We start from the raw sequence: 57,671 nt of genomic DNA, 5'->3' as shown, positions 1-57,671 counted from the left end.
AGCTTGCCCGATTCATTTTCCGCCAGCATACCGTCTAGCCCCGCCTGCAAGCGGAACATATTATAACGATAATCGGTATCGGATGTAGAGAAACGCGACTCGACGGTCGTGTGAGACCCCTCAATGCGGCCCCAGATACCGTTCCCTTCTATAAAATTCCCGGCCTCCTCGGGCGGAGCATAAGGTGAATCAATCGCGTCGGCTCCTTCCGACAACATTACATTGCCTGCGTTGCTCCAATAGCGGTTGCCCACTCGTTGCCGCAGCGTCGGCAATCCATTGAGCCCCAGCAGGAAATTCGGATAGGCCTCATATGTGGGTACACCCGCCTGATAGAGGGGACCCGGGTCTGGATCCGGTCCCGGACCTGGACCTGGACCGGGATCCACAGGTATCAGTTGCGATCTGAGATACCAGTTGCCATCGTTGGGCGTCGAATATCCGCCTTTGTAGAGCCGATAGGCATAAGCCCCTCCGACAACAGCGGGCTGTCCTTCGAAAATATACTGTCCCAACAGTGTGAACTCGCCGCCGGAATTTCCGGATACATTCACGACCTGAATACCTTCAGTCGTCAAAGCACCCTCACCGTTCACGTTTTTCACTCTTACCGAGGTTTGGCCCGATGTGTCGCCTTGGACGATCAGCCTGTCTGTGAGCGATTGGTCGTTGCCGAGAACAGTATCCAGCGAAAGCACACCATTGCTGCCAATATAATTCCCGCTGATCGTCAATGTGCCTATTGAATCGGCCACCCCTTGGGTACCACTGGGCGTTTGACCGGGCGCGATCGTGCCGGCATTCGTGGTAGTGCCAACAATTCCGGTGCCTTCCAGCGTTCCACCAGACAGGATATCCGCCGTGGCGGTTGAGATATTGCCGTTGACTTGGAGAATACCAGTGCTGGGGCGCAGCGTTCCCGTGAACGCCGTTTGATTTTCATTCAAAAGGGTGCGACCAGCGGCAGCTTCTACGGTTCCGCTTCCTTCCAGGATTATTGTCGAAGGCCGTGACGGTCCATCTAAATACTGGGCGTCATACTGATCGAAGATGTAGTTGTTTGCCGTATGATTGAAACGGACCAGCCCGGTACCTGGTCCAAACTCGACTGCGTGCGCCATCAAACGACCTGGCGCAGTTGGCGCCGCACTTGCTGCCCCGCCAATACTCAACGTGCCATTGCCGCTGTTTTCACCTCCAAGCAGGAGTGTGCCGTTGGCAACATGGTCGGTAAGGCCAGTGCGCTCCTGATAGATCGTGTCGTCGTATTCAGAGTTAAACGTGGCCGTGCCGATGCGCACGACGCCATCTTCGGCAATGGTCAGTTGTCCGGTCCCGCTTTCGCCAATTCGTAAAGTTGCTGCGTCGCTCGTCACGGTTTCCGAACCCGACCCGAGATAACTGTCGAGTATGCCTGACTGGTACCAGACGGCGCCCGCGCCGGAAACAGTTATGGAACCCACCCCACCATCGACCCCAACGCGCGTATCGAGGTCAGCACGCGTGCCATAGCTCGGATAGCTTTGTCCGATATCATAGTTGATATAGCTATGCACCTTGCCTGTGGACAGCATATTTACAGCCCCGGTGCTACCCTGCCCGTTGCCGATCACGAGCCCTTTTGAAAACAGCGCAAGTGCCGCGTCTGCACGGCTGGTCGCAGAAGTACCGTCAATATTTATGGTGCCGTTACCGCCGTCACGCCCAACTGTCAGTTTACCTCTGGAGAGCGTGTTGATGTTGTTGCCGTTAAAATGAGGGCTGCCATCACCTAGCTTACCGCCCGCAAGGACATTGACCGTTCCGTAGCTGCCAGCACCATCGCCGACAACAAATTCACCCCGCTGCTCGAGAATGAGGACCGATCCATCTATATTCAGGGTTCCCGTGCCGCCCTGTGTGCCGATCTTGTAGCCTTCAGAGACATAGGAAGTAAAATTGGGACTGCATGCGTAACATGAACTGCCTGCAGGAAAAGGCCCCTCCGGACGACCGGAAAGGTTCTTTCCTGTACCGAGCAGGTTCACGGTGCCTTCGCTACCAACCCCTTTGCCGATACTGACGGCATTGGCGCCCATATAAATCTGCGCATTGCCATCGGTTGAAACCGTGAGCGTTCCCGTTCCCTGGTTCGTGCCGACAACCAGCGAATTTCCAAAATAGATGCTGGCGGAGTTATATTGATTGGCCGGATCTGTTATTATGTCGAGACGTACAGCACCAGCCTGTCCCGCCGCCCCGCCGATAGTGCCCGCCCCCGACCCTCCCGAGCCAATCGTAACATCGATTGTACCAATGGCACTGCCATTATTGACGGACGAACTATCGCCTTGCGGACCCGCTCCATCATCCCAATTGCCCGGTTCGAAGAAATCATTGCTGATCGCTCCCGTCCATTCATTAGCCGCCGCAAACGAGGGTACAACGATGCTGATGAGGGCAACGGCCGCAGAGGTCATGAGATACTTATGGAAACGGTCGCTGGAAATAGCGGCGACCGCCCGCGTGTGTCTGGTCTGCAAATCAGGCAAGGACCCCTCCTTTGGCGTCACAAATCGACGCCATCCGACTGATTTTGGGGAGATGATAGGCAAAGTGAAAAAATTTAAAATATAAGCGATTGCTAAAACCCGATAAAAATCGAGTAGAGTTCATTGAAGTAGCGATGTTCGTATTGTTCCTATCTAGTCCTAGTGGTTCTCTATTTTGATCCATCGCCGCATACTTGAGCAGCTCCAGATTTGTGTGATTCTTTCAACTTTCGTGGAGAGTTGGTGTCTTGAACAGTTCAGAACGTTATCAGACTTTTGAAGTGCCTGTTGCTCTGTGTGCAGAGCAACATCGCCACCATGGCTTCATCAGGTCCACCAGCACGATGAAAACACCAAATCTGTTTGCACCGATAACCCTGGCGGAATTTGCCGATATTTCGCGCTGCTATCCTATTCTGTTCTTTAACGATGATGCAGTATTTCCAGTCGCGATAATCGGGCAGGTTAGACGGGGGCAGCAAATTTTTTCGCCTGTTGCGTCCGGTGCAAATGCCTATCTGCCGGCGGTTTACCAGCTTTATCCCTTTATGCTGGAGAAACTTCCAGATCAGGATGCCGGTATCCTCTTGTTCGACTCATCTGCAGGACAGGTGGTCCCGCTGGAGCAAAATGCGGCGGCTCTCCCATTATTTGATGAAGCGGGGCAACCGACAAATTTGCTGCACCAGATTGCTGGTTTCGCCGCACAGATACATGAGGGGCGACGGCGGGCATCCTTATTTGCCGAGGCGCTTCGCAACAAAGGCCTCCTTACGCCAAGTCTTGTTGAATTCAGCCAGCCATCAGAGCATGGGCAGAGAAGAAGCCATCTCTATACAATCAGCGAGCCAACATTTCGGGCACTGTCGTCCAACACCGTCTATGACTGGTTTCTCAGCGGCTTTCTTGAAGCGGCGCAGCTGGCGCTGCTCTCACAAAGGCATTGGCAGAACTATCAATAGGTAATCTCCAGGATAGCTCTAGATTCCATTTCCATAAGACCGACCGGACCGCAGTGGCGATACAGAAACGGGCTGCCCACCCTCGTTCATGAGCTGAGTGCGAAAGAGAAAATTGGGTTCGTCCGGGGATGTCGCTTCGAATTTGGCTTCTCGAATGAACGTCAGAAGCACGGACATCAGTTCAGCAAGTGCAAATCGTGTTCCACCGCATACACGCGGACCAGTGCTAAAAGAAATCGAATTACCAAAATTTGCCCCGCCAGGCGCCGGCCTTTCAATATCCAGCTTCCAGGGATCGGGATTGATCTTGCGGCTGTGCTGAATGCCGACGAGTGAAATCAGGACCTGTTCGTCCGCGGCTATGAACCGGCCACCAATCTGGTCTTCGTCAATTGCGCGACGCGCAATAACCGGCGTAGACGGGAACATACGCAAGACCTCCAGAACGAAATTGCGCAATATTTCGCTTCCTTCGATATTATCCCATAGGCATTCATCGAGGTCCGGCAGCAGTTCGCAAGCTGACCGCAGTCTGGTCTGGATGTCCGGCCAGCGCGACAGGCAGAACATCGCCCATCCCAGCGTTGCTGCTGTAGTCTCGCTGGCGGCTGCAAAATACATCGTCATTTCATGTTCGAGTCGAAAGCCGTGGCTACCATCGGCATCCATTTTCCGAACTCTGCCGAGAAGACTTTGTTCTGAAACATCACCGTTCCGGAAGGTCTGCATGCTGTGCAGAACCTTATACCGGATATCCAGAAACCGCGTGATTTCAGCATTGGAGAAGGCAATGTTGTTTCTGGCAGGAACGAAAGAATATTCCGAGCCGAATCCTACAAGATAGGCGATATGTTCGGGCTCGACACCGGACGTTTCGAGATCAACATCAAAGAACACCTCCAGCATCACGGAAGCAGCCAGATACCTGAGCACTGCATCATCTATCGTTTGCCGCCCCTCATTCGCGTGACGGTACAGCTTGTCCAGGGCCTTGCGCGCCGCGGTCACGGAAGCCCTGACTGTCTTCTCCCGGTCAAACCGGGAAAAGAACGGCTGAGACAGCGCCTGTCGTTCTGCCCAGGCAGGCCCGTTCTCCGTAAAACGCGAAGCGCCAAGCGCCTGACGGAACCAGTCCATGCTTTTGAGATAGTTACTTGCGTTGTGCCGCAAAATATAATGCGCACTATCCAGATCCTGCACAACAAAGACCGGAACACCCCCGAGCTCAAGCGTTACATTCTCGCCGTTATCGCTTCGCGCCAAAGCATACAATCGTGCGGCAAAGTCGGAAGCTTCGCTCATCTCAGCCGCCGCCTTTGAGGGTAAGACACGGAGTAATAATTGTTAAAGAACAAATATATACACGTCGCCGATGACGCATCAACAATCGCAGGAAAAGGCTGTACCGGGCATTTATCATTCGGGCATCATCTTCTTACCAATCAGATTATACACGCCTCAAATGTTCTACTATGTTATGGGCGACAAGATGAGCTGTCAATAAACGTGGAAAGGTTAATTCGTTTAGCTATTCTTCTTTACGTGTTCGTCCTGCACGTTTAGGATAGCCTTAATTTCCAGTAATTGAAGTCTGACGCCAACGCGGCGATGAAGAGGGCAAGTTTGCCCAGCCTCATTTGAGGATGATTGGAAATGGCAACGATACTGCTTCCGAAAAGGCCTTTGATCGTGGCGTTGAGCCCGGAAAGTGCCGCGCCTGCGTTCGGGCAAAACAGACGCGATTTCATTGTCAGCGAAAGCAAGAATTATTGCGTTCGAAGCCTTCTTCCCTCGGATGTAACCCGAGATTTTTTGTCATGGTTCAGCAAAGAGGACATCCTTCGCGGTCTTAATCTTGCAGATCTCGATTTTGATGTCGAAAAACTGCGCCGCTTTGTGGCAGGCTTTGATAATGTTCATAATTATATGCTGGGTATTTTCTCTCGGAAAACCAATCTGCTTATCGGGTTTTACACGCTTGACGTGAACCTGCAGCATAAAGTCGGCGTCATCACTACGGCGATTGGACACGATGCACATCGCGGCGCCGGTGTTATGTGGGAAACAATCGATGGCGTCCTGGATTATTTTTACGATAATCGCGACATCGAAAAAATTACAGCCCGCGTTCTGGCGAAAAACTATTCGATGCTGTTCAATCTCAAGCAAAACTTGCGCTTTGTTCTTGAGGCCCGCCTCCGGCACGAGGCTCGAGCACCCGACGGGCGGCGGCTGGATGTTCTCGTATTCGCTTCATACAGAACTGATCCCAAAACGGGGAAACGCCATCGAGTCGATCCGCAGGAAGTGGTTGATCTGGGAACATCGGGAGACCGCATATGAACTCACTGGACAAGGCCAGGACCATTCTGGCCAAATGCCTGTTCATTCCCGAAGAAAGCATCCGATCTGACGCAGATATCGCCTCGCTTGGGAAAATCGACAGTTTGACCTTCGAATTGATCGTGCTCGAAGTTGAAAATGTTTCAGGGCGGGAAGTCGATCCGATACAGTTGCTGGAAATGGAGTCAGTTGCGGATCTTGCGCGCATTCTCGACTGACAGTTGCAGCAGAACTTGTGAATCCAAAGGTGCAGTAGAAATCAAGTGGGGGCGGAAACAAGGCTAGTCATAGCGAGAGGGGTCACTCCGTGTCTTCCAATATCTTGTATGATGAAGTGCGGGTTTTCCGGCAACATCCGCATCTGAACGAGGCTCTGACTGTTCACATCGACAGCTATCTGAATGGCTTCGCCCGAAGCGAGTTCATTACAAAGCTGGCCTCCGAAGATATCGAGTATCTTCTTGCCCTGAAGACCGTTGCGCTCGGTTTTGACGAAGGGACTGTTAAAAGTTTCACAAAAGCCCATCTGCAGTCCTTTGCAAAAACATATGCGATTGCCACGCCCAATCGTGTCTCCTCACTGGTCGATATTGCAATCCATACGGGATACTTGACGGGTCAGCGATCGCAGACCGATCTGCGAGAAAACCTGCTCACACCAACGCTGAAATTTGAGAAATGTGCATATTCTGGTCTGCAACCCTATCTACGTCCGCTCAACCTGCTTTTTGAAGACGCTTACGGGCATCTTTCATCGGATCGGGCAGCTATCGCGCAGATATCGGCATATGCATTACATGTTTATTCTCTGAGCTTTCCAATCAGACAGCGAAGCCCATGTATGGTGGTGTTCACAAGGCGTGACGCCGGATACGAGATTTTGCTGAAAATACTTCAAGCGTCCAACAGCTATACCGATCACCCCGATGTAGTCATATCGCTTCCCTTTTTCCGGCTCTCGCGTACCTTTGGCGTTTCGCGGGGACACGTACAGAAATTGTTTCAGGCTGCGGAAACAGCGGGGCTTTTGCGCATCCATGCAAAGGGCGGGAAGGAGATCGAGATACTACCCAGCTTGCAGAAGATCGCCCGCGACACGATAGTCTGTTCCCTTGCCATCGCCAAGATTGCGTTCGATCTGACGTCCGATCAACTGTTTCAATCCCAACGTTCGGGGCTCGAATTGGTATGAGCCAGACGATCCTGAACAGTTTGAAGCCACTGCCGACCGCTAACATATCACTCCCACAACGCGCAGGTGATTTTTCTTCCATCGTGGAAGCACTCGACTATGCGTCGCAGGGACAAACAGGGCTCTCGTTTTTCAGTTCAACCGGTCAGCTCGTTCGAACACTTCGCTATAGGGATCTTCGTGCCAAGGCTATTGCGATGAGTGGAAAACTCCATGCGCTGGGGCTTGAAACGGGAGACACCGTGGCAATCATCGGGGAAACCTGCCCAGAGTTTCTGGAGATATTCTATGGCTGTCAATATGCGGGCCTGCTACCTTGCCCATTGCCGCACTCGATTTTTCTCGGCGGACGCAACGCGTTCGTGGAACGGATAGCTGCCCTTGTATCCGCCGCTACCGCGAAGTTGCTCTGTATTCCTGACTCTTTGATGGATCTGGCAAAAATCTGGCGCTCCGCAGGCGTGCGGGTTATAAGTTTTAGCGAGTTGCACTATGTAACCTGCGAAGAATACCTGGCCCCTCTCGGGCCTGATGCCCTGGCCTATATTCAGTTTTCCTCCGGCTCAACAGCTGATCCAAAGGGCGTAATTATATCCCAGCGCGCCGTGCGTAGTAATGTTCGCGGTATCCTTGGCGACTGCATAAACATAGGAACAAATGACCGGGCCTTTTCATGGTTGCCGTTTTATCATGACATGGGTCTGGTCGGATTTTCCATAGCCCCGCTTTTTGCACAGACCAGCGTCGATTACATCTCGCCGAACACATTTGCGCGCCGCCCTGTTCTGTGGCTTCGTCTTATGACGGAAAACCGCTCAACGATCACTTTTTCGCCTGTGTTTGGGTATCGCTTGGCGGCTTTAAGACTGAGGAGTTGTGACGAAGGCATAGATCTTTCAGCGCTTCGCATTGCGGGAATTGGTGGGGATATGATTGATACCAATCAACTCGATCTCTTCGCGAAGGCGACGGGTGAGGCAAAGTTCAACCCCGAAGCGTTCACACCGTGCTACGGCATGGCTGAATCTGCGCTTTTGATTACCTTTAACCGGGGCCTTACGGTAACCTTCTGTGACCGGGCGGTGCTAGAAAAGGATGGAAGGGTGACTGCGCGCGCGAATGGAGCAAGCTCGAACTTCGCCGTGTGCGGTACCGCCCTGACACATCATGAGTTTGTCGTGACCGATAGCGAAGGTCGACACTTACCGGAAGGGTGGGTCGGGCATATCCATATACGGGGTCCGAGCATGTTCTCAGGCTACAGGAACGGTTCAGATAGCTTTATGGTCTCTCCGATGGATTTTTTCGACACAGGCGACATGGGATTTCGCCTGAACGGCAATCTGGTTGTCACTGGCCGTCATAAAGAGATGATGATCGTCAATGGACGAAATATCTGGCCGCAAGACATCGAGCGCATTGTTATGTCTTTGCCTGAATGCGCCTCGTCATCTGTCGCAGCAATCGTCGCCCCCCGAACCGGCACTGAAGAGACCGTAGTAATTCTTGTCGAACGCATTGCAGAAGAAACGAAGGCGGAAACCTCTCTGATCTCCAAAATTCAATCTGCCGTCAGTTCGGGGATAGGGTTGGCTGCCAGGGTTGAGTTGGTCGCACCAAGGTCTTTACCGTATACCTCGTCGGGTAAACTCATGCGCTCTAAGATAAGACATGATTACGCCGTAGCATCGGCTGGAAATTAACGATCTACGGGGCGCAGCAAAATTGGTCTGTCGGCGATAGGGCCTGTACGATTCGGGATCATGACCAAGTCGCTCGTGAGCACTTGGTAACATCGCCAGATCGTGCGCCCGTGGGTGGCCAATCCCGCGCAAGCAGTCGGAAGGGATTTTGACAGCCCTCGAACACGAGGCTGCGAAGAGTTCTTGATCGTCCATGATCAAATGTCATGGCCTTCGCGAAATCCGCGAAGGCCAACTTTTCAGCGTTTTCCCGCTCTTATGATTAGCCGCTTGCGATTTGGCTACCGACCCGCGACCGCATATCGGTCCCAGCAATCGTCAAGGTCCCTTGACAATTTGTGCTTCATGATGCGTTGGCTGGGTGTGCGCTCGAACTCCTCGACCACCGCAATGTAACGAGGGTTCTGATAGGCCGCGAGACGGCTCGTCAGCCATTCCGAAAGCGCCCCCGGATCAACTTCGCAGCCGGATTTCGGCTTGACGAACAGCTTTATGTCCTGCTCGCCGATTTCGGCGGCAACGCCGACAATCGCGCAATCCTCCACCGATGGATAGGCTCCGGCGATATGTTCGACTTCCCATGCCGAAACGTTCTCGCCCTTGCAGCGTACGCTGTCGGTCAGTCGACCATGGAACCAGAGATTGCCATCCGCATCGAACGAACCGGAATCGCCGGTATGAAGCGCGCCGTTGCGCAATGTCTTTGCAGTCGCTTCCGGGTTGTGCAGATATCCCTGGAACAACGCGCCTTCGATGGAAGACCGCACAACGATCTCACCTTTCTCACCGTCAGCCACCGGCTTTCCTGTTTCGTCGAGAAGCTCGACCGTGAACCACGGCATTGGCTTGCCGACAGCACCGACTGTTCCGTTATCGTTGCAGGTGGTGATGCTGGAGGCTTCGGTCATGCCGTAGCATTCGCGCATTTCCACCCCGAAGCGGTCACGGAAAAACGGCCAGACTTCTTTCGGGCACCCCCCACCCCAGGCGATGCGTACGGGGTGATCTCGATCGGAAGCGCTCTCCGGCTGCTTCAGCAAAATTTGCAGAATGCCGCCCAGATAATGGATATGCGTTGCTCCATATTCGCGGACCTGTGTCCAAAAGCGGCTGGCGCTGAACCGGTCGACCATCGCAAGTGTGACGTCTTCCAGCGTCGGCAGAACAATAAGCTGCGCACCACCGATGTGATAAAGCGGCTCCCAGACAAAAAATACGTCGCCCGGACGCACCAAAGTCAGTTGCCGTACCGCTTCTCCAGCAAGACGCATCATCCCGTGGGTAACAAGTACCCCCTTTGGCCGCCCGGTAGTACCGGACGTATACATGATTGCGAAGAGGTCGTCCGCCACCGGCAATTCGTCGGCTGGGCCCGACGCATCCTGAGCGACAATATCCTGCAACGATCCTTCCCCCGAAGTCAGGATGAAGGCATGCGCTGGTATTTCCGCACCGCATTCGCGGATCGTTTCCTGCGCATCCGGGTCGCAGATGACCACGCCAGGTTCACAATGTTCCAGAATATAGCGGAGCCCGTCGCCCCGCTGCTGCGCATTGACCGGCACCCACACGATGCCTGCGCGGGCAAGGCCGAACAACACCGTCAACGAAAGTTCTGAGTTACGCATCATCACGGCGGCCCGATCACCCCGCTTCAGCCCACGAGCGTTGAAATGCGATGCAAGCGCCGCCGATTGACGGTCAATGGCGGCAAACGTGATCGGCTGGCCATTGAAAAGTGCAAAGTTCTGGTCCGGCTTTTGCGCAGCCTTGGTCAGGAAGCTTCCAAGGAAGCCTTCAAATTTCATAGTCATGGGAGGCACTCTGTTTGGTCAGGAGGAGCGGCGGAGTTTTTCCGCCGCCAGAAGAAGTGTTGTGACGATGAGGAATACGACGACTGATACCGCTGCGAGCGTCGGATTGAGCTGGAGGATCATGTCGTCCCACATCTGTTTGGGCAGAGTGGTCTTTATGCCCCCGCTGACAAAGATCGCCACCGTCAGTTCATCGAAGGAGGTAATGAAGGCGAAAAGAAATGCCGCGGTCAAACCGCTACGGATGAGCGGAACGGTCACGAAACGCAACGCCTGTACCTTGTTCGCGCCGAGCGTTGCTGCGGCCTGATCAAGACGCCAGTCATAATTTTTCAGGATTGCCGCAATCGCAACGAAGGCAAAGGGCAAGGCCAGTACCGTATGACCGATCACGAGACCGGTATTCGTGGCCACAAGGCCGATCTGGGCGAACAGATAAAACAGGCCGACCGCGATAACGATACGTGGAACGATCATGGGAGCGAGGAAGAATGCGAAGATCAGCCCGGCCCAACGGGACCGCGAGCGTGCCAGCGCCAGCGCAGCAAAGCCGCCGATGACTGTCGCGAGGATTGCCGTTGCAAAAGCCACGCCGAACGACCGCACGGTTGCGGATAACCAGAGATCGGAGGTGAAATAGGCGCGGAACCAACCGAGACTGAAACCGGGAGGCGGAAATTCCAAAAACTGCGAACTGGTGAAAGCAATCAGGATCACGATCAGCGTCGGCAACATCAGAAATGCGCAGGACAGAAAGCAGTAAATTCCCAATAGACGCTTCGTGATGGCTTGTCCGAGCAAAGTGCGGACAGCCATTGCAATGCGGCTGGACGCAAGTGCACTGATTTCCAGAATATGCAAGCCGATATTTCGCAGAATACCATTCTTGCCTTTGTGTGCAGCTCCCGTATCACCTGAAAGGCTTGAAAGGCCGAAGACGCGATCATAGACCCAGCATGTGACAAGGGCCGCGACCAGCATCATGGCAGCCAGCGCACCCGCGAAGGCCCAGTTCAGGATTTCCTGCACCTGGACGATAATCAATTGCGCGAGCATGGTCTGCTGGCGTCCGCCCAAAAGGGCGGGAACAATGAAGAAGCCGAGGGAAGAAATAAAGGTGAGGAGACCGGCCGCAGCCGCGCCCGGCAGGGACAACGGGAAATAAACCAGCCAGAAACTCTTGGCCGAATCCGCCCCCAGCGTGCCCGAAGCCTGTGTAAGCCTGCGGTCGATCCCGCTCATGACCGGCAGCATGGTCAATACGGCAAGCGGCAGCATGGCATGAACCATGCCTATCATGACGCCGAACTCATTGTGTAACATTTCCAACGGCGAGCCTATCACGCCCGAACCGAGACCAAGCTGATTGATAACCCCGGTGCGTCCGAGAAGAATAACCCACGCAAAACTCTTCACGAGATAACTCGTCCAGAACGGCACCATGACCAGCAAAATCATCATGCCGCGCTTGCGCTCCGGCAGGCGCGACAGCCAATAGGCGAGCGGATAGCCGAACAGAAGCGAGAACATCGTGGTCAGGGCCGCAATGCGAAAAGTGATAAGCAAAACACGAAAATACACATCCGTGTCGAAAATTCGCGTGTAATGCGCTCCCGTAATCGCACCGGTGTCCGCGTTTTCGAAGCTCAGGCCCATCAGCCGCGCGACAGGCACCAGAAAGAAAATAATCAGGAAGACAAGTCCCGGCGCGACCAGCCAAAGCGGACCGAAACGGAAGCGAGCACGTGTCTTACCCGCCTGAGGAACTGCAGCAACACTCATGGCGTCACCAGAACAGCCGCTTCCGGCTGCCAGCTCAGGGTAACATTTTCGCCAAGCGCAGGGATAGGCCGACCCGGCAGAACCCGTACAGTCAGTAGGCGCGCTTCGGCAGCATCCACCAATACGCGCGTTTCAGAACCTGCATAGACCACTTCCGCTACCCGGCCGCGAACACGATTTGCGCCAGCATCGCCGAGTTCCATATGTTCAGGCCGTACCACCAGCGCCATCTCGCCATCGTGAAGGTCACATGCCTTATCAAGAAGAAGCTTCGCATTATTGGTCGAAAGGTGCGGGCGACCGTCACTGCCGGTTTCGATATTGCCGCGAAATATGTTGGAGATCCCGATAAAGTCTGCGGCAAAGGCTGACGTGGGCCGGGAATAAATTTCTTGCGGCGGCGCAATCTGTTCGACCATTGCATGGTTCATCAGGCAAATACGATCCGAAAGAGCAAGTGCCTCCTCCTGATCATGGGTCACATAAACGATGGTGGCACCTGTCTGGCGATGCAATTGCTTGATTTCGAATTGCATATGCTCGCGCAATTTCTTGTCGAGCGCTCCCAGGGGTTCATCCATGAGAATGATGGAAGGCTGGTAGACAAAGCAGCGGGCGAGAGCCACGCGCTGTTGCTGGCCACCCGAAAGCTCACGCGGGAATCGCGAGGCAAGATGACCAAGCTGCACCATATCCAGCGTGCGCTGCACCTGAGCCTTGACGTCAGCAGACTTCTGACCGCGCATCTTTAGCGGAAAGGCGATGTTTTCCTCGACAGTAAGATGCGGAAACAACGCGTAATGCTGAAAAACAAGGCCGATATCGCGCTTATGTACCGGCGTATCCGTTTCGTCCCTGCCATCGATGAAGAGACGGCCTTCACTCGGCAGAACGAGACCGCTGATCATCTGAAGGAGCGTCGTCTTGCCGGACCCCGAGGGTCCAAGAAGCGTCAAGAACTCGCCCGGCTTCACCGCAATATTTGTCGGTTTGAGCGCGATGGTTTCGCCATAGCGCTTGGATAGTCCGTCAACGAGAAGTTTCGGCTGAAGACCCTGTTCGGGTTTGGCAAGCATGTCGTTCCCCTTAAACCCGGAGCCAGCGACCTCGTCGGCCGCTGCTCCATCTTTTGTTTTTCATATTGCGTAGTCAGTCCGACCGCATGGGTCGCCCAGGTTCAGCTTTGCTCAAGTGCAGCTCAGCCAAGTATCCAGGCATTGAAGCGCTCGGTCATTTCCGAACGATTGGCGCTCCACCAGTCTTCGCTGGCGATGCTCATCTGTTTCAGATTGGCTTCGAAGGTCGGCAACGACGATGCCCGTTCCGCCGGAATATGCTCGTAGGCCTTCAGGTTGGTCGGGCCGTAAGCGAGAAATTCCGTGAACAGCGCCTGCTGTTTCGGATCGGTGCAGAACTTGACGAACTGACGTGCGATATCGGCACGCGGCGATCCTTTGGGGATACCCCAACCCTCGATGGAATAAAGGCCCTGGTTCCAGCCGATTTTCACCGGAGCGCCCCCATCGATGACGGCTTGCGCACGTGCGTTCCACAAGGCGATCATGTCCACTTCGCCGCTCTGGATAAGCTGGCTTGACTGGGCGCCGCCCGTCCACCATACATCCACATGCGGCTTGATCTTTTCGAGGCTGGCATAGGCGCGCTCGATATCGAGCGGGTAGAGCTTGTCGAGCGGAACGCCATCCGCGAGCAATGCCTGCTCCAGCGTATCGATCGGGTTCTTGCGCAACGACCGGCGGCCCGGAAATTTTTCGACGTTCCAGAAGTCCGCCCAGGATTTTGGCGCTGTCGCATCCTCAAATCGGTCGGTGCGATAGGCCATGATCGTTGAATAGACATCTACACCGAGCCAGACTTCGGTCAGCGAATCCGGCATCAGGCCCGGAGCATCGGCGGCAACAATACCGATCGGCTCGAGCAGATCACGCTTCTGGAGAATATCGCGTGCTGATAGTGTCAGCGTGCAGACATCCCAGCTATAGGAACCGGTCTCGACCATGGCGCGAAATTGCGCCGTAGGTTCGGCATCGCGCGCTACATTGACCACCTTGATCCCCGTCGCCTTCTCAAAGGGATCATAGAATGCCTTGCGATAGCCGGGGCTGTAAGGTCCACCCGGATCGGCTACCGTCAGTGGCTCCGCGGCTGAAGCCCGGCGCGTAAGGATGGCCGGGGCAGCAAGTGCCATGCCGAGCCCGCCTCCGAGCTTCAGCAGATTCCGGCGATGAATTGTAATCGTCTTCCCATTTTTCATTGTTTTTCCCTCCGGCATGTCATTCGGTATGCGATATCAAACCGTCCGCCCCTTTTTGGGGCGAACGGACATTGGTTGGTCAGGAAGCTTTGCGGGCCGCACGCTCGGCGAGAAACTGCTCCATCATGCGGGCCGGTTCACCCGATGCATAGGCTTCCTTCTGGATGCGCGATCCCGCAGCCAGACAGTCGCGGAAGCCTGCTTCCGTCATTTCGCGGAAACGCTGCTTGTTGAGACGCATGGCTACCGGCGGCTTGGCGCCGAGTTCCCGTCCGAGCGCGACAGCTTCATCCAGGACCTTGGACTGATCGACGATGCGATTTATAATTCCGATGGCGTGGCATTCCTCTGAATCCATCAGGCGCCCGCTCAGCGTGAGGTCGATGGTGCGGGCAAGACCGATGATCTCGCGCATGATCCACGGGCCGGTGGTGCTGGCGATGCCGGAATTGATCTCCGGTTGGCCCATGCGGACGGCCGGATGGCCGATACGGAAATCACAGAGAAGCGCTACCTGAAAGGCAGACCCGGCAGCGACACCGTTGAGCGCCGCGATCAGTGGTTTGGAGAGCGAACGCATGCGATCATAAAGACGCTCCCATTCGCCAACCCATTCCTTGCCGCGCTCGGCATCGAACGTCCGGGTTTCATTGAGATCCTGACCTGCGCTGAACGCACGGTCGCCGGCCCCGGTCAGAATGATCGCACGGATATCAGCATCGCCTTCAAACACATCGAAAGCCTCGATGAGCTGGCGGCGCATCGCGCTGTGCCACGCATTGAGGATGTGCGGACGGTTGAGCGTGATGATGCCGACCTCGCCTCGACGCTCAGTCAGGATAAAGCGATCCATTGTGTTCTCCCTTTGGGGTTATGCGCTTACAAATCTTTTATTGCATTGCAATAACTATTATGTTATAGTGATTTTATTGTATTATAATGTCAAGCATCTTTTCAGATTCTTGATAATTCTGCTATTAAACGACGATTATCTCAGGCGAGTTTTTGATGGTACGCAAAGCGGAAAAGTCAGTGAAATCAGTCAATGAAAGCGTGGGCAATGATCGCGATCCACTGCTCGTGCAATCCGTCGAAAAAGCATTTCGTGTCTTGCGGGCCTTTGATGGCAGCAGGCCAACTCTCAGCCTGTCTCAGATCGCGGAAGAGACCGGGCTGGATATTTCAGCGGCGCAGCGGTTCACTTATACGCTCACCAAACTGGGCTATCTGACCAAGAGTAGCGAAACGAAGCGTTTTGAACTGGGCGTAAAGACGCTGGACTTCGGCTACCATTACAGCCGCGCCAGTGTGCTCGTCGAACGGGGTACGCCTTATCTTCTTCACCTGAGCAAAACCACAGAAGAGACGGTAAACCTGACCGTTCTGGACGAGACCGACATCGTTTTCGTCCAGCGATTCATGAGCCGCCATGTATTGAACAACGATGTCGTCACCGGCATGCGTCTACCGGCTTATTGCACGGCACCCGGCATTGCTATCCTCTCGGCCCTGTCGGAAGATGAAGCGAACGCAGTGCTGGATCGCTCTCATTTGCATCCCTACACACCCCACACCACATGGAATCGCGACGAGTTGAATGCAAAGCTCAAGCAAGCCGCAGCCAAGGGCTATGCAACTGCATTTGAGGAATATTTCCACGGCGATCTTTCCTTCGCATCGCCTATTCTGGACGCTCGGGGCCATCCCTATGGCGCAATCAATATTGCTGTATCTCGCAGCCGCTATACGCCAGAAGAAGCAGAAGAGAAATATGCGCCCCTCGTGACGGCCGCAGCCCGTTCAATCACTCTCATTACGAACGCAAGGCGCTAGGTTTTTGAGGAGAGCAGGAGTCCGTGAAGGCAATGAGGTTTTCGCAGTCGTTCCAATCCGGTGACGGTTGGTCCCGGTGACTTTAGAGAATTGTCTATCGAGACGTTCTCACCTCACCTTCTCATTCAATTTGGACGTTATCTGAAGCGGATCGTTACCGTGGATAAACGCGGCCCACTAAAAGTTGCATAATCGCCACATTCACCCCATTGCTTTTTCCGATTGCTGTTTATATGAGGTCTGCGATTTCTCCCCCTAAAAGGGGGAACAACGCATTTCAGGAACATGTTCAGGCTCGGTTCATCTTGGATGTCCCAATAGCCGTCACAGAACTGGAGCCTCTCTGAGGCCCCGGTCAATCGCATCACGTTAATCACTACGAGCTCAGAATGACTCTTCCTACGAATGGCCACGAACGTCTGGCACATGGCGGGTTCGCCACCCCCGAGCAACTTGCCAACCAGATCCGCGCTGTCTGGCACGACAATGGCCTGACGTGGAAACCTACCGCCCGTTGGTTTCCCCGTATGCCTGCACATCTGGACGAGATATTCGGCCTGCTATTCAACACGGACGCAGACGGGCATGTCGATGCCATTCTGTTCGCCGACGAGCGGCGTTCGTCGCCTCTGCACAACATTCGCGATTTTGTCGGCTCACTTCAGTCCCCGTTGATAGACCTCAAGGGGCGTGCTGGCGATTTTGCTGACGCGCATTTCGACCTGCAAGAGCCCCGGACCTGGACAGAAACCGCCCGGCGTATCCTCAAGTTTCGTCAGCAGCGGGACGCACTGCCCCTGCAGTTCCGTCAGTCGGTGGACCCCGAGATCCAATTGCTGGCGCACATGTACGTTTCGAACAAAGAGCTGCGAGCAATGCGCTATCCGCTGGCACCGGAAGCCGTCTGCTATCCGGGATTCTACTCGGCCGGAAAGATCGTTCCGCTTGCCGAAAGCCTTGTGTTGCGCGGGTTCCTGAAACGGCGTTTCTTCGATCGGCTGCACGAGTGTCCAAACTGCCACTCGCGCCGTCTGTCCGTCCGCGAGGAATGCCCATCCTGCCGCTCGGCCGATCTGCGCGAAAGTCCGCTCATTCATCATTTCCATTGTGCGACCATATTGCCGCAAGAGCAATTCCGGCAGGGAATGTCGTTGGTCTGCCCCAAATGCCAGCGCCAGCTTCGCAACTACGGGAAGGACTACGATCGCCCGGGCGAAGCGTATACTTGCAACACATGTGAAGCCACATCGTCGGAAGTCGAAGTCGGGTTCGTCTGTCTGGATTGCAATGCCCGTACGGATGGTGAAGCAATCCAGCAAGTGGATCTCCACAGCTATCTCCTGACGGACGCCGGTGCGGCATTTCTGGAGGGCAGGCATTCCGTGACCGGCCCTTCTTTACCAGTTCCGCTGCAAAGAGAGATCGACCGCATCAATGCATCCGCGGGTGCGAATGCAGCCCTCGCGGAAATTCGGTTCGCCGATGGCGAACAGGTAATCTCGGTCAATGGCCGCCCCACATTCGACAAGTCCCGCGATCTCTTTTTCGAGAATCTGCGTAACCGTTTGGGCGTTGCCGCTTCGCTCTTTGTAGATGGTGATATGGCCTATCTTCTGGCAGAACGCTTTGATGCGGTTCTTGAGCGGGAGTTGCAGGACACCGTGCGAAGCAGCGAGGAAGTCCTACGTGTCAAGCTGTCTCCCGTGTTGACGGTGAAACAACGTCTCGGAAGAGGCTGACCGTGAACACGCTGGAACTGGGCTTCGCATTTCTGCTGAGCCAGACGACCCTTAGTATCATGTCGGTCTTCTGGTACACGTTGATCTTCGAATTTCCACGCTACATCCTGCCATTTCTCGTGGCGGGGATGGCCATGCGTTCACCGGATGCCGAGGCGCTGATCGAAGAAGACGGCACGGCCAGCGAGCATCCCAGCGTCAGTGTCATTCTCGTGGGGCACAACGAGGAAGATGCACTTGAGGCTTGCGTCCGCTCTCTGCACGAGCAGTCTATACAGAACTTTGAGATCGTCATCGTCAGCGACGGTTCTACCGACCGCATGGTCGAGGTTGCCCAATCCCTCGTCAAACAGGGACTGGCAACGAAAGTGCTATCCACCAGTCTGCGCGGCGGCAAGTCCAGCGGCATCAATCTGGCATGCGCCTACGCTTCGGGCGATATCATAATCAATGTCGACTGTGACTGTTCGTTCGACCGATACGCATTCGAATATCTGCTGAGGCCGTTTTCCGATCCTGCAGTGGGCGCCGTCTGTGGGGATATCGCTCCTCGCAACAGCGATGCGAGTGTTATCAGCCAATTTCAGGAAATCGAATACCTGCAATCTATTGCAGTCGGCAAGCGCATTGCCAGCGCGGTCAATCAGGTCGTCTGCGCCTCAGGCGCCTTCAGTGCTTTCCGGCGCAAGGCTCTGGACGACATCCGTGGCTTTGATGTGGGCGGCGGGGAAGACCTGGATACGACCATCAGACTTCGCCTGAAGGGCTGGCGGATCGAATACGCCCCCGAGGCGGTGTGTTATACCGATGTGCCTACGACTGTTTATCAGTACATACGGCAACGCCTGCGGTGGGAACGCGACGCGATCTGGATTCGCTATCGCAAGCACGTTCAGCTGATGAACCCGCTATCGCCCGCATTCCGGATCACCGAGGCCGTCCATCAATGGGATTTCCTGCTCTTCAACGTCGTGGGAGCATTTATCTTCCCGGTCTATCTGGTCTGGCTGTTCATCCAGTATGGCTCCTTCACACCAGCAATCCTGATCGCAATGCAGATCGGTCTGCTGGCGATCGATGTGCTCATTCTGGCAGCTTCCGCCTGGTGTACGGGTCGGCATGTTTTCCTGCGCAACCTCTTGTTCCTGCCGGGTTATTCCCTTTTCATGACTTATGTCATGCGCCCCGTCAGACTCATTGCCTATATCGACGAATGGGTGTTCTCCGGCTCTCACCGTGACAATTACACACCGGTGAAAGTCCGCATGCAACGTCCCTGGTAAAAACGGAAAATCAAGTGAAACGTCTACGCAAACAAACTCGCATCGATGTTCTCGATGCTCAGAAGCGCTCGTCCTCTGGAAAACTCGGGCGTATGATCTATCTCGGCCTGGTCTTCGTTTTTCTGGGTTCGCTCGCTTATTACCTCATCGGCAACATGTTCGTCCTGTCTATCGATGGCACTGTCCTGAAAGAGCGCTACCTGGTTAGCGCCAACTATCCAGGCAAGGTGACAGAGGTTTTTGTCAAGGAAGGTGATGTAGTGCAGGCCGGTACGCAGCTTGCGCGCATTGAGTCATTCGAGATGATTCAGGAACTCGCCAATATCGCCTTCCGGGACAGCGATCTCGCTATCCGTGAAGGGCAGCTTCAAGGCAAACTCGACTCCATCACTGCTGTATTCCCTCTGGCTGAGCGCACCGCACGCGAAACGAAAGGCACTTCGAGCCAGTTCGATACCGTTTCAGGGAAAGGCATCGTGTCTTCGCTTGCCAAGGACGACGCACTTCGCAACAGCCTGCAAGCCGCTGAACGTGTTGCCCAACTGCAAAGCGAAAAGGCAGCTACGGAAAACGAACTGAAGCTCCTTCAGCAATCGCGTGCCATCTATCGTCAGGCGATGGACAAACTGAATGGGATTTATGATCAGGGTTTCCTGCGCGCCAGCATGGCAGGAACCGTGGGTGCCAAGGTGCCGCTTCCAGGCCAGGTGGTGAAGTTCAGTGACGAGCTTATGCAGATCAATGGCGGAGAATCCTATATTCTCGCATACCTGCCGGATGAATATCTGTTCAATGTCCGCAAAGGCATGACGGTGAATGTTTCCGGTGGAGCACAGTCTGCCAAGGGTAAAATCGAAACTATATTGACCGTTGCCGATGCCCTGCCCGCGGAGTTCCAGAACATGTTCCGTCCACGTGACCGGTCTCGGTTGATCCGCATCGCGCTTGCGAATGAAAACCCCTTCGCAGTATCCCAGAAAGTAACCATTTCCGGCTGCGCTTTTGGCTATTGCTGGGCCAATTAGCGGCTACAATCTACCGCTTTCCATAGCAACCGTGTCTGCGCGATGGGTTCGTTCGCCTAGGCGCGGTTACTAAAGCATTTCCAGCTTCGGACAGATTATACCCACCCTTCTGGCCTGGCGTCGCAACATAAGTGGCTAGATTGATAGGCAACAAGGATTTTGCGTACCACCGTTCGAATAACGTCGAACACTGCTCTTCTCGGAGTTTCATTCCGGGTTCGATCTGACCGCTGACGATGGCGCGCCAGATTACATTTTTGCTTCTATCCTCCACAACAATGTGTTGTAGCCTCTAACTCGCCAAAACTTCTGAGCGTCTCCATCATATATGTTTCTGGCATCATGAACGCTGGCGAATCAACGTACTATTGACACCCCGTCAGGATCGATTTCGATATTTCCGCGGAGACTGTGGGATTACGGCGCTTTCTGAAGCGATGGAGCTCTCTTCAATTCCGTTTGCCCTCCTTCACTTACGGATAGTATTCATCGAAAGCAGTTATCCCACATCATATTAAGTCGGGCAACGAGGGCAGCACCGGATCAATCATAAGTCCACTCGTAAGATCACCTGCCCTACAACGCCACGAAGTGCTCCGGCGATACCTCGCGATATTCACGCAAAGGCACGACAAAATCCGCAGGACGAATAGGGCTCTTGAGTTCTCCCCCTTCGCTTGAAAGCCTGGTCTTGCGTCGGTCAGGGTCAGGGACCGGAACCGCCGCCATCAGCTTGCGTGTGTAGTCGTGTTGGGGGTTTTCAAAGACCGACGACCTCGGCCCTATTTCTACGATCTCGCCCAGATACATTACCGCTACGCGATGGCTTACACGCTCCACAACGGCCATATCATGCGAGATGAACAGGAACGCCAGATCAAGGCTCTCCTGAAGATCCAGCATGAGGTTGATGACCTGAGCCTTGATCGAGACATCCAGCGCCGACACACTTTCATCGGCAACGATAACCTTGGGCTTCAGGGCAAGCGCGCGGGCGATACAGATGCGCTGTCTTTGCCCGCCGGAAAATTCATGCGGGTAGCGCTTCGCCATATCCGGCGTCAGGCCGACCTTTTCCAGCATGTCTGCGACAACATTCTTCGCATCCCTTGCGCTTCCCAACCGGTGTTCAATGTAAGGTTCCGCAATAGCGGCTCCCACCGTCATACGCGGGTTCAACGACGCGTAAGGATCCTGAAAGATCATCTGAACAGTTCGGCGCATCTCGCGCATGGACTGCCTGCCGAGGCTGAGGATATTCTGGCCTTCCACCAGAACCTCACCAGAGTCCGGTTCGGTCAATCGCATGATGGCGCGCCCGGTCGTCGATTTCCCGCAACCGCTTTCGCCGACCAGCGAAAGGGTTTCCCCCTTGCGCAGAGTGAAAGACACGTTTTCCACCGCATGGACACGCCCGCTCAGGCGAGACATGAAGCCTGAATAAATCTCGAAGCGTTTTGTCAGACCTTTCACTTCCAACACCGGAACATCGATGTTGTCGACGGTATCCGCCACCTCGGCCGGCTTTTCCGCGAGCCCGGTCGCATCGTCTACTATCGGAAACCGTAGAGGACGTTGATAGCCCTGCATCGAACCCAGTACAGGAACCGCCGACAAAAGTGCTCGCGTATAGGGATGTTTGCTTTGCCTGAAAATATCGGCCGTCTGTCCTGTCTCAACCTGCTTTCCGCGAAACATGACAACAGTACGATCCGATATTTCGGCCACCACGCCCATATCATGCGTGATGAAAAGAACCGAAGTGCCCTCTTCTTCCTGCAACGTTTTGATAAGATCGAGGATTTGGCCTTGAATGGTTACATCCAGTGCCGTGGTCGGTTCGTCGGCGATCAGCAATTTGGGTCTCGATGCCAGAGCCATTGCAATCATGACGCGCTGACGCATACCGCCCGAAAAACGATGCGGATATTCATCGAAGCGGGACGCGGCGGACGGAATGCGGACCTTTTCCAGCAAGCGGACCGTCTCAGCACGCGCGTCTGCCTTCGACATTTGCGAATGGCAGAGCAATGCTTCGGAAATCTGGTCGCCGATTGTGAAGAGCGGATTGAGGCTTGTCATCGGCTCCTGAAAGATCATGGCAATTTCGTTGCCGCGAATGCGGCGCATTTCATTTTCCGAGAGCGTCAGAAGCTCCCGACTGGCCAAGCTTATACTGCCTTCGATGCGGCTCGTATCCTTCTGCAGAAGACGCATGATCGACAGCGAAGTAACACTCTTGCCCGAGCCGGATTCGCCGACGATTGCGACGGTTTCTCCCGGATGAACGTCGAAGGAAACATCATCGACAACCGGTTTCCATGCGCCGTCGACCAGAAAGGAGGTAGTTAGTCCTCGAACGGATAAAACAGGTTCGTGTTTTCCAACCGTCGCAAATTTCCCAGACGTCATAATGTTCCTCCGCGTTACTCAGCCTCTGCCGGCCATCAATCCGGCCAGCGCAGCAAGCCATCGAAGCGATGTCTGCTTCGGTCCTCAAAGGGGGTAGCGATAATCTCGTTCGATGCCCGGGCTCTGTCGAGTTCCTCACCCAAACGTCGAGCCACGACAGTCTCCTGCCCGGGATGCAGATTGCATGGGTCGAGATAGAAATAGTTGTGCTCTACCTCATGGTCACGGGTTATGATCGGTGGATTCCCACGCGCAAGAGCGGTTGCCAGATCCCAAGCCGTGATGTGCGCATCGGGTGCAGACACAATCACACGCAGGCGGTCGAGCGGATTGTTCGTCGGATCTGGTTCGATCAGAGCCGTGACACCGGGGCGGCCGTCCAGCGTTCTCTTCCACAGTTCCAGATATCCCGTTTCCCGTTCGCGAATCCCGGCATGGTCACGCTTTTCCCATGCTTCCAGTGCAGCCATGACGCCGTAAATGCTCTCTTTGCCAACTTTCATGCCGCGCCCAATGCCGAGATTTTGCAGGAAAGCATGGCGAACGAGTTCCTTCTTGCCTGCGACAATCCCCGAGGTTGGGCCGCCAAGAAACTTGTGTCCCGAATAGATTGCAATATCTGCGCCCTTTTCCAGAAAGAGCTTCAGGTCATATTCGGATGCAGCATCCACGATCACCGGCACGCCCCTGGCGTGCGCGATCTCGACAAACTCGCTTAGATGCAGAAGGCCATAGTCCACAACGTGGTGCGATACGACATAAACCGCCGCAGCGGTCTTTTCGGTAATCGCATTCTCCATGTGATAGCGATGGGTTGATGTCGCCTGTCCGATCAGGACGACCTTGCCTCCTGCAAGCCGGATTGCCTGATCGACCGGAGCGCCGTAACTGACCACGTGACCGGTCTGCACCAGAACTTCGTTCTTTTCCGGCATCGTATCCGGCAGCCTTTCAATCGCGAGAAGGTTGTTGCCTGTCATGGTTCCGGCAACAGCAAGTGTAATGCCTGACGAGCACGACGCCGTGACGAAGCCAGCTTCGCCGCCTGTCAACCGTGCAATCACTTCGCTTGCCTTGCGCTGGAGATCATTGACCTCAACGAACTGGGGCAAGATCGCTGCCATCGCTTCTATTGCCTCAGGCACTACGATGGATGCGCCAAGCGATGTCATCGTGCCGGAAACATTGATGACCGGTCGAAGCCCGATCTTGCGGCGGATATCATCGGTCATGTCAATTCTCCCATTTCTTTCGCTGTCTCCGGCATCGACATATATGCCATAATAATGTAATAACTTCTCGAATTTCACACGGAGCAACTGAGTTGAGCGTATCGTCAACCGCTATTTCCGCCGAAACGTCCCCTGCAGACGATATCGAAACCAAGTCGACACGCCGCTCGCGTGTCAGCGGCATCGACCGTGCGTTGCAGGTGATTGACTATCTTTATGAGACCGGCGCTCCAGCTGGTCCCTATGCGATTGCCAAGGCGATCAAGGCGCCTCTGTCGACGGTCTATGTGACCATCGATGATCTCGTTGAGAAAAACATGCTCGCCCGCAACGCGGACGGTGCGATCTGGCTCGGTGCGCGGCTCTATTATTACGGTCTTGCTTACGCGCGGTCGCTTGATTTCATGAGCGTCGCCACGCACGAAATGCATGATCTCTGCCGCGAAGCGAACGAAGCGGTGCAGCTGTGCGGCCGGGATGGAGACCATATGCTTGTTCTGGCCATGGCAGACGGACCAAGCCCGTTTCAGGTTGCCTCGCGTGTCGGCACAAGAGTACCTTTGAACTGGACTGCATCCGGTCGGCTTCTGGTCGGGCATTTGGCTGAAAATGAACGGATCGAGCTTTTCAAGCGTTGCGCCCGGACTTCTCCGACCGGTCGGGCCGAAATCGACGCCACGAGTCTCTCGGAGGCTGCGGCGAGAGCTTTCGATGAGCGGCTCTCGATCCAGATTGCGGAATCCGACTATGCCGTTGCCTGCATTGCTTCCCCGATCTGCGACCGCGATGGACAATGCGTTGCGACAATCTCCATCGTGCTTCCTGAACAGAAAGTGCTTTCCGACGAAAGCCGCTACACCAGTCAGGTGCGCGCTTCGGCGGCGAAGATCGAAAAGCTGATGGGCTGGCGCAATCATTGACGCTTTCCTAGTCTTTCAGAGCGACGATCGCTTCGATTTCAACCGTGATATTGCCCGGCAAGGAACCGAAGCCGACGGCTGAACGCGCATGTTGACCGGCTGCACCAAACACTTCGATGAAAAGATCGGAGCAGCCGTTGATGACATTGGGGTGTAGCTCGAAGTCCGGCACGGCGTTGACCATACCCAACAGCTTCACGACACGCTTTACACGGGAAAGGTCGCCAAGCGCTTCGTGCATGACGGCCAGCAAATTGATACCGGTGAGACGGGCATCCTGATAGGCCTGATCCACGCCGATGTCGCCGCCGACCTTACCTGCCCGCAAATGTCCGCTCTCTTCCCTTGGCCCTTGCCCGGAAAGATAGAGGATGTTGCCTTCCCGAACGTGCGTGACAAAATTCGCGATGGGCGGGGGCGGTGGCGGCAAGGTTATGCCTAGTGAAGCTAGGCGCTCATAGGGTGAGTATCGTACTTCGGTCGTTTGGGGAGAATGAGACACGAATTTTCCTCATCATTTCGTCACGGGACGTTCCCGTAAAATTCAATGCGACGCTGCCAGTTTCAGCGCCACGAATAGCCGTGGCTGTGGCGAACGAGTTTGCGCGCACGCGGCACATAGCGGCTGGCCGTAATCGCCTCAGCACCAATGACTGCGTAGCGGGGCTCAAAAAGCCTGTTCAGCCGAGACACATCACCATTGGAATCCGTCGCTTCCAAGTCGGCATCAACCAGATCGAAGATCGTGAAATCGGCACGTTGCCCAACAGAAAGCCGGTTTTCCATCGAGAGCTTGATCACCGATGCCGGGTTATGCGTGACGGCTTCGATGACATTTTCAAACGGCATGTTGACCGACAGCAATTTGGACATTGTTGTCGCCAGATCCCAGACAGGAAAGTTCATCGAATGTCCGTGCAGGTCTGTCGAGATCGAGAATGGAAGGAGTCCCCGTTCAATTGCCGCCTCCGCGACCTTGAAGGAGAAGGACGCCCCGCCGTGGCCGATATCCAGCCGGATGCCCTCGCCTGCGCAGCGTTCCGCGAGGTTGAACAAGTCTTCGTCTTCCATGATGCTGGAGCCGGACTTGCCATTGAAGCAATGCGTCACCACATCGCCGGGCCCGAGAATTTCAAGAACTTCATCATAGAGCGCGGGCGGCTCGCCCACATGCACCATCATGGGCACTTTCAGTATCTTCGCGATCTTCTTGCCAAGCTTGACTGGCGTAACGCCCCACGACCCGGTTATGACGTGGCTGGCCCGGACCTTGATCCCCACGATATGCTCGCTATTGGCGGCGTAGCATTCGAGAATACGGTCGAGATCAATATCTTTGATATCGCGCAATTCCGGAACCCGGTTGCAGGCGACAAGGCCGATTGAACCAAGATTGAGGAAGGCTTTGATCCGTTCCCTGGCAGGTTCGATGATATACTCCCGGAAGCCGTGAAAATTGGCCTCCCCCGCCGAACCGGCATCGACGAGTGTCGTCACCCCTCTTTCAGCGCCGCATTCGGAAGGGCGTATCGAGATATCCGTACCACCATGCCAGATATGAACATGCAGATCGACCCAACCCGGCGAAATCCAGCCTCCCTTGCCATCGATCCGCTCCACCTCTGCCGGTGCGTTCAACGACTTGCCGATGGCGCTGATATTGCCGTCCTTCCCGACGAGAATATCGGTCGTCGCATCTGAATGTTCACCGAAAGCTACCGGTCTGACATTGGTGATGAGAAGCGGCTTCGCCTGTTCACCGGAAATCATATTACAAATCCCTTCGCAGTCTTGGATCGAGCATGTCGCGTAGTCCGTCGCCAACCATCTGAAGCGAGAGGACGGAAAGAATGATGGCGAAGCCGGGGAAGTAGGTCATCCAGTCGGCTTGGCCTATATATTGGCGTCCCGCGGCAATCATGGTTCCCCAGGTCGGAATCTCGGGGCTTACGCCGAGACCAAGGAAGGAGAGCCCCGCTTCGGCGAGCATTGCGCTCGCAAAGAGGAAAGTGCACTGCACGATGATGGGCGAGATCAGATTTCTCAGCACGTGCCGCGTCATGATGTGGAATGTCGAGATTCCAAGCGATTGAGCCGCTTCGACATAAGGCAATTCACGGATCACCAGCGTCGAGGCGCGCACGATGCGCGCCAGCCTCGGTGAGTAGACAACTGACAGGGCAACGATGACCGTCGCCAGCGATGGGCCGAGCGCAGCGACCAGCGCGATGGCCAGCAGAATGTCGGGGAACGCCATCATCGCGTCGATCAGGCGAGCGATGGGAGTATCCAGACGCTGAAAGAAGCCTGCGAGCAATCCGAGTGTCACTCCCATGATCGCTGACAGGACGACAACAGCCGCGCCCACCATAAGTGACAGCCGTCCGGCATAGATCGTACGAGAAAAGACGTCACGCCCGAACTCATCCGTGCCGAACCAGAACATTTCGCTCGGCGGCTTTAGACGGTTGACGATGGATAGCTTCGACGGTGAGTAAGGTGCGATCCAGGGCGCCAGCAGCGCGAGGATGGCAAAGACCGCAAGCACGATAATGCCAGCCGCCACTGTCTTGCGTTTGAACAGCCGACGGACAAACAAAGCGCGTTCCGAGGGTACTTTTTGCGTAGTCGTAACCAGATCGGCCATCAGTAGCGAACCCTCGGATCTACGAACAGATAGAGCATGTCGATGATGAAATTGATCAAGACATAGAGCCCCGCGATGACGAGCAGCGCGCCCTGGATTACCGGATAATCCCGACGCAGGACTGCAGACACGACAAGATTGCCAACCCCCGGCAGGCCGAACACCGTTTCGGTCACCACGGCGCCGGAGATCAGGACGGCTGCGGTGAGACCAATCACGGTCAGGATCGGGATCAGCGCGTTCTTCAAGGCATGCTTCATGATCACACGCCGCTCGATCAGGCCCTTTGCGCGCGCCGTGCGGATGTAATCGTCACCAAGAACATCAAGCATTGAGGCACGTGTGAAGCGCAGGATCAGGGCGGAGGAAACCAGCCCCAGCGCGATGGCTGGCAGGATCAGATGGTACATTCGATCCGTGAAGCTCGAACCCGGCCCGCCATAGCCGGACACCGGAAACAGGTTCAGCCGGACCGCGAAAAACTGCATGAGGATAAGGCCGAGCCAGAAGCTCGGTATGCTCGCTGCGAGCATGGCAACCGTTGTTGCAGCCTGATCCACAAAGGAGCCACGCCTATAAGCCGCATAAACTCCGACCGGCAGAGCAATGATGCATGCAATCAGAAGCGAAAGAACTGTCAGAAAGAACGTTGGCTCGGCTCTGTCGAGCAATGCTGCGCCAACTGGCATGTTGAGGAATATCGACTGGCCGAGATCGCCCTTCAGCAGCTGACCTATGTAGTAAAAGTACTGAATGACCAGCGACTGATCCAGACCAAGCCGGGCGCGCAGATCGGCAATGTCCTGCGCAGATGCATCTGGTCCAAGCATGACGGCGGCAGGATCGCCGGGCGTCACCCGGACAATCACGAACACGATCGTCACGACCAGAAACATGACGACCGCCATGCCGACAAACCGCTGAAGGATGTAGCGCACCATGCGATCAGATTCTCCAGATTGAACATTTCAGCAAATGCCGACCGGACGGACGGCATTTGCATTGCCGGGAGTTACTTCTTCAACGAAGCATTCCAGAAGTAAGGCCACGGCGCTGGCTCAACGCCCTCCAGCTTGGTGGACATCGCCGCGACAGCATTGAAGTCGCCGATCTTGATCAGGGGCAGTTCGTCATAGATGGTCTTCTGAACGTCTGCCCACAGCGCAATGCGCTTGTCCGGATTGGATTCCGACGTGAAAACATCGACTACGGTTTTACGCGCTGGCGTGTCCCACCAGCCCGGCGAACTGGTCGACAGAGACCCCATCAAAGCAGGTTCGGGCAGGAAAGGGCTGTGCGTTATGTAGATATCCCAGAGCTTGGGATCAGCACGGCGCTGCGTCAGAGTCGCCCAATCGACAACCTGCAAATCCACGTTGAAACCGGCAAGCTTGAGATATTCGGCGGCCACCTGCGCCATCTTGTAATGGAACTCATATTGGCGGCTGGTCAGAATGCGCAGCGGCTCTCCATTGTAGCCGGCAGCCTTCAATTCTTCGGCTGCAGCTTCCGGCTGGGCCACGTTATAATTGCCTTCCACACCCGCGTCCGTATTCCAGACGAAATTGGAAGGATAGAAGGCGCCGTCTAACGCGTAGAATTCCGTACTGCCGAACGCAGCCGCAAGCATGTCTTCCATACTCAATGCGTGTGTTACAGCCTTTCGCACCGGCAATTTCGACGCCACCCCTTCCTTGGTGTTGAAAACAAAGACAGGATAGCCGAAGGGCTTCAGAAGCAATGGCTGGGAAGCTGTCGAAGACTTGATCTTGTCAAAGGATTCGACCGGAATGGAATCGACATAATCATATTGTCCGGAAACCGCGGCCTCGACACGAGTGTTGGCGTCCGGGACCGATACGAAGCGGATTTCGTCAAGATATTGATGACGCGCGCCGCCATAACCGTCGCTCTCGCCCTCGCGCGACTTGTAACCGTCGAAACGCACGAGCTGAATATACTGATCTGCCTTTCGCTCCTTGAGCATATAGGGACCGGTGCCGATAAATTCGTTCATCGGCTCAGCCTGCTTTTCCGAGGGTATGATGATCGCCGCAGAATTGTTGAAGGCAAGCAGTGAGGTCAGTGGCGCATGTGGCTGCTTAAGCGTTATCGTCACCGTAGCCGGATCGGTCGCCGCTATATTTTCAATAAAGACCGATGCCTGTTTTCCCCGCGAAGCAAGCTTTGTCCAGCGCTCCAGCGACGCAACCACGTCTTCCGACGTCATGTCGCTACCGTCATGGAACTTGATGCCGGAACGGAGCTTGATCGTATAGGTTTTTCCGTCCGCGCTGATTTCGGGCAAACTTTCTGCCAATAATGGCGTCGGCTTCCATTCCTTGTCGAAGGTGTAGAGAGTTTCGAAGATATGCTGCGTGACGATCCCCACCAGATCAGCGGTGGAAACCATCGGATCGAGCGTCGGCGGCTCGCCGATTGTCGCGACATTGATAACGCCGCCTTTATCCTGCGCCAGTGAAGCACCGGGACTCAAGAGCATCGCAGATGCCAGAAGGAGTGCTAGTTTGATCCGCAAGGCAAAACCCCCATTTTTGAATTGTTCCACAATTATGTTATATAAGCTTTTATAAAAGAATATCGGAGAACGTGGAGGTGTCAATCCATCAAAGGTCATCGACCGGAAATCTTCCGTCGAAAACGATGACGAACTCTTTCTGTGTGCTGCTTAGAGATTTTGAGATATCCGCGCCAAGGCTCCATCGATGAGATGTGCACCCTGATCCACGCATAGACCAAGGTTGTCTCAATGCGAGATGGGCGACAATTGACGAACGAGCCGCAACAGCAAACACTTACCATGGAGGAAAAAATGAACCGAAACATCGCCCCGTTGGCGCGCTACTCGTCGTCGGAGTAGCCTCCTGTATTATCTGGTGGCAGGACATGGCCAGTGAAGGAAGGCTGGCTTCGCCACCAGAGCAATCGACGCAGCCGCAACGGGACGAAACAAAGATCATCACGATCGCGGATGGGACGCGTGGTGAAAAGAGGTCTATGAACACCAGCGCAGACGGGCCATCTCAGGGCGACCTGTTCGTCTTCGATCAACCTTTGATGGATCAGTACCGGCGCGATGTAGGCACCAATAGCGGTTACTGCGTGACGACCAAGAGCGGTGTTCACGGACAGTGCCAATGGACACTGAAATTCGATGCCGGAAGCATCGTGGTAGCAGGACAAGAGGCTGAAAACGGAAAATCGGCGCTTGCCGTCATCGGAACCACCGGAAAATTCTCCGGCTTTCTGGGCGAAATGTCGTCAGAACCCAACGGTGATGGGACATTCACTCAGGAACTTACCTTGTTTCGCCCATAGGAAACCAAAGGCGCGAAGTTCCAGCCGCAGCATGTGTAGGGTTTGCCATCTCAATTTGATGGGTCGTCACCAGACAAAAGCGCTCAGCAGAACTGTGATAGAGTTCACAACCTCATCAAGTGGATGAGCAAATCATGGATGGAGCCTTCGCATCATCCCTCTCCGAACCCACCGCTCGCGTTATGCAGGACAGACAGTGATCAATTTCACTCCTTACGAAGCCTACCTTATCATCTTTGGCTATTTCGGCTGGCCCTTGACAGGTTTGCTCGCAATCGTGTCTGCCGGGCTCGGCTATCGGGCGGTTCCTCGCGGCTGGCGAATCCTCTTTTTCATGGTCGCGGCGATGCTCGCCTTTCCGATTGTCGCCGTATGGCTCCTCCGGTTTGAGTGACCGCTCGGGGAGGATCGGGAGCGCGGCAAGACCCAAAGTGGTTGGAGAACGGGAATTAGCGGCGTAACTTCGATGACTTGTGGAAACCTCAAAGGCTGCTCAATTGGAAACGCAGCGTTGCCCCGTGTTCCTTTGTTCAGCACCAGACAGTCCTCTGGAACAAGCTTCGATATCCTCTGCGACAACTCATCCCTGAAGGCACCCGAGGAACCTTTGGTATCCAAGCGGCACTTGGCCAAAATCGCTTGGTATCGTGCTTGCAATGCCTACCCAGCTGCGCGGCGCGCCCGGTAGTAAACGCCAATAGATTACAACGAAACCCTCCACGCCGTTATCGCTTGGTGAAGTCGTTCTTCTATTTAGGCTCCAGTGTTGCTTTGGGGACCAGCAAGCTGATTTCGAGACCAGTCGAGGTCCAGTTCCGTTGAACCCTGGCGTTGAGAGCGCCCGAGAGCGCGGCCTCCAACCGGGTTCCAAACCCTTCAACATTGGGTTCTTCGGGGTGATCCTGTACGGTTTCCGACCAGAGCAATTCAAACGTATCTTCGGTTTCAAGGGCAGTTACAGAAAGGTTGCCCCCAGGCGCTGAAAGCGCCCCATGCTTGGCCGCATTGGTCGCGAACTCGTGGAGCAACAACGAAAGACTGCTCAGCTGCTTTCCGGAAACCGCGGGATTGGCGCCAGTAACGGTTATATTCTGGTGATCATAATGTTCGAGTATTGTCTGCAGAAGCGCGTGGAGAGAGATGGACGCCGCTCCAACTTCTTCCCAGTCGGGCATTGTTAGTGCGTGGGCTCTTGCAAGTGAAGAAAGTCTGGACTGCAAATGCTGACGCAATTCCTCGGCGGTTTTCACTTCCCGCCCGCTCAAGGAAACAATCGCGTTTGCCAGTGCAAAAAGGTTCTTGATCCGGTGATTCATTTCGCCCATCAGGAGGCGTTGTTGTTCCTGAGCCCGACGCCGTTCGGTGATATCCCTGGCTATTTTGGATGCGCCAATAATTTTGCCTCCTGCATCCCGGATCGGAGAGATGGTTAGGGAGATATCAAAAAGCGTTCCGTCTTTTTTCTTTCGGACGGTTTCGAAATGATCCACGCGGTTACCCGCGCGAATCTGGGCCAAAATCGCCGGCTCCTCTTGCAGGCGATCATCCGGGATAAGGATGGTGATCGGCTTTCCCACAATTTCATCAGGTTCGTATCCGAATAGTCGCTGGGCTCCCCTGTTCCAGGTTTTAACGTTACCATTCAGGTCCTTGCTGATTATCGCGTCATCAGAACCGTCAATGATGGCCGCCAGCCAGTCACGTGGATCGAGTTCGGCATCATAGAAACTCGTTTGCCACGCATATGACCCGGAATAAGAATGCGAAGGTAACACCACCCCGCCCTGCTGATCCATATTTTCGTCATTCATCGGCGTCACCTGAAGTTTGAACGGAATGCTCTAATTTAATACAATAGAGCCACGAGAGTCACTTTTTAGCTAGGACCCAACCTGCTTCGCCCACCCTATAACTTGGTCTTATAACTTGCTCTGGCCGCGCTTGCTATCGCAGAAGGCTTCTCGGCTAAACTTCGCAGTATGGTTCCATCATTTTGAACATATCCATTACCGGTTAAGCGTCTTTCCCGGTGCAATCGAGGTTGGTGGGTGTGAAGCTCAGTCCTTAAAATCATTGAAAATCCGGCGCCGGGGCATTATGCGAAAGCAATCTTCCATATTTTTTCGTGGCAGAGACGTAATGAAATTTTGTTTGCCGGGCGTGGCAGGTAATCTGTTGCGCCGGGCTGACACCCGCATCGGAGGAGAGCCAGAATGGATTTTACCCTGACACGCCGTCAGACATTGATGGGGCTTGGTGCACTGGGCATCAGCACGGCTTTCGGCTCCCCTGCCCGCGCCGCGACGCGCAATCTGGCGGTGCTCCATCTGGCGAGCCATGCGCCGAGCTATATCGCCCATGAGCGCGGTTATTTCAAAGACGCCGGTCTCGATATCGAGCTGAAATTCTTCGAGGCCGCCCAACCCATGGCGGTCGCCATCGCGTCCGGCGACGCCGATTTCGGTGTGACTGCGATGAGCGGCGGGCTTATCAGCCTGGCCGACAAAGGCGCGATCAAGGTCATCGGCGGTGCGCTTGCGGAAGAAAAAGGCATCACCGGCAATGTTATTCTGGCCTCCAACAAGGCTTATGAAGGCGGGCTGACGGAGCCATCCAAGCTGGCCGGACACAGTTTCGGCATCACCACGGCGGGTTCATCATTCCATTTCATGGCGCACAAGATCGCCAAGGCCAATAATATTCCGCTTTCAGAAATCCAGCTCCGTCCGCTACAGAAACTTGGTGCCTTGGTAGGCGCCCTGTCAACCGGGCAGATCGATTCCTGGGCGATCCAGCCCAATATCGCGAAAAAGCTCATTCGCGAAGGCGCTGCCAAACAGATCGGCCTCGTTTCCGACTACGCTCCGGATTATCAGGTCACTACAGCATTCACGTCTACCAAGAATGCGAGCGACGAGCGCGCCATGACGGAAGCTTTCTTGAAAGCCTACTCCCGGGCAATCGACGATTATAATGCGGCTTTCGTCGACAACACGGCGGATGATGCGGCGCGCGACGACATCGCAAAAATCGTGCACAAATATGTCGAAAGCGACAGCCCGTTCGAGACGGCAAAACAAAACCTGATCGATGGCGCTATGCGCATCAACAAGGGGCTGGCCCTCTCGCTCAACAGCTGTATGGAGCAACTGGATTGGTTCCGCTCCGAGGGCATGGTCAAGGAAGACGTCACGCAGGAAAAACTTTTCGACACATCCTACGTCAAGACGATCTAAGTATGGCTAAACTTAAATCTTCCGTGCCCGGCTGGCTTGCCGGGCACAAGCCGTAACAGGCGTCCCAAGCCGGGATGTTGTCGTCGGCGAGCGTACTTTCCGACTGGAGTTGAAATGGATCTGCAGCTTAAGAACGTCAGCCATTTTTATGGTCCGGTCGAAGTTCTGAACGATATTTCGCTCACCATCCCGCAAGGGCAGATAGTCTGCCTGATCGGACCGTCGGGCTGCGGAAAATCCACGCTCCTGCGATTTCTCGGCGGGCTTGAAAACCCCTCCTCCGGTGAGGTGCTGCAAATTGGGTCGCCGCCAAAGGATTCGCTCAATCCCCTCACTTATGTCTTTCAGCATTTTGCTCTGCTGCCGTGGCGCACCGTGGAAGGAAATATCAAGCTGGTGCTTGAGGATCACGGACTTGGTCGAGCTGAAATGGATAGGATTGTCACCAATGTTCTGGAGCGCACCCGGCTGTTGGATTTCCGGCAGGCATTGCCGAAGCAGCTTTCGGGCGGCATGCGCCAGCGCGTGGCGATTGCGCGTGCCTTGTCGGTCCGCCCTGCCGTCATGCTTATGGACGAACCCTTGTCGGCGCTGGACAGCCAGACGCGGGAACTGCTGATGGACGATCTGATTGCGCTGTGGACACGTCAACCGTTCACATCGGTCTATGTCACGCACAATCTCAACGAGGCTGTTCGGCTTGGTCATCGGGTCGTGGTGTTGTCGCGAAGGCCCGGAAAGATCAGGGAAATTGTCGATATCGATATTCCCCTTTCCGAGCGTCATCTTGGCGACCCCGTTCTTGAAGAAAAGCAGAGAGAGCTCTGGGAGTTGATGCGGGCGGAGGCGCAGGCTGCGGATCAGGAATTGATTAATGGTTGAGATCGCGGAAATGAAGCAGCCCCGCCCGGATGTTCGCCCGGTCCCTTTCCGGGGGGGCGGTTTTGCGCCCCAGCCGGTGCGCCATATGGCCCTGATCCTGTTTGCGGCACTGCTGGCGCTCGCGGAAATCGGAACCCGTAGCGGCTTCATATCCAACCTGACATTGCCCCGTCCATCCGCCGTGCTGGAAACCTTCGTCCAGCTCTGGCGAACCGGCCTCCTGTGGCAACACCTGTTGCCATCACTAAGGCGGCTGGTCATTGGTGCCAGCCTCGGTATCGCAGTCGGCGTCGGTCTCGGCGTGATGATCGGCCTGTTCAGTTATGTTCGGGCAGGTCTGGTGCCGCTCGTCGCAGCCCTTTTCCCGATTCCCAAGATCGCGCTCTTGCCGCTTTTCGTCATTTGGTTCGGCATCGACGAAATGTCGAAATATATGCTCATCGCTTTTGGCACCTTTACGCCAACGGTCGTCGCCACCTACGGCGCGGTCGACAATGTGGATCGGTCGCTCGTACGCATGGGGCAGAGTTTCGGTCTCGGCTGGTGGTCCATCGTTCGCAAGATCATCCTGCCGGGCGCGTTTCCTGCAATCCTGTCCGGATTGCGGGTCTCGATCTCCATCGGCATCATTCTGCTGGTCGCAGCCGAAATGCTCGGCGCCCAGTTCGGCGTCGGTTCCTATATCCTTGAAGCAGGCTCGCTCTACGACCTTGAAAAGCTGTTTGCTGGGGTCACAATCCTCTCGGTGATGGGCCTGATCGTCAATTTCATCATCGGGCAGATCGAGAAACGTTTCCTGACCTGGCGCGGCTGATCGCAACAATATTTCGCCTGAGCTTCTTTTTGTCGATAGTTTGAAACGCGCTATGTGCTTTTCGTTGCATGTTCTTGCCGGGACGTTATACGAAGAGACTCTATCGCAAATTTTTGCGCCTCACTTTTTGATGGACAAGATTATGCATCTTGTGCGTTCCCCCTTTCATGAGGCGCTACCCGAAGAGGAGCGGATATATGAGCCGTTATGGCAAAGCACATCGTCAGTTCACGGGATGTGACGAGCGATGAGCGCCGAACCAAGCCGTATTCAAGTGGAAGAGACACGCAAGACAGCAATTGCGCTCAAAGATGTGCAGATTTCGTTCAAGCTGGCCGATGGTGGCCGCTTCGATGCTGTCGCCGAAAGCAATCTTGAAGTTGCCGAAAACGAATTCGTGGCGATTGTCGGCCCGACCGGTTGCGGAAAATCCACATTGCTCAATGCCGTTGCCGGGCTTCTCGTACCCGCCAGTGGTACTGTCGAAATCAGCGGCCAGCGGCTGCAAGGCCTCAATCGCAAGGCAGGTTATCTCTTCCAGCAGGACGCTCTCATGCCCTGGAAGACCGTGCTGGACAATGTTGCCATCGGGCTGGAAATTGCCGGCACGCCAAAGGCACAGGCCCGCGAACAGGCTCGCGAGTGGCTAGCCCGCGTCGGTCTTGCAAGTTTTGGTGACCGCTATCCGCATATGCTGTCGGGGGGACAGCGAAAGCGCGTCGGCCTTGCGCAGGTGCTGATCCGCAATCCGAAATATCTGCTGATGGACGAGCCCTTCGGCCCGCTGGATGCGCAGACGCGCGTCATCATGGGCGACCTTCTGCTCGACCTGTGGTCACAGGACAAGAAGGCGGTCATGTTCGTGACCCACGATCTGGAAGAGGCCATCGCGCTGGCGGATCGCGTCGTCATCATGTCTGCCGGGCCGCGTGCGCGCATCATGGCGGAGTATAAAATTCCCCTCGCCCGCCCGCGCGAGATTTCCGAAATACGCCTCGACGACAAGTTCCACGAAATTCATCGCGAAATATGGAGTGCGCTCAAGGAAGAGGTTCTCAAGGGCTATCAGCAGACAAGTGGGGAAAAGAAATGAAAAAGCCTATGCTGTTTCTGGCGCAGCTCAGCGTGGCGGTGGCCGTCATTCTGGTCTGGCACCTCTTCACCGCAACCCACTTGCTGGGTAATCCGGCCAAAGCGAAGTTTTTCTTTGCCACGCCGGGCGATGTGGCCGTGCGCATCTCCAAATGGTTTGCAGAAGGTACGATCTGGTATCATCTCGGCATCACACTGCTTGAAGCCATGCTGGCCTTTGCCATCGGCGCAATCGGCGGAGTGCTGATCGGCTTCTGGTTTGCCCGCAAGCCTTTGCTCGCCGCGATCTTCGACCCCTACGTGAAGGCCGCCAATTCGCTGCCGCGTGTCGTGCTGGCGCCGATCTTCGCGCTGTGGCTCGGTCTCGGCATCTGGTCCAAAGTCGCACTGGGCGTATCGCTGGTCTTCTTCATCGTCTTCTTCAACGTCTATCAGGGCGTGAAGGAAGTGAACCAGACTGTGCTCGCCAATGCCCGCATGCTGGGCATGAACGAGCGCCAGCTTTTGCGCAACGTCTACCTGCCATCCGCGCTGTCGTGGATGTTCTCCAGCCTGCATACGGCTGTCGGCTTTGCCGTCGTCGGCGCGGTCGTGGGGGAATATCTCGGTTCGTCGGCGGGGCTTGGCTACCTGATCCATCAGGCGGAAGGCGTGTTCGACGTTACCGGCGTCTTTGCCGGCATGCTCGTGCTGACGGCCTTCGTGCTCGTCATCGACTGGGGCGTCTCTATCATCGAAGCGCGCCTGCTGGTCTGGCGCCCCAAAGCTGCCGGACAGAATGGTTAAAAGGATTCAAGGAGGAAACCATGAGAACAACACGTAGAGATATCTTGCTGGCGGCCACTGCCTTCGGGCTTGCGGGCATCGCTTCGCGCCTGCCCGCTTATGCGCAGGATGCATCCGCGGCACCTGAAAAACCGGAACTGATGTTCGGCGTCGGCGGCAAGCCGCTCTTCTATTACCTCCCCCTCACCATTGCCGAGCGCAAGGGGTTCTTCGAGGAAGAAGGCATCAAGGCAACCATCAACGATTTCGGTGGCGGCGCAAAGTCCTTGCAGGCGCTGATCGGCGGTTCGGTCGATGTGGTGACCGGCGCATACGAACACACCATTCGCATGCAGAACAAGGGACAGGACATCAAGGCCGTCTGCGAGCTTGGTCGTTTTCCGGGGATCTGCATCGGCGTGCGCAAGGACCTTGCCGGTGAGATCAAGACGATTGCCGATCTCAAGGGCCAGAATGTCGGGGTCACGGCGCCGGGTTCATCGACGTCGCTGTTGCTGCAATATGCGCTCATCAAGAACGGTCTCGCCGAAGATGCCGCTTCGATCATCGGTGTCGGCGGTGGCGCAAGTGCGGTCGCAGCCATCAAGAAGGGTGAAATTGCCGCTCTCGTCCATCTCGATCCGGTCATCACGCGACTGGAAGTGGATGGCGACATCACATTGCTTCTCGACACGCGCACCGAAGAGGGCACGCGTCAGCTTTTCGGCGGCACCAATCCCGCAGCGACCGTATATGTGCAGCAGAGCTTCATCGATGCCAATCCGGTTACAACGCAGCGTGTCGTCAATGCATTCGTCAAATCGCTGAACTGGATTCACAAGGCCTCTGCCGATGAAGTGGCGGACGCCGTGCCGGAGGAATATCTGCTAGGTGACCGGGAGCTGTACAAAACCGGCTTCGAAAAGTCCCGCGCCATGTATTCCGAAAAGGGTCTGATCGCGGAAGACGGCTTCAAGAGCCTGTTTGAAATGCTCAAGGCTCTCGACCCGGAGCTGGCAAATGCTGATATCTCGTTTGCGCAGACCTTCGATCCCCGCTTCGTGGAAGCGGCAAAGGCATAATACCCGCTTTGGGGCAGGGTCGTTTCCCTGCCCCTTTTCAGGTCGCAGCTGGCTGATTGAAAGCGGCCGGTCGAGGGCGGTCAATCCCCATCCAGAAAGAGCCACCGCCCAGGACACCCGCTCGACAGGTTGGAGCAGCAAGAAGAACGCGTAGGTCCCGACTGGACCGGTTCACGTTCTGACATGATAAACGGTCCGGCTTGGGGCCGGACCGCTTTGGGATCAGTCTTCGAAAGGCCTCTTCACATCCGTCTTGTGCCGCATGTCAAAGCTTGACGGCATTTTCCCGCGCCCACAACCGCAGCTTGCGGCAGGATGTAACAAATTCCGACGCTCCCTTTTCATTGTCCAGCGAGACTAGTCCCTCATCCATATCGGGTTCAATGCCCGCCTTTGCGAGTAGCGGCATCGCGCCTGCGGTAAACCCGATAAACTTGCAATGGGCAAAGGCGTCGGCAACGAAATCCCGCGCCGCGGCTTCTCTGGTCAATCGATCCGCCGCCTCCTCCGACAGTACAAGTGCGACAGCGTCCAACAAGACGGATGGACCGCCATCGATCATATGATCGGCCTCCATCCAGTCGCCGCTGGATGCCTCGAAACCTCCGACCGTAGGCGCAACCAGTTCCAACGTTGCGCCCTCCTGTTCAGCGGCCCGCCGGATTGCGTCCAGCACCTCGGCATTCGAGCCATTGGCGGCAAGTACACCAATCTTCCGGCCCTTGAAGCTCCCGGGCCCGTTCACAATGATGCTCAGCGCCGGAGACGGAGCAAGATCGTCGCGCACCGGCACCATCACATCTGCGGCCTGCGGCATCGTGCGGATGCCAAGCTTGCCGGCGACCGTTTCCGCAAGGGTCGCATCGATGTTGAGCAGGTGGGAAACAATACGCTCGCGGACCCTGGGCGTTTCCACCTTCGACAGTTCGAAGGTCAGCGCCATCGCTATATGCTTCTGCTCCGTCTCGGTCTGGCTCAGGTAGAACTGGCGCGCCTGGCTGTAATGATCGGCAAAGCTTTCCGCCCGAAGGCGAACCTTCTGCCCATCTTCCTGCGCCGGAAATGATCGGAATCCGAGCTTTTGGTCGGGCCTCGGTCCCTCCCCCCACGAATTGGGCTGATAGTTTGCCCGCCCCACAGGGTTGCGCATCGCCATATGTCCGTCCTGCTGAAAATGGTGAAATGGACACTTGGGTGCATTGATGGGGATGTGGGTGAAATTGGGACTACCCAGCCGTTTCAACTGCGTGTCGAGATAGGAGAAATTGCGCCCCTGAAGCAGCGGATCATTCGAGAAGTCGATGCCGGGGGGAACGTTCTGCGTCATGAACGCGACCTGTTCAGTCTCGGCGAAGAAATTGTCCGGCATGCGGTTGAGCACCAGCCGCCCAACCGGCATGGGCTTTATGATTTCTTCCGGGATCAGCTTGGTCGGGTCCAGCACATCGAAGTCGAAGCTGTCGGCAAAATCCTGATCAAAGAGTTGCACGCACAGTTCCCATTCCGGAAAGTCACCCGCCTGGATGGCATTCCAGAGATCGCGCCGATGGAAATCGGGGTCGGCGCCATTGATCTTGACCGCTTCGTTCCATACGACGGATTGGAGGCCAAGTTTCGGCTTCCAGATGAATTTGACAAAGGTCGACTGATCCCTGTCATTCACGAAGCGGAAAGTATGGACGCCAAATCCTTCCATGAAACGGAACGAGCGCGGTATGGCGCGGTCCGACATGATCCACATGATCATGTGCATGGATTCTGGTGTCAGGCTGATGAAGTCCCAAAAATTGTCATGCGCCGACTGGGCCTGCGGGAATGCCCGATCCGGCTCCTCCTTGACGGCGTGGACCATATCGGGAAATCGGATAGCGTCCTGAATGAAGAAGACTGGAATGTTATTGCCGACAAGATCCCAGTTGCCTTCCTTGGTGTAAATCTTGACGGCGAAGCCCCGGACGTCCCGGGCGAGGTCGAACGAACCCTTCGATCCGGCGACCGTGGAGAAACGGACAAAGACCGGCGTCTTCTCGCCAACCCGTTGGAAAATGTCCGCGCGCGTATATTCGCTGAGTGATGCTGTCGTCTCGAAATAGCCATGCGCGCCATAGCCTCGGGCATGGACGACGCGTTCGGGAATACGTTCGTGGTCGAAGTGAAATATCTTTTCCCGAAAATGGAAATCCTCGATAAGCGTCGGTCCGCGTGCACCGATCTTGAGCGTATTGAGGTCATCTGAAACCGGTCCGCCCTGGGCCGTGGTCATGACCGGTGTCTTGTCGTCGGCAACCTGATGAAGCTCACCACCCTGGCCAGCCTCAAGCGTCTGGTCATGAATCTGGCGTGGCTTCCGTTTAGATGCGGCTTTGTCGCTGGCTGACATGGCTGGCTCCTCCTTTTACGTGATCTCTGTTCACATGAAAAAGGGTGCCGAACTGCACCCTTCCATAATCACGCTGCCGTGACACGCTGGTTGGCCGAACCGCCCGCAAGCTTCATCAGATTGCAGTCGGTCCTGAATTGTTCCTGAAGCGTCTGATCAAGCAGATTCTGTGCATGGTTCAAGCCGCGTTCTTTTGCCCATCGCTTCAAGGTGCCGCAGCGAGCGATCTCGTCGTTCCCGACTGCCTGCGCTGACCTGCGCTCATAGGAGATGTCCTTGTGCGCATCGCGGAACAGGTCTTCGAGGGGCTTTTCCTTTGCCATAGTTCGTTTCCTCATAGTGTCGGATAGATATTTGAAGCTTGGCTCGCCGTGAAATTCCCGCCAAATATCGCGCAACGACACGCAAGGCAGGAAACTGGCATCTCCGTCCTGTGAGTAACGCGGTGTGGTAATTTAAGTTCCTTGATCGGTCGCGCAGGTTAAGCCTGAGCGAATCCCGCCAACTACCTCGGGTCCTCGAAGCCACCAAAAGGTGCTAGCCACCACAGAACGACATCGTGAGCGCCCCCTTTTTACACAACGATACAAAATGGGGGGCTGGCGGACACATCCCGGATAATCGGTCGATGCATCTTCTAGTCATCAAGCGACGCAGAGCCCCGCAATGATGCAGGGCAGCAGATTTCGCTAGGTAGAACAAAGAAGGATATCGTCATGAACAAGATCGTTTTTGCAGCCGCCGCCACCATCATCGCCCTGAGCAGTAGCGCATCATTTGCTGAGAACCCTTATGTTGGCCAGCCAGAGGCGCTTGCTTTTCAGGATAAGGCGGCACGCGCTCCCGGCAACAGCCCGGTCTCGGTAAAGCTGGACTTCCGTGCGCCTGCCTCCATCGGCAAGGATGCCGCCGTTTATCATGACGGCTCCGCGCATCGTTTTGGCGATGCCTCCCCGTCCAGCTACGAATAAGCGCGCCAGGCAACCTTTCACCGAATGCGGCTGGACATGACTTTCAGCCGCATTCGGTGGCGAACGCCATTTCTACAAGCTTCAGCTCCAAACAACACATAGGCCATTAAGGAAACAACAATGCGTAAGCTGATCATCGCAGCTTCAATTGCAGCCGCAACATTCGTTCCGGGAAATGCTATCGCCCAGGAGGACAAACCTACTGTCGTGCTGGTGCATGGTGCTTTTGCGGACTCGTCAAGCTGGAACGGAGTTGTCGCCCGCCTTGAAAAGGACGGCTACCCGGTTATCGCCATCGCCAATCCGCTGCGCAGCCTCTTGACAGATGCGGACTATGTCAAGCGCACCCTTGCTAGTCTCAAGACGTCTGTCGTTCTGGTTGGCCATTCCTATGGCGGCGCAGTTATCAGTCAGGCTGCTGCGCAATCCGACAATGTGAAGTCTCTTATATTTGTCGCCGCTTTCGCCCCTGATAAGGGTGAAAATCTGACAGGTCTCTCGGTTAAGTTCCCCGGCAGCACGCTTGGAGCAGCACTGGCGCCGCCGGTCGAGATCGAAAATGGCGGCAAGGATCTCTACATCCAACAGGATAAATTCCATCAGCAGTTCGCTGCCGATGTTCCGGAAGAAGAGGCCCGGCTCATGGCAGCTGCTCAACGACCGATCAGCGAGGCAGGCTTGACGGAACAGGCCACGGAAGCCGCCTGGAAATCCAGGCCATCCTGGTTCATCTATGGGGATGCGGACAAGAACATTCCCCCGCAAGCAATGGGCTGGATGGCCGAGAGAGCGGCATCCCGCAAGACGGTCATTATCAATGGCGGATCGCATGTCGTGATGGTTTCCCATCCCGACAAGGTGGCGGACCTGATCGAAGAAGCTGCCGCTGCAAGGTGATCTTCATATATTTGCCAGAGCGTGATTGCGGGCTCGTCAAGAGCGTGAAACCGCAAGTGGATCGATCGGTTTTCGGGAACGTTCTACGTATCGGCAAGAAAAGGCGCGGAACATTCTCCGCGCCTTTTCTTTTCGTTCAAAGCCTCTGTCGTCGCATCTTCCGTCGGGTCATCCCCGGAGGAGTGCCCCTGACGGATACTACGCGTGCGATTTCTATAACGGCTCGCTCACCTGAGACCTTTGAACGCTGCCCGGAGCTCCTCGGAAAAGAGTTGCGGCTGTTCCCAGGCCGCGAAATGGCCACCCTTTGCCGGTCGATTGTAATAGATCAGACTTGGAAAGGCCTGTTTTGCCCAGCTTTCCGGTGCCTGATAAAGCTCGTCCGGGAAGGCGCTGACGGCGACCGGAATCTTGATCCCCTTGGGTGCGAAGAAAGCGAACTTGTTTTCCCAATAGAGCCGTGCCGAAGACACAGCGGTGTTGGTCAGCCAGTAGAGCGTAATGTTGTCGAGCACATCATCGCGCGTCAGGCCTTCTTCCTGTCCGTCAAATACGCGTGCGATCAGCTGGTAGCTTTTTGCGTCGTGATCGAGCATCCACGAGGCGAGGCCAATTGGGGAATCCTCCACGCCATAGAGCGTCTGGGGACGGGCCGTCATTTCCTGCGCGTAGGCAAGGCCGTGTTTGTAGAAGAAATCCAGCTGCCCATAGGCGCGCTTTTCCTCCGCGGATAGTCCGGCGGGTGCCGGCCGGTTCGCATCCAGCGACTTCTGGATGTTGTCCGGAACGGCACCCGGCATATTGGTGTGAATCCCCAGCAGGCCCTTCGGTGCCTGCACGGCCATTTGTTCGGTTACAGCGTCCCCCCAATCGCCGCCCTGAGCGACATACCTGGTGTAGCCGAGTCGTTTCATCAGTTCCGTCCAGGCGCGGGCGATGCGTGCCGGCTCCCATCCCCGTTCGGTAGGCTTGCCGGAGAAGCCGTAGCCCGGAAGTGACGGGATGACGATGTCAAAGGCGTCTGCATCGGTGCCACCATGCGCGGTGGGGTTCGTCAGTGGATCGATGATCTTGAGCTGCTCGATTACGGAACCCGGCCAGCCATGCGTGACGATGATCGGCAGAGCATTCCTGTTCCGGGAGCGTACATGGATGAAGTGAATATCCACGCCGTCGATATTGGTCACGAACTGCGGCAGGCTTTCGAGCCTCGCCTCGACGCGCCGCCAGTCGTAATCGGTCGACCAATATTGCGCGAGCTTGCGCATCGTTTCCAGCTGCACGCCCTGCGTGTCGTCGCCAACAAGCTCCTGACTCGGCCATTTGGTGGCGGAGATGCGGCGACGCAGATCGGCCAGAGCCTCATCGGACGCGCGAAAATGAAATGGCCTGATGGAGGTGTCTGCCGGAAGCTGGGTTTCAGCTCCCCTCACGGGCTTCGCAATATCGGCCTGCGCGCCGATCGGAAGCCCGGCTGCGATCAGAAATGCTGCCGAGGCGGCCAGCTTCCAAGAGGCGGGTCGTTTCAATGTTGTCACGGATAAATCTCCTTGTTTGTACCAGCTTTCCGGCGGGCCAGGGCGCGCAGGAATCCGCCCGATGCACAGGGTGCATCGGGGGAATTGGATGTCAGCGCGAAAGGCGCGGCGAGTAAATGGAAGTAGGCTAGAGGCCGTAAAGGCCACGCGGGAAGGCGCCCAGACCCTTTGCCTCGAGTAGATGAAGGGGAGCCCGCAAGGTCACACGAACGACTCCCGGGTTGCGGCCGATCTCGATTGCTCCAGCCACTGTCGCGCGGTTCATGACTTCCGGCACGCTCATCTCGAGGACCTCGGCAGCACGCTGCAAACCGTTCTCGGTCGCGAGATTGAGGTTGGCTCCGGTTCCGATAAAGGTGACCGGCGCATCCTCTTCCACCGTCGCGACCCCGTGTCTGGCGGCCAGAGCCTTGACCGCATGTTTTTCACTCGAAGTGAGCGGACGTGCGAGATAGGGCAGATCCTCGGCGACCGGGAAAAGAATCGGGCCGTCAAGCTTCAGTCCCTTGATAACGTGAACTTCCAGAGTGGCCGTGCCTGCCACGTCTGCGGTATGACCGGCGATTTCCCCGTCACCCTGGAATGCGTGCATATCTCCCAGATAGATGCCGCCGCCGGGAACTTTGACTGGGCAGATGAGGACGGCGCCTTCGCGAACGGTGTTGACGTCGAGATGGCCGTCGGTCTTGTTTGCGATCAGCTCTTCCTCGGTCAATGAATAGGCGTGGGGAGCGTTGAGCAGAAACGACCCGAAATCGCCTGCATTGTGCGAGTCGGGCATAGCCTTGCCGGGCGTCGTTCCGAGTTGGCCAAGAAAAGGCCGCAGTCGCGTCGCGACGGCAACGAGATCGGCTGGCGCGAAGGTCAGGATGGGATTCTGGATCGAGGCATCCGGCAGGGCCATGAGCCGGGCAGCGTCAGCAGCCATTTTCTCTGCTTCAGCGCGGCCAAGGGTGAGACCCACGCTGCGCTCATCGTCGAACGCAATCGTGTAGCCATGGGTGAAAGTGAATGGCGCAGCGTCGGCTCCACATGTCTCACAGCGGACAGCGGTTGGACCAATGCCTTCGATACGCGTCACTGGCCATTGTGTTCCACAGCCAGGGCACACGGCAGCACAGAAGGGATCGCCGTTGAAACGACCCTCCATGACCTTGTCGTTCCCGGATGCCGTGGCGGCAGATGTGACGACGAGGGACCGGATTCTGATTGCTATCGCGTCTCCGACCTCAGCCCCCTCCACGGCGACAGGTCTGGTGACTTCATGACCACCCCGGATTTCAGGCGTGATCATTGGCCCCCAGCAACCCGGCGATGTGTTGGCGATGATCACGCCTCCGTCTGCGACCGGGCCGAGCATGGGCGCTGCGGGATCGAGCAAGCCATTTGTCAGTTCGTTGACAAAGACGGTGCGTTGAGCTGTTCGCGCGTTTGCCGTTGAATTGTTTGTCAAGCTGGTTCTCCTCCGTGAATTCCTGCATTTGCCGTTTTGGCAGGAGCGATGCTGGGTTTATTGTCGTCCAAGGTATCCTGAATATGTCCGCATACGGGCAGTTTTGTAGAGTATTGTACAATGGCGCCTTCGCGGCGCGCACGCCTTGCCGCCTGCCCGGTGCAGGTTCTTCCTGCACAGTGTCCTCCAGCGTCTACGATGACATTCTTCTTCCGACGTTTGACCACACCGCTCGCTTCAGCCAAAGGTAAAGGCATAGGCTTCAACACCCGCATCGAGGAAACGGATTTCGAACTCGCGGGGCTCCACCTGACCGGATTGCCGGACGAGCTGATAAAGCCTGGTCGACGTCACAACACCGTTGCCGCCTGCGTCCGTATCGGCGCCGTGATCGGCTCCAGGCGCTTGGCCGTCGATTGTCACCTGAAAACGAACTGGCTTTCCGGAAGCATCCGGACCGAGGACCAGATGCAGGTCACGGGCGCTGAAACGGTAGACGATGCTGCCGCCCTTCTGGTCCAGCTTCGCTTGCTCCGCACCGACGGTCCAGCTCCCAGACAGGCCCCATTCGTTGAGGCCCGGTCTGGAGATCGAATAGGCGACTGCAGTATCGGCACGCAGGTTTTCCCGCGACGCAAAATTGGTGGCGCGCTCGTAACCAAGATAGGTTTCGTCAGAGCGGATGTTCTTCAGGTCAGGGCTCGCTTCCGCGCCTTTGGCGTTCGGTTTTACTGCAGTTGTCGCCGCCCTGTCGCTGCCAGCTTCGCGCAACAGGTCCTGAATCGCCTGCTCGGTTCCGCCATAATTGCCTTCTCCGAAATGATGATGCCGAATCTGGCCTTTGGCATCAATCAGATAGTGAGCGGGCCAATAGCTGTTTTCGAAGGCACGCCAGATCCTGTAATTGTTGTCGATTGCAACCGGGTAGCCGATCTGGAAGTCAGCGACAGCCTTTTTGACATTGTCGATCTTCTTTTCGAACGCAAATTCGGGGGCGTGCACACCGATTACGACCAGTCCCTGATCCTTGTATTTTTCCGCCCAGGCGCGAACGTACGGCAGAGTGCGGATGCAATTGATGCAGGAGTAGGTCCAGAAATCCACCAGTACGACCTTTCCGCGCAGTTGTTCATTCGTGAGCGGTGGTGAGTTTAGCCACTCGACAGCCCCATCCAGAGAGGGAGCGCGACCTTCGACCGGCAGGTCGCTGCGGAACGGTCCTGCGGTATTTGCGGCAGTTGTCGCCGCACCATTGCTGGTGAAACCCGATGGTCTACCGGCGTTTGATTTCGAAATCAGGCGGTCGAGCACGACCTGTTCGAAGGCGCTGGTTTTAGCATAGGAGACCCGCGCCAGAAGGCCGGTATCGAGCCCCAGCGCGATGACGGTGACGCCGGCCAGCACCGCAAGGCCGAGCATCTGGCGGATTTTTTCACTGAAGCCGAGCGAACGCTTCATCCCCGCAAAGACCTTGCCGCCAACGAGCAGGGCAACAGCAAGCGAGGTCGCCGTTCCTGCTGCATAGGCAGCAAGCAGGAAAGTAGTCTGAAGGTTGGCGCCCTGTAACGCAGCGCCCGTCAGAACAAGGCCGAGTATCGGGCCGGCGCAAGGCGCCCAAAGCAGGCCGGTCGCAATACCGAGTATCAGCGAGCTTGCTAGGGTCGGTGCGGAATCGGACTTGCCGGAAGCATTCAGAAGCCGGTTGCCGAAATCGACGATCGGCCGGGTGATTGCGCTCGCAACACGCGGCGAAAGCAGGCTTATGCCAAAGACGGCAAGGAGCAGCAGTGCGGCGGTGCGACCATAATCATTGGCATGGATCGCCCAGCTACCTCCTACTGCGGCAAGTGTCGCCACAAGCGCAAACGTGACGGCCATGCCTGCCAGCATCGGCAAGGTGCTGCGAATGAAGGGCTGCCCGGCTCGGGCAAAGACGAAGGGAAGGATGGGGAGGATGCAGGGGCTGAGGATAGTCAGCGCTCCTCCGAGATAGGCAATAACAAGAAGCGTCATAATCGTCACCTCGAAAACCTAAATTTGGGGATCTGGACGTCGATGAGGCACGGCCAGTAACAGCGCCAAATTGATCAAGGCGACGTATCCCCTGTGTTTCCGGGATCATGGCAAAGTGTATCGAAGTGTAGAAATCGCCCGGCACGAGACTGCATGGAGGAGCCTGCGGACGGGAAATCGAATTGTATCAAAATGTATCCAGGCCACGGGATGCTACATTTGCATTCAATAGCCCGTTGCCAGGACACAACGAGGATACAAGCGGGCGGCAATTTTCGATCACAATCAACAAGGATCGGAACCAAGCCATGTCCAACGAAATCAACCATCAGCGCCGCCGTTTCTTCGGCATCGCCGCCATGACAGTCGCGGCTGTCGAATTCGGCGTCACCTCGCTGGCCAGCGCGCGACCGGCCGGGGCACCGCAACCGGTCCGAGGAGCGGGCAGGCATACGTCCTTCAAAACGCTGAAGCAGGTCAAGGCGGGCGTCCTGAATATAGGCTACGCGGAAGCGGGGCCTAAGGACGGTCCGGCTGTTCTGCTGGTCCACGGCTGGCCTTACGACATTTACAGTTATGTGGATGTCGCGCCCTTATTGGCGTCTGCCGGTTATCGCGTAATCGTGCCTTACCTTCGCGGCTACGGAACCACGCATTTCCTGTCGAGCGAAACCCCACGCAATGGTCAGCAGTCGGCACTCGCCGTAGACATGATAGCACTGATGGATGCACTTGAGATCGACAAGGCGATTGTGGCTGGCTACGACTGGGGGGCGCGCACCGTCAACATCATGGCCGCGCTCTGGCCGGAACGGTGCCAGGCGATGGTATCGGTGAGCGGCTATCTGATCGGCAGCCAGGAAGCAAACACGAAACCGCTGCCACCGATGGCAGAACTTTCCTGGTGGTACCAGTTTTACTTCGCGACCGAGCGTGGCCGCCTTGGTTATCAGGCGAATACGCGCGAGTTCGCCAGATTGATCTGGCAAACCGCCTCTCCAACCTGGAAATTTGATGATGCGACATTCGAGCGATCAGCAGCCGCCTTGGACAACCCGGATCATGTGGCGATCACCATCCATAATTATCGCTGGCGGTTGGGTCTTGCCGATGGCGAGAAGAAATTTGACACTTACGAAAAAAAGCTCGCCAACGCGCCTCTCATCTCCGTGCCGACCATCACGATGGAGGGGGATGCCAACGGCGCGCCGCATCCTGATCCGGCAACCTATGCCAGGAAATTCACTGGAAAATATGAACATCGCACCATTGGCGGGGGAATAGGACACAACCTGCCCCAGGAGGCGCCTGAAGCATTCGCCCAGGCGATTTTGGATGTTGCAAAATTCTGAAGCATTTTGGTTGCCGGAAAACGCATGACCGCTTTTCGGCAGTCCGTTCCCAGCTTAAACAGAGTAAACCGCGCCGCTGTAACACGCGAGGATTCGAGGGATGTCCATGGAGCATGTCGATCACATTCTGATCGTTGACGATGATCGTGAAATTCGAGAACTGGTGTCGTCTTATCTGAAGAAGAACGGGCTGCGGACGTCGGTTGCCGCCGATGGCCGCCAAATGCGTACATTCCTTGAGGCGAATGCAGTCGACCTGATTGTTCTCGACGTAATGATGCCGGGAGATGACGGTCTGGTGTTGTGCCGCGAACTGCGCTCCGGCAAGCACAGAAGCGTCCCGGTTCTCCTGCTGACAGCACGCAGCGACGAAATGGATCGGATTATCGGCCTCGAAATGGGTGCAGACGACTATATCGTGAAGCCTTTCGCGGCGCGTGAACTTCTCGCACGCATCAAGGCTGTGCTGCGGCGCACCCGCATGCTGCCCCCAAATCTACAGATTAGCGAGGCGGGACAAGTGCTGAGGTTCGGAAGCTGGCGGCTGGATACCGTCGGCCGTCATCTGATCGACGAGCAAGGCACGGAAATTGCGCTCAGCGGCGCGGAATATCGTCTGTTACGGGTCTTCATCGATCATCCCCAGCGCGTGCTCAACCGCGATCAGCTGCTGAACCTTACACAGGGGCGCGATGCGGAACTGTTCGACCGATCAATTGATCTTCTGGTCAGCCGGCTGCGCCAGCGGCTCGGCGACCATGCACGTGACGCCACCTATATCAAAACAGTACGCAGTGAAGGCTACGTGTTTTCAGTCCCGATAGAGATATCGGAGCCACGGCCATGACGTTCGGCAGCATTGGCCGCATAGTGCCGTGGCCAAGCACGCTGCGCGCCCGCATCTTCGTCATTCTTCTCCTCGGGCTCGCGGTCGCCTACGGCCTTTCGTTCAGCCTCCTTTATGCGGAACGCTATATGTCTGCGAAGGCAGTGATGCTCGGCACGCTCGAGAGCGATGTCGCCACTTCCATCGCCGTCCTCGATCGCCTTCCGGCAAACGAAAGGGCAAATTTTACCGACTGGCTTAGCCGGGGCAATTACAGATTTGTGTTGGGCGAAGGATTGAAAGGTGTTCCCGATAATTCGCCCACAGGAGCTGAAATCGCTGCACGTGTCGAGGAAGCGGCGGGGCATCGGGTTCCGTTACGAGTTGAATCTATCCCTGGCGATGTGAGGCGGCTTCAGATCCATCTGGCACTCAGCGACGGAAACCCGCTGACCATAGACGTGACACCGCGCCCGATCATGCCCTTAGCAAAATGGCTGCCCTACGTCTTCGCCTTGCAAATGCTGCTACTCCTTCTGTGTGCCTGGTACGCGGTACGACAAACGACCCGGCCACTGGCCTACCTCGCCACTGCCGCCGATACGCTTGATCCAAACAAGGCGGGACCAGCGCTTAGCGAAGCCGGCCCACGCGAGGTTGCCCATGCAGCGCGCGCCTTCAATGCTATGCGCGAGCGTATTGTCCACTATCTGGAGGAGCGGGTGCAAATCCTGGCGGCAATTTCTCACGACCTTCAAACGCCTATCACGCGGATGCGGCTGCGCGCCGATATGGCGGATGATTCACCACAGAAGGACAAGCTGGCCAATGACCTTGCTGAGATCGAAAGGCTGGTCCAGGACGGCATTGCCTATGCCCGCAGCTCGCATAGCAATGGCGAGAAGACTTCCCGTATCGATCTATCCTCTTTTATCGACAGCATTGCCTACGATTACCAGGACACGGGAAAGCCGGTTACCGTTCTGGGTATCGTTCGGGGAACAGCATCGACAAAACCGCATGCGCTGCGCCGCATCCTGACCAATCTGATCGACAACGCACTGAAATATGGAGGAGAGGCTGAACTGAGCGTCGAATGGAGAGATAGCGAGATTGTCATTTCGGTTCTGGACCACGGTCCGGGAATACCAGACGACAAGCTGGAAGCTGCCATGCAGCCCTTCTTCCGGCTGGAGCAATCTCGCAACCGGGAAACCGGGGGCACGGGTCTTGGACTCGCCATCGCCGAGCAACTTGTCACCACGATCGGCGGCTCGATCGCGCTGCGTAACCGACCGGAGGGCGGACTGGTGGCGGAAGTAGTCCTGCCCTCCCGGACGTAAAACTGTGTATGAAAACATGTCGCCCGGGCGCGCGATTACACTGCGATACATTTCGGGCAAATTCTGAAACATTCCGGAGACGTCGATCCTTCAAACATCTCTCCATCAACAACGTCGCAGCAGCGACAAACCAAAGGAGTGTTCGATGGCACAGATTGATAAGGTTCTCTACACCGGCAAGACCCGCACCACCGGTGGACGTGACGGTTTCGCACGCAGCGACGACGCCCAGCTTGACGTGAAGCTTTCGCCTCCCGGTACGCCACAGCCAGGCACCAATCCGGAGCAACTTTTTGCAGCTGGCTGGTCGGCTTGCTTCATCGGTGCGATGGGTCTGGCGGCGGGCAAGCGGAAACTGAAGCTCCCTGCTGATACGACCGTTGATGCGGAAGTCGATCTCGGAACCACGGATGGGGCGTATTTCCTGCAGGCCCGCCTGACCATTAGCCTGCCGGGTCTGGATAGGGAACTCGCCCGCGAACTCGTCACCGACGCCCACCAGAATTGCCCTTATTCCAAGGCAACTCGCGGCAATATCAATGTTGAACTGAAGGTCGCCTGAACGGTGCACTCACCACAGGAGCATCCAATGCGCATCCTCATTGTAGGCTTTCTGACGATTGCAACCTTTGCAGCGCCGTGTGTCTACGACGTGTTCTCGTCCGAGCCTTCGCCGCTCACCACTCTCCTGGCCATTGCGGGGCTGGTCAGCTGAACCCTGAATCGTCCGGCCCGCCCATCGTGGTGAGCGGACCGGACAAACTGGCTGTGACCCTATTCAATGCCGTTAGGCCCCGCAACTGGCGGAAGGCGGTTTGGTTTCGGAGAAGACGCGCGATCAGCTGGACTGGGCACGGTTTTGTCGACACTGCCAATGGTCCGGAGGTCTTGAGCCATCGATAACCGATCAATGGCCGGGCACCTTGGAATAAGTTGGTAATGAGAAACCCTGAAGGGGCTCGCTGACCTGCCCAAGATAAGCTGAACTGTCGGCCACTTGCTCCTGCATCTACAGGTTCGTTAGCTGGAAAGAACGTGTAACACGCTGTTCTTTCCAGCTGCCATAAACCAAGCCGACATCGAGCCCACCGGCAATCGGTCAGTCTTTGGGACTCAAATCCAATGAAAACCACTTGCTGGACATTGCCGAAAGCGTTCCGTCTGCCTGCATTTCGCCAATCGCCTTGTCGAGCTTGGCTTTCAGCTCCGGTTCGTTCTTACGCAGACCGATACAGACATTTGTCGCCTGAATGCCGCCGACCAGCAAGGGTCCGGCGATTTTCAGCACACCATTGCTCTTTTCGGCACGGTCGCGCGCAAAAACCACATTGTCATACTGGCCGTCCACGCGGCCAGATTGCAGGTCGAGCTTGGCCTGCTCCGATCCCTTATAGGTGCGGACCTGAGCAGAGTCGCCAAAGTTCTCCTCTACGAATTGCAGCTGGCTGGTCGAAAGCGAGGCACCTATCGTTTTACCCTTCAGCGCTTCCTTGAGGTCAGCAATGGCCTTTTTGCCTTCGTCAGTGTCGGTGGACAGACTTTCACCCGTATGAGGCAGGCTGGCCAATGGGCCGTCGGATGGAACGAGAAAAGTGTTCGGCGTAATCACATAGGGAACGGAAAAATCGATCGTTTTGCGGCGTTCCGGGTTTGGGCCCATTGTCAGGACAACGTCGAACTTGCCGGCCAGAAGCGACGGAATCTGGCTGTCCCAATCCTGCGCGACGATCTTGCATTCAAGTTCTGCTCGCTTGCAGACTTCCTTGATGACATCAAGATCAAGTCCCTGGAGCTCCCCGCCCGGAGAAGTCAGGTTGAACGGTGGAAAAGCGCCTTCCACGCCCACAGTAACAGTCTTCCATTCTTTTGCCAGTACGCTGCCGCTGTAAAGGACGGAGAGAGTGCATAGACCGATAGCTGCGATTTTCTTGAACATAGTTCCCTCGTTCTTATGATTGTTTCGGGGTGAAAGAGTGCTGCGAGTGAAATTCCCGCCTTTCACGATCAAGTGTGTACCTGCTTCCCATTGTTGAAAAGCGGAATATGGTTCATGTATGTGAATTTTGTTCTCAATTTTGAGACAAGGAGTTTTCCTGTCAGGCAAGCGGGAAACCCCCGACCTGAAACGTCAGGCCGGGCCTCGTAATCCGAAAGGAAATTCAGTTTTTCAGCCGTTCAGCTTTGCATAGCGTGCGATGTCCGCATGGGTCGCAAACCAGATATCCTTATGTTGGCGGATATGGCTGATAAGTTCCTTCAGTATCCATATGCGAGACCGATGGCCGATAATATCCGGGTGCATGGTTAGCTGGAAAACCCCGCCCTCGGCATAAGCGGCATCAAACTCGCGAATGAAAATCTGCAGGATATCATGTGGTGCAATTTGCGGACGCAAGCCGCCCCAACGATCCATGACGAGATAAGCGGCATCGTCTCGAATCCATTCGACAGGCAGCTCGGTTACGCCCGTTGGCTCGCCATTGAGCAAAAGCTCGTAACAGTCCACATCCGCCATTAATGATGAATCGTAAAGCAGGCCCATCTCGAACGTAATCTGGAGCGTGTTGTCACTGAAATCCCACGATGGTGTTCTGATGCCCACCGGCCGAATGCCGGTGATCTTCTCCAGCGCATCGGCAGAACGATGCTGAAGGTCGCGTTCCGTGTCTCCGTCAAGCAATGTATTACGCTCGTGAATCCAGCCGTGAAGCGCGATTTCATGGCCTTCATCGACCAACGCGCGCTGCTCGTCAGGATAATGAATTGCCGAAACGGCTGGCACGAAAAATGTCGCGGGAATGCCGTTGCTCCTCAGCAGTTCGCGAATGCGCGGAATGCCCTGCCTCGGGCCGAATTGCCCTTGGGAAAGTGCGGAAATCGATTTGCCGCCATCCCGCAGTTCGAACGTGTCATGGTCAGAGTCAAACGACAGGCCAACCGCACATCTTGCACCGTTTGCCCAAGTCGAAGGCTTGAAGCTTCGTCCGGCACGTGCACGGTTCATGATGGATTGAAGTCGCTTTTCTGGCCAGGTCCATGTCGGAATGGGCGTATCGGTCGTCATGTTGTTGGTCCTCCGCTTACCGACAATGTTTGGCCCGTGATCCAGCTCGCAAATGGAGAAGCAAGGAAAAGCACGGCATTTGAAATATCTTCCGGCAGTCCGATACGGCGCAGCGGAATTTCGTTGATCATGGCAGCCTGCCCATCGTCGCCATAGGAAGCCCACTGGCGTTCATAGTCGGGGCTCGTGCGCAGGAAGCCGGGCGCTACGGCGTTGACATTGATCCCGAACGGTCCAAGTTCGTGACCAAGCTGGCGTGCGAGGCTGATAAGAGCTGCTTTTGCGCTAGCGTAAGCTTGGATGCCGGTGAGGCTGACGCCGAGTCCGGCACCGCTTGAAATGAAGACCATCTTGCCCGAACGCCGCTTTTTCATGGCAGGAACGACGGCGCGGCCGACAAGAAATGCTCCACGCACATTGATGTCATAGATACGATCCCAATCACCGGCGGGGACCTCTTCGAGAGGGCGCTTTTTCTGGCCGAGAACGCCACCTGCAACATGCACGAAAACATCAAAACCACCGTCTTTGTCGGTCTCGGCAACCAGTGCGGAAATCGCCGCCTCATCGGTCACGTCCAGATGGGCTGCACGGACCGAGCCGCCGCGTGCGGGACGCGCTTCGCTGACGAGTTTCGCCAGTTCATCCTCAAGAACGTCTGTGGCAACAACCGATGCACCGTCTGCGGCAAACGCCTCGCATATTGCCCGGCCAATTCCCCTTGCGGCCCCGGTCACCAGGACTCGTTTTTCTTCGAAATTTATATCCATTTTACTGCTTGTCTGTTGTGGATGGTTTATAACCGAGGCGAGCGCTCAATTCCGCTGCATGCTTGATCACTGCGTCGATCATTCGTTGTCGGCAGGCGGTGAAGCGCGGCGAAATCGTCGCCATATTCAACGCGGCGACGACTTCACCGCTAGCGTCGAACACCGGCGCCGCAACGCCCGAACCGCCGATGACGGCTTCTTCATCGCAAACTGCGTAACCGTTTTCACGAACTGCGTCGATGATCCGGCGGATTTGCACTCGGTCGATAACCGTCTTGTCGGTCAGCGGGATAATGCGTTCCTTGGCGAGATAGCTCGCCGCCTTTTCCGGTTGCCAATGCGCAAGAAGGACGCGCCCCATGGCGGTGCAGTAAGCGGGATCGGATCCCGTCAGGTCCGAATCGAAACGGACCACCTGATGACTTGCACTCTTTGCCAGAATCTTGACGCGGCCATCCTTGCGCCGCACGCCAAGAAACACCGTCTCTCCCTCGCTGTCGCGCATGGCGTCCATGATCGGCTGTGACGTTGCGATCAGATAGGCATCACTTCCGCTGCACCAGCCCGGACCATTCCGGAAGGCATCATGAATCCGGTAAGACTCAGTATCGTCGCGAACGACATAGGCACGGGCAACCAAAGTGGCGAGCAAATTGAAGGTACTGCTCTTGGGATAACCCAACTCTGCAACGATCGCCTTTAACGTCACCGGTTTGTGGGCACGCGCGAGAAACTCAAGGATTTCGAGAACCCTGACTGCGGATTTAACTTCACTGCTGTTTTCAATGTTCATATATGTGAACCAAATTCCTGTTGTGGAATAATGTGGCAGACATACGATCACATGGCAACACAAAAAGGAGCACATTTGGAATGAAGACTGAAAACAAAGTTGCCATCGTAACGGGAGGGGCGCGAGGCATCGGTAAGGCATGTGCTCTTGATCTGGCGCGGGCTGGCCATCACGTCACTCTGGTCGATCTGCTGGAAACGGAACTCTCCGAGACCGCCATGGAGATCGAAGCTCTCGGCGTGCGTGCACTTCGTTGTGTTGCTGATGTCTCAAGCCATAAGCGGGCGGGTGAAATTGTCGCTCAGACAGTTGAAACCTTCGGCCGTATCGACTTCTTGCTCAACAATGCCGGGCGTTCCGCACCTGTGGGCATTCTAGAGATTTCCGAGGACGAGTTCGACCGTGCGATCGCGATCAATCTGAAAAGCTGCTTCAATTATATTCAGCATACTGCACCACATATGCTGCGTCAGGGCGGTGGCCGGATTGTTTCAATGTCGTCGCTTAACGCCTATTCGGGCGGTGTGACGGCAGCGGTCAGCAAGTTCGCTTATGCGGCGGCAAAAGCCGGTATCCTTGGCATGACCCGTTCCCTTGCCAAGGAACTTGGCCCCCATATTGCGATCAACGCGATCTGCCCTGGCGTCATCCGTACCGAGGTTGATACCAATGTCACAGAACGGGCCGATGAGGTTATCAAAGGCATAGCGTTGGGACGGTTGGGTTGCGCTGACGATGTCGCCCGCCTGGTGACCTTCCTTGCAACATCTGAACCATGTTTCATTACGGGACAGGCGTTCACGGTGGATGGCTTTCAATTCAATATGTGAACATCGGCAACAGCACGGCGCTCGCCGGTTTCGTCACGGGAATTTGCTTCGAGCGCCGTGCATCTTTTCGGGTGTAGAAAGGACCTTCTGACATCCGAAGCGGTGCTCTGCAGTTCGCTGTAAAGGCAGTGTTTCGGGAAAGCCCTGCAATCTTACATTCGCTTCCTGCGAAGCCAATCATAAAAGGGGAAAAATGATGTTGACTGCCACCGTTCTTATACGGCCTGACGCATCATGAAGCAGATGGGCTTTCTCGATATTCTAAGTTTCGGTCCTGACGGCTGGGGCTATGTGCTGATAATGGGCGCACTGGTGAGCGTGGCCTTGGCGGTTCTGGGCTTTCTGCTCGGCGCGGCGATCGGCGTGTTCGCTGCCTGGGCGAAGATTTCCGGCGGACGCACGCTGCGCACCGTCGCCGACGGCTACACCACGATCATTCGCGGCATTCCCGATCTTCTCGTCATCTATCTGTTCTATTTCGGCGGCAGCGCCGCCGTTACCGCCATCGGCAAATATTTCGGTGCGGAAGGTTTCGTCG

51 protein-coding genes (1 of these 51 running past the window's edge) are annotated in these 57,671 nt (G+C 55.9%); 27 read left to right on the top strand and 24 right to left on the bottom strand.

Annotation, left to right across the window (positions count from 1 at the left end):
• Positions 1-2,531: the 5' portion of an autotransporter family protein gene (locus ACS5UA_RS20430; RefSeq protein WP_273772844.1), read on the bottom strand. The gene continues 694 nt to the left of window position 1, outside the view; 2,531 of the gene's 3,225 nt are visible here — the first part of the coding sequence; it begins with the start codon at positions 2,529-2,531; its stop codon lies beyond the left edge, outside the window.
• Between the two features lie 248 nt (positions 2,532-2,779).
• On the opposite strand from ACS5UA_RS20430, the gene ACS5UA_RS20425 reads away from it, so the two are divergent.
• On the top strand, positions 2,780-3,493 hold the full coding sequence (locus tag ACS5UA_RS20425) for a SapC family protein (RefSeq protein WP_112702274.1): 714 nt from the start codon (positions 2,780-2,782) through the stop codon (positions 3,491-3,493).
• 18 nt (positions 3,494-3,511) lie between these two features.
• On the opposite strand, the gene ACS5UA_RS20420 is transcribed toward ACS5UA_RS20425, so the two are convergent.
• Positions 3,512-4,795: a cytochrome P450 gene (locus ACS5UA_RS20420; protein ID WP_112702273.1), complete on the bottom strand. Its 1,284-nt coding sequence runs from the start codon at positions 4,793-4,795 to the stop codon at positions 3,512-3,514.
• Positions 4,796-5,146: 351 nt separating this feature from the next.
• On the opposite strand from ACS5UA_RS20420, the gene ACS5UA_RS20415 reads away from it, so the two are divergent.
• The 4 genes from ACS5UA_RS20415 (at position 5,147) to ACS5UA_RS20400 (ending at position 8,731) form a co-directional block, all read left to right on the top strand.
• Positions 5,147-5,836: a GNAT family N-acetyltransferase gene (locus ACS5UA_RS20415; RefSeq protein WP_112702272.1), complete on the top strand. Its 690-nt coding sequence runs from the start codon at positions 5,147-5,149 to the stop codon at positions 5,834-5,836.
• Entirely contained in the window at positions 5,833-6,054 is a 222-nt protein-coding gene (locus ACS5UA_RS20410; protein ID WP_112702271.1) for an acyl carrier protein, read from the top strand. Before ACS5UA_RS20415 ends, ACS5UA_RS20410 begins: the two co-directional genes overlap by 4 nt.
• A gap of 89 nt (positions 6,055-6,143) precedes the next feature.
• Positions 6,144-7,028 (top strand): hypothetical protein, encoded by an 885-nt coding sequence (locus ACS5UA_RS20405; RefSeq protein ID WP_241084677.1) that lies wholly within the window; start codon positions 6,144-6,146, stop codon positions 7,026-7,028.
• Positions 7,025-8,731, top strand: a complete 1,707-nt coding sequence (locus tag ACS5UA_RS20400; RefSeq protein ID WP_112702269.1) for an AMP-binding protein — start codon at positions 7,025-7,027, stop codon at positions 8,729-8,731. Before ACS5UA_RS20405 ends, ACS5UA_RS20400 begins: the two co-directional genes overlap by 4 nt.
• A 281-nt stretch (positions 8,732-9,012) precedes the next feature.
• On the opposite strand, the gene ACS5UA_RS20395 is transcribed toward ACS5UA_RS20400, so the two are convergent.
• From ACS5UA_RS20395 to ACS5UA_RS20375, 5 genes are all read right to left on the bottom strand, one after another.
• A complete protein-coding gene (locus tag ACS5UA_RS20395) occupies positions 9,013-10,545 on the bottom strand; it encodes an AMP-binding protein (protein WP_420703425.1) in 1,533 nt (510 codons plus the stop codon).
• Between the two features lie 18 nt (positions 10,546-10,563).
• A complete protein-coding gene (locus ACS5UA_RS20390; protein ID WP_443101734.1) occupies positions 10,564-12,327 on the bottom strand; it encodes an ABC transporter permease subunit in 1,764 nt (587 codons plus the stop codon).
• Positions 12,324-13,403: an ABC transporter ATP-binding protein gene (locus tag ACS5UA_RS20385; RefSeq protein ID WP_112702267.1), complete on the bottom strand. Its 1,080-nt coding sequence runs from the start codon at positions 13,401-13,403 to the stop codon at positions 12,324-12,326. Before ACS5UA_RS20385 ends, ACS5UA_RS20390 begins: the two co-directional genes overlap by 4 nt.
• A gap of 122 nt (positions 13,404-13,525) precedes the next feature.
• Positions 13,526-14,602 (bottom strand): ABC transporter substrate-binding protein, encoded by a 1,077-nt coding sequence (locus tag ACS5UA_RS20380; RefSeq protein ID WP_112702266.1) that lies wholly within the window; start codon positions 14,600-14,602, stop codon positions 13,526-13,528.
• A gap of 79 nt (positions 14,603-14,681) precedes the next feature.
• Positions 14,682-15,455 (bottom strand): enoyl-CoA hydratase/isomerase family protein, encoded by a 774-nt coding sequence (locus ACS5UA_RS20375; RefSeq protein WP_021588355.1) that lies wholly within the window; start codon positions 15,453-15,455, stop codon positions 14,682-14,684.
• A 155-nt stretch (positions 15,456-15,610) separates the two neighbouring features.
• Here ACS5UA_RS20375 and ACS5UA_RS20370 point away from each other — a divergent pair, with 155 nt between their 5' ends.
• From ACS5UA_RS20370 to ACS5UA_RS20355, 4 genes are all read left to right on the top strand, one after another.
• A complete protein-coding gene (locus ACS5UA_RS20370) occupies positions 15,611-16,435 on the top strand; it encodes an IclR family transcriptional regulator (RefSeq protein WP_043714541.1) in 825 nt (274 codons plus the stop codon).
• A 389-nt stretch (positions 16,436-16,824) separates the two neighbouring features.
• Entirely contained in the window at positions 16,825-18,174 is a 1,350-nt protein-coding gene (locus ACS5UA_RS20365) for a TackOD1 domain-containing metal-binding protein (RefSeq protein WP_112702265.1), read from the top strand.
• Between the two features lie 2 nt (positions 18,175-18,176).
• Entirely contained in the window at positions 18,177-19,457 is a 1,281-nt protein-coding gene (locus tag ACS5UA_RS20360; protein WP_025089631.1) for a glycosyltransferase, read from the top strand.
• A gap of 14 nt (positions 19,458-19,471) precedes the next feature.
• Positions 19,472-20,482, top strand: a complete 1,011-nt coding sequence (locus ACS5UA_RS20355; RefSeq protein WP_112702264.1) for an HlyD family secretion protein — start codon at positions 19,472-19,474, stop codon at positions 20,480-20,482.
• Positions 20,483-21,058: 576 nt separating this feature from the next.
• Here ACS5UA_RS20355 and ACS5UA_RS20350 read toward each other — a convergent pair.
• Both ACS5UA_RS20350 and ACS5UA_RS20345 read right to left on the bottom strand, forming a co-directional pair.
• Positions 21,059-22,894 (bottom strand): ABC transporter ATP-binding protein, encoded by a 1,836-nt coding sequence (locus ACS5UA_RS20350; protein WP_112702263.1) that lies wholly within the window; start codon positions 22,892-22,894, stop codon positions 21,059-21,061.
• Between the two features lie 35 nt (positions 22,895-22,929).
• On the bottom strand, positions 22,930-24,126 hold the full coding sequence (locus ACS5UA_RS20345) for an aminotransferase class V-fold PLP-dependent enzyme (protein ID WP_112702262.1): 1,197 nt from the start codon (positions 24,124-24,126) through the stop codon (positions 22,930-22,932).
• 92 nt (positions 24,127-24,218) lie between these two features.
• Here ACS5UA_RS20345 and ACS5UA_RS20340 point away from each other — a divergent pair, with 92 nt between their 5' ends.
• On the top strand, positions 24,219-25,046 hold the full coding sequence (locus ACS5UA_RS20340; RefSeq protein ID WP_112702261.1) for an IclR family transcriptional regulator: 828 nt from the start codon (positions 24,219-24,221) through the stop codon (positions 25,044-25,046).
• Positions 25,047-25,053: 7 nt separating this feature from the next.
• On the opposite strand, the gene ACS5UA_RS20335 is transcribed toward ACS5UA_RS20340, so the two are convergent.
• The 5 genes from ACS5UA_RS20335 to ACS5UA_RS20315 all read right to left on the bottom strand — a co-directional run bounded on the left by ACS5UA_RS20335 (position 25,054) and on the right by ACS5UA_RS20315 (position 30,196).
• Positions 25,054-25,548: a RidA family protein gene (locus ACS5UA_RS20335; protein ID WP_031347365.1), complete on the bottom strand. Its 495-nt coding sequence runs from the start codon at positions 25,546-25,548 to the stop codon at positions 25,054-25,056.
• 62 nt (positions 25,549-25,610) lie between these two features.
• On the bottom strand, positions 25,611-26,816 hold the full coding sequence (locus ACS5UA_RS20330) for an amidohydrolase/deacetylase family metallohydrolase (RefSeq protein WP_021588411.1): 1,206 nt from the start codon (positions 26,814-26,816) through the stop codon (positions 25,611-25,613).
• A gap of 1 nt (position 26,817) precedes the next feature.
• Positions 26,818-27,693, bottom strand: coding sequence for an ABC transporter permease (locus ACS5UA_RS20325; protein WP_112702260.1), 876 nt, complete (start codon positions 27,691-27,693; stop codon positions 26,818-26,820).
• Positions 27,693-28,634: an ABC transporter permease gene (locus ACS5UA_RS20320; RefSeq protein ID WP_162718882.1), complete on the bottom strand. Its 942-nt coding sequence runs from the start codon at positions 28,632-28,634 to the stop codon at positions 27,693-27,695. Before ACS5UA_RS20320 ends, ACS5UA_RS20325 begins: the two co-directional genes overlap by 1 nt.
• Positions 28,635-28,705: 71 nt before the next feature.
• Positions 28,706-30,196, bottom strand: coding sequence for an ABC transporter substrate-binding protein (locus tag ACS5UA_RS20315; RefSeq protein WP_420703426.1), 1,491 nt, complete (start codon positions 30,194-30,196; stop codon positions 28,706-28,708).
• 404 nt (positions 30,197-30,600) lie between these two features.
• On the opposite strand from ACS5UA_RS20315, the gene ACS5UA_RS20310 reads away from it, so the two are divergent.
• Together ACS5UA_RS20310 and ACS5UA_RS20305 are read left to right on the top strand one after the other, a co-directional pair.
• Positions 30,601-31,032, top strand: coding sequence for an allene oxide cyclase barrel-like domain-containing protein (locus ACS5UA_RS20310; protein ID WP_112702259.1), 432 nt, complete (start codon positions 30,601-30,603; stop codon positions 31,030-31,032).
• Positions 31,033-31,228: 196 nt separating this feature from the next.
• Positions 31,229-31,426: a hypothetical protein gene (locus tag ACS5UA_RS20305; protein WP_112702258.1), complete on the top strand. Its 198-nt coding sequence runs from the start codon at positions 31,229-31,231 to the stop codon at positions 31,424-31,426.
• Between the two features lie 355 nt (positions 31,427-31,781).
• On the opposite strand, the gene ACS5UA_RS20300 is transcribed toward ACS5UA_RS20305, so the two are convergent.
• Positions 31,782-32,843: a PAS domain S-box protein gene (locus tag ACS5UA_RS20300; RefSeq protein WP_273772848.1), complete on the bottom strand. Its 1,062-nt coding sequence runs from the start codon at positions 32,841-32,843 to the stop codon at positions 31,782-31,784.
• A 402-nt stretch (positions 32,844-33,245) separates the two neighbouring features.
• Between ACS5UA_RS20300 and ACS5UA_RS20295 the strand changes: the two genes are divergently transcribed.
• The 6 genes from ACS5UA_RS20295 (at position 33,246) to ACS5UA_RS20270 (ending at position 38,903) form a co-directional block, all read left to right on the top strand.
• Entirely contained in the window at positions 33,246-34,268 is a 1,023-nt protein-coding gene (locus ACS5UA_RS20295; RefSeq protein ID WP_112702256.1) for an ABC transporter substrate-binding protein, read from the top strand.
• A gap of 114 nt (positions 34,269-34,382) precedes the next feature.
• Entirely contained in the window at positions 34,383-35,150 is a 768-nt protein-coding gene (locus ACS5UA_RS20290; RefSeq protein ID WP_112702255.1) for an ABC transporter ATP-binding protein, read from the top strand.
• Positions 35,143-35,964 (top strand): ABC transporter permease, encoded by an 822-nt coding sequence (locus ACS5UA_RS20285; protein WP_112702254.1) that lies wholly within the window; start codon positions 35,143-35,145, stop codon positions 35,962-35,964. Before ACS5UA_RS20290 ends, ACS5UA_RS20285 begins: the two co-directional genes overlap by 8 nt.
• A gap of 247 nt (positions 35,965-36,211) precedes the next feature.
• Positions 36,212-37,057 (top strand): ABC transporter ATP-binding protein, encoded by an 846-nt coding sequence (locus ACS5UA_RS20280; RefSeq protein ID WP_112672572.1) that lies wholly within the window; start codon positions 36,212-36,214, stop codon positions 37,055-37,057.
• Positions 37,054-37,842 carry an ABC transporter permease gene (locus ACS5UA_RS20275; RefSeq protein ID WP_112702253.1) on the top strand — a complete coding sequence of 263 codons (789 nt, stop codon included), beginning with the start codon at positions 37,054-37,056 and terminating at the stop codon, positions 37,840-37,842. The genes ACS5UA_RS20280 and ACS5UA_RS20275 overlap by 4 nt, the downstream gene beginning before the upstream one ends.
• 20 nt (positions 37,843-37,862) lie before the next feature.
• Positions 37,863-38,903, top strand: coding sequence for an ABC transporter substrate-binding protein (locus ACS5UA_RS20270; RefSeq protein WP_112702252.1), 1,041 nt, complete (start codon positions 37,863-37,865; stop codon positions 38,901-38,903).
• A 265-nt stretch (positions 38,904-39,168) separates the two neighbouring features.
• Here the strand turns inward: ACS5UA_RS20270 and ACS5UA_RS20265 are convergent, their stop codons facing one another.
• Positions 39,169-41,283: a catalase gene (locus ACS5UA_RS20265; protein WP_443101733.1), complete on the bottom strand. Its 2,115-nt coding sequence runs from the start codon at positions 41,281-41,283 to the stop codon at positions 39,169-39,171.
• A 68-nt stretch (positions 41,284-41,351) separates the two neighbouring features.
• Positions 41,352-41,606 (bottom strand): DUF892 family protein, encoded by a 255-nt coding sequence (locus ACS5UA_RS20260; protein WP_112702250.1) that lies wholly within the window; start codon positions 41,604-41,606, stop codon positions 41,352-41,354.
• Positions 41,607-41,999: 393 nt separating this feature from the next.
• On the opposite strand from ACS5UA_RS20260, the gene ACS5UA_RS20255 reads away from it, so the two are divergent.
• Both ACS5UA_RS20255 and ACS5UA_RS20250 read left to right on the top strand, forming a co-directional pair.
• The gene (locus tag ACS5UA_RS20255; protein WP_112702249.1) at positions 42,000-42,254 is read left to right on the top strand and encodes a hypothetical protein; all 255 of its coding nucleotides are present in this window, start codon (positions 42,000-42,002) and stop codon (positions 42,252-42,254) included.
• Positions 42,255-42,374: 120 nt separating this feature from the next.
• Entirely contained in the window at positions 42,375-43,151 is a 777-nt protein-coding gene (locus tag ACS5UA_RS20250; protein ID WP_112702248.1) for an alpha/beta fold hydrolase, read from the top strand.
• 227 nt (positions 43,152-43,378) lie between these two features.
• On the opposite strand, the gene ACS5UA_RS20245 is transcribed toward ACS5UA_RS20250, so the two are convergent.
• From ACS5UA_RS20245 to ACS5UA_RS20235, 3 genes are all read right to left on the bottom strand, one after another.
• The gene (locus ACS5UA_RS20245) at positions 43,379-44,689 is read right to left on the bottom strand and encodes an epoxide hydrolase family protein (RefSeq protein WP_112702247.1); all 1,311 of its coding nucleotides are present in this window, start codon (positions 44,687-44,689) and stop codon (positions 43,379-43,381) included.
• Between the two features lie 127 nt (positions 44,690-44,816).
• On the bottom strand, positions 44,817-46,142 hold the full coding sequence (locus ACS5UA_RS20240; RefSeq protein WP_112702246.1) for an acetamidase/formamidase family protein: 1,326 nt from the start codon (positions 46,140-46,142) through the stop codon (positions 44,817-44,819).
• A 237-nt stretch (positions 46,143-46,379) separates the two neighbouring features.
• Positions 46,380-48,155: a cytochrome c biogenesis protein DipZ gene (locus ACS5UA_RS20235; protein ID WP_162718881.1), complete on the bottom strand. Its 1,776-nt coding sequence runs from the start codon at positions 48,153-48,155 to the stop codon at positions 46,380-46,382.
• A gap of 308 nt (positions 48,156-48,463) precedes the next feature.
• On the opposite strand from ACS5UA_RS20235, the gene ACS5UA_RS20230 reads away from it, so the two are divergent.
• The 5 genes from ACS5UA_RS20230 (at position 48,464) to ACS5UA_RS20210 (ending at position 52,391) form a co-directional block, all read left to right on the top strand.
• The gene (locus ACS5UA_RS20230) at positions 48,464-49,507 is read left to right on the top strand and encodes an alpha/beta fold hydrolase (RefSeq protein ID WP_112702245.1); all 1,044 of its coding nucleotides are present in this window, start codon (positions 48,464-48,466) and stop codon (positions 49,505-49,507) included.
• 106 nt (positions 49,508-49,613) lie between these two features.
• Entirely contained in the window at positions 49,614-50,354 is a 741-nt protein-coding gene (locus ACS5UA_RS20225; protein ID WP_006470727.1) for a response regulator, read from the top strand.
• Positions 50,351-51,676, top strand: coding sequence for an ATP-binding protein (locus ACS5UA_RS20220; protein WP_112702244.1), 1,326 nt, complete (start codon positions 50,351-50,353; stop codon positions 51,674-51,676). Before ACS5UA_RS20225 ends, ACS5UA_RS20220 begins: the two co-directional genes overlap by 4 nt.
• A gap of 145 nt (positions 51,677-51,821) precedes the next feature.
• The gene (locus ACS5UA_RS20215; protein WP_112702243.1) at positions 51,822-52,238 is read left to right on the top strand and encodes an organic hydroperoxide resistance protein; all 417 of its coding nucleotides are present in this window, start codon (positions 51,822-51,824) and stop codon (positions 52,236-52,238) included.
• Between the two features lie 27 nt (positions 52,239-52,265).
• Complete coding sequence (locus tag ACS5UA_RS20210; protein WP_025089659.1) at positions 52,266-52,391, top strand: hypothetical protein; 126 nt, start codon at positions 52,266-52,268, stop codon at positions 52,389-52,391.
• Between the two features lie 384 nt (positions 52,392-52,775).
• On the opposite strand, the gene ACS5UA_RS20205 is transcribed toward ACS5UA_RS20210, so the two are convergent.
• The 4 genes from ACS5UA_RS20205 to ACS5UA_RS20190 all read right to left on the bottom strand — a co-directional run bounded on the left by ACS5UA_RS20205 (position 52,776) and on the right by ACS5UA_RS20190 (position 56,303).
• Complete coding sequence (locus ACS5UA_RS20205) at positions 52,776-53,612, bottom strand: transporter substrate-binding domain-containing protein (RefSeq protein WP_025089660.1); 837 nt, start codon at positions 53,610-53,612, stop codon at positions 52,776-52,778.
• 231 nt (positions 53,613-53,843) lie between these two features.
• Entirely contained in the window at positions 53,844-54,740 is an 897-nt protein-coding gene (locus tag ACS5UA_RS20200) for a polysaccharide deacetylase family protein (RefSeq protein WP_112702242.1), read from the bottom strand.
• Entirely contained in the window at positions 54,737-55,510 is a 774-nt protein-coding gene (locus tag ACS5UA_RS20195; RefSeq protein WP_025089662.1) for an SDR family NAD(P)-dependent oxidoreductase, read from the bottom strand. The genes ACS5UA_RS20200 and ACS5UA_RS20195 overlap by 4 nt, the downstream gene beginning before the upstream one ends.
• A 1-nt stretch (position 55,511) precedes the next feature.
• Entirely contained in the window at positions 55,512-56,303 is a 792-nt protein-coding gene (locus ACS5UA_RS20190; RefSeq protein ID WP_100649253.1) for an IclR family transcriptional regulator, read from the bottom strand.
• An 80-nt stretch (positions 56,304-56,383) separates the two neighbouring features.
• Between ACS5UA_RS20190 and ACS5UA_RS20185 the strand changes: the two genes are divergently transcribed.
• Both ACS5UA_RS20185 and ACS5UA_RS20180 read left to right on the top strand, forming a co-directional pair.
• On the top strand, positions 56,384-57,133 hold the full coding sequence (locus ACS5UA_RS20185; RefSeq protein ID WP_025089664.1) for an SDR family NAD(P)-dependent oxidoreductase: 750 nt from the start codon (positions 56,384-56,386) through the stop codon (positions 57,131-57,133).
• Positions 57,134-57,367: 234 nt separating this feature from the next.
• Positions 57,368-57,671, top strand: a 304-nt coding sequence (locus ACS5UA_RS20180) for an ABC transporter permease subunit (RefSeq protein WP_443101732.1), incomplete at its 3' end; no start/stop codon positions are given.

The sequence above is a fragment of the Brucella sp. RRSP16 genome, assembly GCF_052246815.1.
GTDB lineage: Bacteria > Pseudomonadota > Alphaproteobacteria > Rhizobiales > Rhizobiaceae > Brucella > Brucella intermedia.
Note: the sequence above shows the minus strand (reverse complement) of the source record. Positions and strands in the feature narration are given on the sequence as shown.

Bases quoted from the DNA above. Each gene is read 5' to 3' on its own strand.
- ACS5UA_RS20420 (WP_112702273.1), bottom strand. From the start codon at position 4,795: ATGAGCGAAGCTTCCGACTTTGCCGCACGATTGTATGCTTTGGCGCGA.
- ACS5UA_RS20415 (WP_112702272.1), top strand. From the start codon at position 5,147: ATGGCAACGATACTGCTTCCGAAAAGGCCTTTGATCGTGGCGTTGAGC.
- ACS5UA_RS20410 (WP_112702271.1), top strand. From the start codon at position 5,833: ATGAACTCACTGGACAAGGCCAGGACCATTCTGGCCAAATGCCTGTTC.
- ACS5UA_RS20400 (WP_112702269.1), top strand. From the start codon at position 7,025: ATGAGCCAGACGATCCTGAACAGTTTGAAGCCACTGCCGACCGCTAAC.
- ACS5UA_RS20395 (WP_420703425.1), bottom strand. From the start codon at position 10,545: ATGACTATGAAATTTGAAGGCTTCCTTGGAAGCTTCCTGACCAAGGCT.
- ACS5UA_RS20390 (WP_443101734.1), bottom strand. From the start codon at position 12,327: ATGAGTGTTGCTGCAGTTCCTCAGGCGGGTAAGACACGTGCTCGCTTC.
- ACS5UA_RS20385 (WP_112702267.1), bottom strand. From the start codon at position 13,403: ATGCTTGCCAAACCCGAACAGGGTCTTCAGCCGAAACTTCTCGTTGAC.
- ACS5UA_RS20380 (WP_112702266.1), bottom strand. From the start codon at position 14,602: ATGAAAAATGGGAAGACGATTACAATTCATCGCCGGAATCTGCTGAAG.
- ACS5UA_RS20375 (WP_021588355.1), bottom strand. From the start codon at position 15,455: ATGGATCGCTTTATCCTGACTGAGCGTCGAGGCGAGGTCGGCATCATC.
- ACS5UA_RS20370 (WP_043714541.1), top strand. From the start codon at position 15,611: ATGGTACGCAAAGCGGAAAAGTCAGTGAAATCAGTCAATGAAAGCGTG.
- ACS5UA_RS20365 (WP_112702265.1), top strand. From the start codon at position 16,825: ATGACTCTTCCTACGAATGGCCACGAACGTCTGGCACATGGCGGGTTC.
- ACS5UA_RS20350 (WP_112702263.1), bottom strand. From the start codon at position 22,894: ATGACGTCTGGGAAATTTGCGACGGTTGGAAAACACGAACCTGTTTTA.
- ACS5UA_RS20345 (WP_112702262.1), bottom strand. From the start codon at position 24,126: ATGACCGATGATATCCGCCGCAAGATCGGGCTTCGACCGGTCATCAAT.
- ACS5UA_RS20330 (WP_021588411.1), bottom strand. From the start codon at position 26,816: ATGATTTCCGGTGAACAGGCGAAGCCGCTTCTCATCACCAATGTCAGA.
- ACS5UA_RS20325 (WP_112702260.1), bottom strand. From the start codon at position 27,693: ATGGCCGATCTGGTTACGACTACGCAAAAAGTACCCTCGGAACGCGCT.
- ACS5UA_RS20320 (WP_162718882.1), bottom strand. From the start codon at position 28,634: ATGGTGCGCTACATCCTTCAGCGGTTTGTCGGCATGGCGGTCGTCATG.
- ACS5UA_RS20315 (WP_420703426.1), bottom strand. From the start codon at position 30,196: ATGCTCTTGAGTCCCGGTGCTTCACTGGCGCAGGATAAAGGCGGCGTT.
- ACS5UA_RS20310 (WP_112702259.1), top strand. From the start codon at position 30,601: ATGGCCAGTGAAGGAAGGCTGGCTTCGCCACCAGAGCAATCGACGCAG.
- ACS5UA_RS20300 (WP_273772848.1), bottom strand. From the start codon at position 32,843: ATGAATGACGAAAATATGGATCAGCAGGGCGGGGTGGTGTTACCTTCG.
- ACS5UA_RS20295 (WP_112702256.1), top strand. From the start codon at position 33,246: ATGGATTTTACCCTGACACGCCGTCAGACATTGATGGGGCTTGGTGCA.
- ACS5UA_RS20290 (WP_112702255.1), top strand. From the start codon at position 34,383: ATGGATCTGCAGCTTAAGAACGTCAGCCATTTTTATGGTCCGGTCGAA.
- ACS5UA_RS20285 (WP_112702254.1), top strand. From the start codon at position 35,143: ATGGTTGAGATCGCGGAAATGAAGCAGCCCCGCCCGGATGTTCGCCCG.
- ACS5UA_RS20280 (WP_112672572.1), top strand. From the start codon at position 36,212: ATGAGCGCCGAACCAAGCCGTATTCAAGTGGAAGAGACACGCAAGACA.
- ACS5UA_RS20275 (WP_112702253.1), top strand. From the start codon at position 37,054: ATGAAAAAGCCTATGCTGTTTCTGGCGCAGCTCAGCGTGGCGGTGGCC.
- ACS5UA_RS20270 (WP_112702252.1), top strand. From the start codon at position 37,863: ATGAGAACAACACGTAGAGATATCTTGCTGGCGGCCACTGCCTTCGGG.
- ACS5UA_RS20265 (WP_443101733.1), bottom strand. From the start codon at position 41,283: ATGTCAGCCAGCGACAAAGCCGCATCTAAACGGAAGCCACGCCAGATT.
- ACS5UA_RS20260 (WP_112702250.1), bottom strand. From the start codon at position 41,606: ATGGCAAAGGAAAAGCCCCTCGAAGACCTGTTCCGCGATGCGCACAAG.
- ACS5UA_RS20255 (WP_112702249.1), top strand. From the start codon at position 42,000: ATGAACAAGATCGTTTTTGCAGCCGCCGCCACCATCATCGCCCTGAGC.
- ACS5UA_RS20250 (WP_112702248.1), top strand. From the start codon at position 42,375: ATGCGTAAGCTGATCATCGCAGCTTCAATTGCAGCCGCAACATTCGTT.
- ACS5UA_RS20235 (WP_162718881.1), bottom strand. From the start codon at position 48,155: ATGACGCTTCTTGTTATTGCCTATCTCGGAGGAGCGCTGACTATCCTC.
- ACS5UA_RS20230 (WP_112702245.1), top strand. From the start codon at position 48,464: ATGTCCAACGAAATCAACCATCAGCGCCGCCGTTTCTTCGGCATCGCC.
- ACS5UA_RS20225 (WP_006470727.1), top strand. From the start codon at position 49,614: ATGGAGCATGTCGATCACATTCTGATCGTTGACGATGATCGTGAAATT.
- ACS5UA_RS20220 (WP_112702244.1), top strand. From the start codon at position 50,351: ATGACGTTCGGCAGCATTGGCCGCATAGTGCCGTGGCCAAGCACGCTG.
- ACS5UA_RS20215 (WP_112702243.1), top strand. From the start codon at position 51,822: ATGGCACAGATTGATAAGGTTCTCTACACCGGCAAGACCCGCACCACC.
- ACS5UA_RS20210 (WP_025089659.1), top strand. From the start codon at position 52,266: ATGCGCATCCTCATTGTAGGCTTTCTGACGATTGCAACCTTTGCAGCG.
- ACS5UA_RS20205 (WP_025089660.1), bottom strand. From the start codon at position 53,612: ATGTTCAAGAAAATCGCAGCTATCGGTCTATGCACTCTCTCCGTCCTT.
- ACS5UA_RS20200 (WP_112702242.1), bottom strand. From the start codon at position 54,740: ATGACGACCGATACGCCCATTCCGACATGGACCTGGCCAGAAAAGCGA.
- ACS5UA_RS20195 (WP_025089662.1), bottom strand. From the start codon at position 55,510: ATGGATATAAATTTCGAAGAAAAACGAGTCCTGGTGACCGGGGCCGCA.
- ACS5UA_RS20190 (WP_100649253.1), bottom strand. From the start codon at position 56,303: ATGAACATTGAAAACAGCAGTGAAGTTAAATCCGCAGTCAGGGTTCTC.
- ACS5UA_RS20185 (WP_025089664.1), top strand. From the start codon at position 56,384: ATGAAGACTGAAAACAAAGTTGCCATCGTAACGGGAGGGGCGCGAGGC.